Here is a 48,465-nt window from a genome sequence, read left to right on the forward strand (position 1 = left end):
AGCCTGCGCGTTGGAATGCATCCGGGGGCTTGCGATCCAATTAGTTTCGGTCATAAAATTTCATGCTGGTTTCATGTCAGTATGCGATCTTAGATGTGGGGTAGATGCTGCCGCCCGCTAACAATGTATAAGGATTTACCGCTATAAATTAGAGTTATGAGAGTTTTGCTAGTTGAAGACGAGCCAGATCTAGGAAAAGCGATCGAGCGCACTTTAAAGCAGGAAAAATATATAGTTGATTGGGCTTTGGATGGCAGTGAAGCTTGGGAATATTTAGACAGCCAGTGGACGCAATATACCCTCGCTATTTTTGACTGGTTGCTACCAGGATTGTCAGGATTGGAACTGCTGCAGAGATTGCGTGCTAAACCTAGCGCACTGCCCGTCTTGATGCTAACAGCAAAAGACCGAATGGAAGATAAAGTTGCGGGACTAGATGCCGGGGCTGACGATTATTTAGTTAAACCTTTTGGGATGGCGGAACTGTTAGCAAGATTGCGGGCTTTGCAAAGGCGATCGCCCCAAATTCAACCGCAAAAGCTACAGGTAGGAAATCTCGTTCTCGACTGCGGGAATCGCACTGCTTGTCATCTCGAACGCAACGGCAAAAACCAGATGATTTCGCTAACAAACAAAGAATTTCAACTGTTAGAATATTTTATGAAACATCCGAACCAAATTGTCACCACCGACCAAATTCGGAATCAGCTATGGGAGGTTAGTGCAGATACCTTTAGCAATGTGGTAGCAGCTCAAGTGCGCTTGCTGCGGCGCAAACTTGAATCAGTGGGTTGCGCGAATTTAATTGAAACTGTACACGGCGTCGGATACCGCATGAGAAATTAAAGCTGTAAGCGCAACGGCGGGCGGATTATATCTCGTTTCCAGTATCTGGCTATAATATAGAAAACTCGATCGTAAAAATGACTGCTATGAAAGATTTAATCCAACAAGAGTTAGAAAAGCTCGATCTAGAACAACTCAAACAAGTATTTGAATTTATTGCCTTCCTAAAATTCCGTGCCAGATTAGCTACTATTCCAGCAATCGATGAAACTAACTTAGCTGCACTCTACGGCGAATTTGCCGAAGAAGACCGACAACTTGCGGAACTCGGAATAAGCGAATATGCAGAACTGCTAAAACATGAGGATTTGGCATGACAGTCAGACGAGGTGAAATCTGGATTGCAGCCCTAGATCCTACACAAGGTTCCGAACAGGCTGGTGTACGTCCCATTATTATTTTCCAGAACGATACTATTTCGAGATACACGACTACTATTCTCAGTATTCCTTTAACAACTAATCTGCGCCGTGCCTCTCTCCCTTCATGTGTTTTCATTCCCAGCGGTGAGGGAGGATTGACTCAAGATTCCGTTGCATTGTGCCATCAAATGCGAGTTTTGGATAAAACACGATTGCGAAATAAAATTGGTGAAGTTAATCCAGAACTCTTGGTACAATTAGAAAATAATGTATTATTTACCTTGGGATATTTACTTTAAAAAATAGCGCTCGGCTCAATGTGAATCAAAATAAACTATTTAACCGGACTCGCTGGCAATTAGCTATTTCCTATGCGGCTGTAATGGGTTTGATTTTAAGCTTGTTGGGATTTGGCGTATATAAGGCGATCGCCCACGCTCACTGGGTAGCCATAGACCGCGAATTAGAATCAGTAGCCGGGACGCTACACGACAGCCTAGAGATCAAATTGCAGCAGCCCGGACGCCTGGAACCAATAGTAAACGAACTTTTGCCCAACTTGCGCGTAATAGGAATTAACGGCATTAAAAAACCGTGGCCAGAACGCCATATTTTAAGCGCTATCAACCAAAGCTATTACTATATCCGTTTATTTGATAATTCAGGAAATTTGATGGCGACAGCAGGCGCTTATCCGGAAGAATTGCCACCGACATTTAACTCACAACACTGGCAAACAATCACTGACAGCCAAGGCAATAGTTATCACCAAATTTCTGTATCGCTGCACACAAAAAATCATGAAAATTGGGGATATTTTCAAGTTGGGCGGAGCTTGCAAGACTTCAACAATTATCTCAGTACAGTCAAATTAGTTTTAAATTTGGGATTGCCGACTGCGTTAATTTTGGTAGGTTTTTCTAGTTGGTGGCTGGCTGGATTGGCAATGAAACCGATTTATTCTTCCTACCGACAAATCCAACAGTTTACAGCCGATGCTGCCCACGAATTGCGGACGCCTTTAGCGGCATCCCAAGCAACAGTAGAATCAGCGCTTTTGATGTCTGAATTGGATGAAAAAGAAGCGCGGGAAATTTTGCGAACTGTAGAGCGGCAAAACCGCAGATTGACTCAGTTAGTGGCTGATTTGTTGCTGTTGGCACGGATGGACTCTCAAGCGATCGCCGATCGCCCTCAGCTTTGTTGTTTGAATGACCTGGTTAGCGATTTAGTAGAGGAATTGGCAGCTTTGGCGATCGCCTCCGAGGTAGCCCTAACATCGTCCATCCGCGTACAGCAGCAATTAAATGTTGTCGGCTATGCCGATCGACTTTACCGTTTGGTTGCTAATTTAATTGTTAATGCCATTCAATACACTCCGGCTGGGGGAAAAGTAACAGTTATTTTAGATTGCAGCCACCAGGAGGCGATCGTTCAGGTTCAAGATACCGGTATTGGGATAGCTGCTGCAGATTTAGAGCGAATATTCGATCGATTCTACCGAGTCAACAGCGATCGATCCCGCAATACCGGCGGTTCGGGACTGGGATTGGCGATCGCCCAAACCATAGCCCGGGCACATCGTGGCAGCCTCAGCGCCCGCAGCGAATTGGGGCAAGGCGCTACTTTCCTGCTGCGGTTGCCTTTGTGAGCTACTATTTGACATCTCCCCAGCCCTTTCATAGACGGGGATTCATCAGACTATAATGGAGGTCTTACAGGTGCTGGCAAATCACCTCTACACGCTCAAAACAACTACCATTACCAGAGGTATTGCAATTGCGCTTACTTTTGTTTTACTTTCGGAGTCCATCACAACGCCAGATAGGTACGCTCCATGTTCACCATTACTTGTTTACCCAGGCTACGGTCATGCCGAGACGAGATAACGAGCGGGGTTTCTCCTTAATAAAACACTTCTTCACGTAGATGGTTGTTCTTACTTGCAATTTAATTCTAGCATATTGAGGGCGGTTGAAACCGCCCCCGCGTTCCTCCCCATGATGTAAGCCATTGGCTTCTCGCTCAATTATGGTGAGGGAAACCGAATCATCTTTTTAGGGTAATCCCTTTTGCAGAAGAGAGCACGATCGCCGAAAATCATTAAATAGCTATTTCTAAGCAATTAGCAGTCATCACAGAGAAAAATTATGACAGTTTTAGAACAGGGAACAATCTCAATCCATACCGAGAATATTTTCCCGATCATCAAGAAGTCGCTATACACCGACCACGAAGTATTCTTGCGGGAACTAATTTCTAACGGCGTTGATGCCATTGCCAAACTCAAAATGGTTTCCCGTTCCGGCGAATACAGCGGCGACATTGGCGAACCGCAAATCAACATTGCTATTGACAAAGAAAACAAAACCCTCTCAATTTCCGATAACGGGATCGGCATGACGCCGGACGAGGTAAAAAAATACATCAACCAAGTCGCTTTCTCCAGCGCAGAAGAATTTATTCAAAAATACCAAGGCAACGGCGACGACGCAATTATTGGTCACTTCGGCCTCGGTTTCTACTCTTCTTTCATGGTCGCTCAGAAAGTAGAAATTGATACTCTTTCTTACCAAGAAGGCTCCCAAGCCGTACACTGGTCTTGCGACGGTTCCCCCGCTTTTGAACTATCAGAATCTACCCGCACCGAACGCGGCACTACTATTACTCTTACACTCCAAGAAGAAGAACAAGAATATCTAGAACCCAGTCGCATCAAGCAGTTAATCAAAACTTACTGCGATTTCATGCCGGTTCCCATCAAATTTGAGGGCGAGGAACTAAACAAGCACAAAGCAATTTGGCGGGAATCAGCCAGCAATTTGCAAAAAGAAGATTACTTAGAACTGTACCGCTACCTTTACCCGTTCCAAGACGAGCCGCTGCTGTGGGTACACCTGAATACAGATTATCCTTTCATTGTTAACGGGATTCTTTTCTTTCCCAAACTGCGGCCGGATGTCGATGTTACCCAAGGCAATATTAAGCTATTCTGCAATCAGGTTTTTGTCAGCGACCACTGCGAAGAAATTATCCCGAAATTCTTGATGCCGCTGCGGGGAGTCATTGACAGTACCGACATTCCGCTGAACGTTTCTCGCAGTTCTTTGCAAAGCAATCGCACAGTGCGGAGAATCGCTGATTATATTGCGAAAAAAGTGGGCGATCGGTTAAAAGAACTCTACCGCGACGACCGCAACGAATACATCCGCTGCTGGCAAGATATCGGCACTTTTGTCAAGTTTGGAACTCTCAACGATGACAAGTTCAAAAAGCAAGTCGAAGATATTTTAATCTACCGCAGCACCTACGAACCAACCGCGGACAAGCCAGAAAGTGTAACGCCCGAAGTTCAGGTGCAAAGTGAGGAAGGAGATTTGTGGCAAGATGTAACTCCGAAGTCGGAAAATTCGGCTTCAACGCAGCCTTACACGACTCTAAAAGAGTATTTGGAACGCAATCAAAAACGCCACGAAAATCGCGTGTTTTATTGTACAGATCCGGCGTCTCAAGCAACTTACGTGGCAATGCACAAAAGCCAAGGTTTAGAAGTGCTGTTTATGGATTCTTTCATCGACACGCACTTTATTAGTTTCTTGGAACGAGAATACTCAGACGTCAAATTCTCGCGGGTTGATTCCGACATCGACGAAACGCTAATTGACAAAGAGAAAGAAGCGGAAATTGTCGATCCGGCGACGAATAAGACTCGCAGCGAACAAGTTAAAGAAATGTTCCAAAAAGCTCTCAATAAGCCGAAAGTGAACATTCGCACAGAAGCTTTGAAGTCTGACTCTGCGGAGGCGACGCCACCTGCGATCGTACTTTTGCCGGAAGCTTTGCGCCGGATGCGGGACATGACGGCGCTTTTGCAGCAGCAACCGGCCGAATTCCCCGAAGAACACGTTTTGCTGGTGAATACGTCTCACCCGCTGATTCAAAATCTGGCTAGTTTGAGTCAGGGTGCGATTATTCAAAGCGGCGGCGAGTCTCCGTCTGCAGAGTTGGCGAAGATGATTTGTCACCACGTTTACGACTTGGCTTTGATGGCCCAGAAGGGTTTCGATGCTGAAGGGATGAAGGATTTTGTCGAGCGCTCGAATCAAGTCTTGACAAAATTGACGGAACGTGCAATGTAATTACCCCCCCCAACCCCCCCAAGCTTCGGGGGGGAGCAAGAGTTTATTTCTATTGCTAAAGGGATAACTAAAGCCTTCTTCCTTCTTCCTTCTTCCTTCTTCCTTCGGCTATAATGAAATGCTGCACGCAAAAAAAACGGTAATCTGGAGGGCAATATGTCACGGAAATGTCAGCTAACGGGGAAGAAGGCGAATAACGGTTTTGCGGTTTCTCACTCGCACCACCGCACTCACAAGTTGCAAGACGCAAATTTGCAGTGGAAGCGGATTTGGTGGCCGCAACAGAAGCGCTGGGTTAAATTGCACCTTTCTACGAAGGCGATTAAAACCTTGCAAAACAAGGGTTTAGAAATAATGGCGAAGGAAGCTGGAATTAACCTGCACAAGCTTTAAAAAACTTGGCTAATGTAAAAGTAAGGGCGATCGCACTCTCAATTGTGCGATCGCCCTTACTTTTAGATAAAAACCTTTATTAAAGCAACTTTCTGCCTTTCAGTAAATAAGTAGTCATCTCGCCTTTGCCTTTAACTTCGATAGCGCCGCGGTTTTCAAAGGAATACTTTTCTTGCAACTTCTGATAAGTTGTCTCTGTGACTTGAATACGCCCCGGCAAGCCGTGAGATTCCATGCGGTTCGCGGTGTTAACGGTGTCTCCCCACAAATCGTAAATAAATTTTTTAATACCGATTACTCCGGCGACAACCGGGCCGCTGTGGATGCCGATTCTGATGCGAAAATCTTGCTTGTGGGAATTGCTGAAGTCAGCAATTGCCTGCTGCATATCCAAAGCCATTTCTGCGATCGCTTCTGCATGATCGCTGCGGGGCATTGGCAATCCTCCTACTACCATGTAAGCGTCGCCAATTGTCTTAATTTTTTCCAATTCGTGCTTTTCTGCTAGGCGATCAAATGTCGAAAAAATCTCGTTAAGCAAGGAAACTAATTCCTGCGGAGAAATTTGGGAACTAATTTGGGTAAAACCGACTATATCTGCAAACAATACTGTTACTTCGGCAAAAGTATCGGCGATGATGCTTTGGTCTTGTTTGAGTCTTTCGGCGATCGCTTGCGGTAAAATGTTGAGCAGGAGACGGTCGGATTTTTCTTGTTCTAAGCGCAAAGCTGCCTCAGCTTGTTTGCGAGTTGTGATATCTTCGACAGTACCTTCGTAATAAAGCAAATTTCCATCTCGATCGCAGACAGTATAAGCATTCTCGGAAATCCAAATTATACTGCCATCTTGACGGTAAACTTGAGATTCAAAATTTGATACTTTGCCGTTTGTTCGCATTAAATTAATGACTTCGGCGCGCCGTTCTGGGTCTACATATAAGTGGCGGTTAATATTAGTTAAATCCCCCATAAACTCCTCATAGGAACTGTAACCATAAATACGAATTAAAGCAGGGTTGACGCTGAGGTATTCCCCATCTGGAGTAGTTTGAAAGATGCCGACGATCGCATTTTCAAAAATGCTGCGGTATTTTGCCTCGGCTTGCCGCAGCGCTTCTTCAGCGCGCTGGCGTTCTCGCGCTTCCATTGCGAAAGTTACAGAGTCTGTTAGAGAAACAGCGAAACTTTGTTCTTCAATCGTCCAAAAGCGGGGCATTCCTACGTGTTCTAAACAGAGAACTCCTGCTGTTTGCCCGCCTATTTGAATCGGCGTATCTAGCATGGAAGTGATGCCGAACGGAATTAGGTAAGATTCCGCAAGTTCTCTAGTTCTAAAATCTTTTTGCACGTCAAAGGCAGCAATGGCGCGTTCTTCTTGCAGTGCTTGAAAATAGGCAGGATAGTCTGCTGCTGCTAATTCCCAACCCTCTGAGTGCTGGTTGAGAACGCTATCGAACAAATCCAGGCACTCGATCTTGGATTTAGTGCGATCGTACAGCCACACGCTCGCTCGGGCAACTTCCAGAGTACGGCTAGCAGTTTCAGTTATTTCTTTAAGCGCTTTTGTTAAGTCGCCTTGATTGAGCGCTTTATTTTTGGCTAAATCAATTAATGCCGATTTCTGTTTCTGTAGCTGAAGTTCGCTTTGTTTCAGGGCATTCGTCCGCTGTTCTACTCGGATTTCCAGCTTTTCATTCAGATGAAGCAGCGCTATTTCAGCTTTTCGGCGATCGGTGATATCTGTGCCGATGCAGAGGATTTCCAGGAGTTTTCCCGCTGAATCAACCAGCGGTTTATTTGCCCAAGATACCCAAACGCGATCGCCACTGCGCCGCATATTTTCATTTTCATAGCTGATAAAGCCATGGGGATTCCGTAAAATTTCATTATAAAGCAGCTCTAAGTTATTCCCTTCGAGGTCTGTGTGGGGCATAATTGTTCCCACAGGACTTTTTCCCAGGATTTCTTCCACCTTGTAACCAAAGAATTTTTCGGCGAATTCGTTAAAAAAAGTAATATTGCCGTCAGCGTCCAATTTCAGAATAATGCTGTTAGCATTTTCCACCAATTCTCGATATTTAATTTCGCTCTCTCGCAGAGAATACTCTGCAGATGCGCGTTCAGCTACTGTCGTTGCCAATAACAGCGAGGTAATCGTAACTACAGCCATAAAAGCTTGCAAAAATAAGATAGCCTGAGGAATATTTTCGGCTTTGGCTATGAACGGCCCCCCTCCCTGAGAACTGCCCAAAATTGCGATGATTGAGACAATAAACGATGCTAGGACAGCGGCTAGTTGGCCGAATTGGAGCGCCGCCCAAATTATCAAAGGAAACGGCAAATATTCCAGGGGATAACGAGAAATAGAAGCGTCATTTTTCGACTCAAAGACAATCCAGGTTACCGCAATTAATAATATTAACCATACTCCCCGCCAAAGTAAATCTTTTTTTGGGTGTTCTGTTGGTATTTTTAAACTATTCACGGTTACTTTAGAGCGAAAAAGTATTAGGATTAAGGGAGTTAAAATTAAAACTCCCATTGTGTCTCCCAACCACCATTCCCATCGAACCGACAAATATTGGCTCCCATCTACTTTGCCCGCTAAATATAGGGAAAAAGCGCCAATAGTGCAACTGATTTGAGTAGAAATTAGACCGCCAAACAAGATTAAATTAACTACATCTTTCAAGCGAGCGAGAGACGGACGAAACCCGAGCCAGCGCAGGGCAGTTGCTGCAAAAACAGCTTGCAGAATCGCCCCGACGTTTCCTCCCAGCCAAACCGCGAATATCTGTTCACTTGGGTTAACTAAATTGAGTAAAAATGTACCCAAAACTATGGCAGGCCAGACTTTACTCCCAAACAATAACAGTCCAGCTTGTGCAATTCCTGCGGGTGGCCACACCGAGGCAGCAAAGGGACTAACACCTTCAATTGACATTGCTAGCCTCGCCCCCAAGGCGTAAGCGACACTAACTACAGCTACTTGAACTAAGTATCGCCCAATTCTGGATTGAGGGAATCGAAGAAACTGATTCAGGTTCAGATTCATGTCGAGTTTTAAGTTTTAGGGAATTTCACATTTTGTCTTTCAAGTTCACACCACAAGGAAGAAGGAAGAGGGATGAAGGAAGAAGGAAGCTAATGTAGGGTGCGCAGTGCGCACCTTACGCTATACGTTCCGCGCTAATGTAGGGCGATGCACTCCGCACCTTACCAATTATAAAGGCTTATTTGATGGCCGCATCAATCCACTGTTTCAAAGTAGAATTGACTTCATCAATGAGAATTTCATGTGAGTTGTGAGTCGCTCTTTCCACAACTTCAACTTTACCGGCTTTCAGCGAACGACCCGGAACAATCCGATAGGGAATGCCGATTAAATCAGCATCTTTGAATTTAACTCCGGCTCGTTCGGCTCGGTCATCGAGTAGGGTTTCAATGCCAGATTGGTTGAGTTCTGCATAGAGTTTTTCGGCGACTTCTACTTGTTCGGCGTCGGAAATATTGGGGATGCTAATGATGGCGTGATACGGGGCGATCGCCACTGGCCAAATTATCCCGTCTTTGTCGTAGGATTGTTCTACTGCCGATTGAGCTAGCCGCGACACGCCGACGCCGTAGCAGCCCATAACAAAGGGCATTTCTTCACCTTGTTCGGTGGTGTAGGTAGCGCCCATTGCTTGGGAGTATTTGGTTCCTAATTGGAAGATGTGCCCCACTTCGATGCCTCTGGCACTTTGCAAAATTTGTTCGGGGTTGTGTACTGCCCGATCGCCCGCAACGGCTGTTCTGACACCTACAACCGTTGCTGGTAGCGGAAATTCTTTATCCCAATTAGCCCCGACAACGTGGTATCCTGATTCGTTAGAACCGGTGACAAAGTTTGTCAGGTCAACTGCGGTGCGATCGACTAAACGCAAAAACTTAGAGTTTACCTCCTTGCTCCCAGCGATATAATCATCAGCAAGATCGGGAGCCATATAACCGAGAGGTAAAGATTTAGCAGCCCATTTCCGCTGAGCTTCCGCATCGGGAACAGTCAAAAATAAAACTGTTTTAGCTTGATAATTGCCCGCTAACTTCGTCAACTCATTCAGCAACTTTACCTGATTCACATCTTGGTCGCCGCGAATGCTTACCAATACCAAGACTGTGATGCCATTGTCATAAACAGCTTGGTAAAGCACATTTTTGACAACTTGCGTCGGAGAACATTTCAAAAATTTGCAAAGTTTATCAATTGTTTCAGTTCCCGGCGTTTCCCGCTTTTCAAAAGTTGCAAAGGGCGACGGTTCCACATCAGCAGGCAGGGAGACAGCCTTTTCCACATTAGCTGCATACTGACCGTCTTCAGTATAAAGAACTTCATCTTCTCCCGCTTCAGCCAACACCATAAACTCTTGAGAACCCGAACCGCCAATTGCTCCCGAATCTGCATCTACTGCTCGGAATTGCAAGCCCGAGCGGCGCAGCATATTGCTGTAAGCTTGAGCCATATCCTCATAAGTTTTTTTCAGACTTTCTTCGTTTGTATGGAAAGAATAGCCATCTTTCATAATGAATTCGCGACCGCGCATCAACCCAAAACGCGGGCGAATTTCATCTCGAAACTTAGTTTGGATTTGATAAAGATGTAAAGGCAATTGCCGATAGGAACGAATCAGATCTTTAGCAATTGTAGTAATTACTTCTTCGTGAGTTGGACCCAGTCCCAATTCTCGCTGCTGCCTGTCTGTCATGGAAAACATAATACCTTCCGCTTGAGTGTAAGTGTCCCAGCGGCCGGATTCCCGCCACAAATCAGCCGGTTGCAATTGCGGGAGGAGGCATTCTTGAGCGCCGGTAGCGTCCATTTCTTCGCGCACAATTTGGGAGACTTTTTTGAGAACTCGCCACATCAAAGGGAGATAAGCATAAAGGCCGCTACCGATGCGCCGGATGTATCCCGCACGGAGTAATAGTTTGTGGCTGGGAATTTCTGCTTCTGCTGGGTCTTCGCGCAGGGTTACAAAAAGCATTTGAGAGAGTCGCATAGCTGATTTCCTTAAAATACCGGATGATTGTAATCTCAGATTAACTTCTGATATTATCAGAGGTGAGCCGAATTTGATTAACTCCCTAAATAAATTTTGGAAATTTTATCAAATAGCTAGGGCGGTATTTAATAATTGTCATTCTTGTACTCGGCAATTTAAACAGAAATTATTAAAACATGAAAAAGAAAAATTTGTTCTATAACCTACTTTGAGGAGGCAACTGGGCGAGGTATCCAGCACCGTATCCAGCCCGTGAAAATTGAGAGTGTGCTACAAGTAAAATTTGGCTATATTAATGAATAATTATAGCAATCCTAAATGATTCAGATAAATTTGTAGGGGTAGTGCCTTTCTTTGCCTACCCCCTATCTATCGGGCAACCACGGGGGGATTGCCCCTACAATAATTATGCAAATGATGCGAGGATTGCTATAGCTCAAATAATCGATTCTTTGATTCAACTAGAAACCCTCGCGGTCACGCACAGGACTGATTGTGCAGCTCGATCGCTCGGAATTATTAGCTCGTTTTGAGCCTAAAAATTAAACTGAATCCTAACTCGGTAACGCACTATACGATATCTAGGGTGCGCCAAAGATCGCTTTACTACTATTGATAATGGGTAGCGATCGCCCCCCGGCTCAAACTTGTCGCTTTTATGCGAACTCTGCTGCTACCAGTCGCATAAAAACTAATTTCTGACTTTAGACGGATTTATTTTTTACCTTCCCCAGGCATAATAAGCAGTAAGGATGAGATAACTAGAGAACTGATTTACTACTCATCCCTTTTTCACTAATAAGGGCTTCCGTAAGATTAAGCCTGACCAAAACAAACCACCATCTAAAGATTACAAAAACCCCTGTAAATAAATTTGGGGTCAATTTTATCTATGCCTAAATCGGCATAAAAATGTAGGAGGTAATTTATGTTGGAAAGCGAGTTATTAATGTCGCTGTACAGTCCCAAACTCAATATTTCCCAAATGCCAGTAGAAATAGATGTGCCATTTGACCACCCCGATATCGGAGGGTTGATGTTCTTAAGCCCTCAGTTTTTCGTAGCATTAATCGCCGGAGTCATTATGGCTTTCGGCTTCCAATTCCTGTTAACAAATTTCTCGATCGCGGCCAAAATCTCAAATTGGGACGAGGCTTTACCCGACGATGACGATGATGATGAGTCCGAAACTTTAGGCCGTAAAGTTCGGAAAATCGAAGGTTTAGTCGGGGGTTGGGTTTTAGTCACAGTTAACCTGGCTTTATTTTTGGCTTGTTTTCTGGCAGTCAAACTAACTTCAATTGCCAGCGTAGACGGAGCGGCAATTATTGGTGTGGTCATCTGGGCTGCGTACTTTTTAACCCTGGTGTGGCTTGGTTCTAGCGCCGTCGGTTCTATGATCGGTTCCTTGATAAAAACTGCTTTTTCTGGCGTTCAAGGCGTCATGGGTACTGCGGGTGCAGCGATCGGCGGCAAGATGGCCAGCGACCAAATGGTCAATACTGTAGAGGCATCTGTTGCCGCTGTCCGCCGCGAGTTGAGTTCGGCTGTAGACCCGGAGAGCATTCGCGACACACTACAAGATTATGTGGGTTCTTTGCAGTTACCGAAGCTAGATGTTAAGGAAATTCGCGGTCAATTTGAAAAGTTGCTGGGCGATGTCGATATCAAACCTCTTGCGGGAAGCGATGTTCTGAAGAATGTTAACCGCCAGACTTTTGTGGATTTGATTAAGAGTCGCACAGACTTTTCTCAAGAGGAAATAAATCAAGTTGCCGACCAACTCGAAGGGGTTTGGAAGCAAACATTCGGCCAGCAGCAAGAGCAGAAAGACCCGAATTTAGAATTGGTTAATTTTCTCAAGTTTGCGGCTCCCGATTTGCTGAAGTCGGACGAACTCAACGCCAAGCTGTCTCAAATTCTCGAAAGTAGGGAAAACAAATCGGAATCCGGCTCAGGCCCCATGAAGCGAGCGATGCAGTTGGGTGTGGAAGCTCTTGTGGGCACTGTTTTGTCGCGGACGGATTTGTCTGATTTGGATGTGGAAAAAATCTCTGGTCAGTTGCAGCAACTGACAGCCCAAGGGACCCAAAAAGCTAAGTCTTTGGCTTCTAAGGTGGGCGACAAAGTGCCTGCGCTGCCTTTCAATACAGCTAAGGCTGATGTGGAAAACTACTTGCTGAATACCCAACCTTGGCATCTCAACCGGGAGACAATCAAGCAGGAATTTAGGGATGTGATTTACGACCCGGAAGCTTCTCCCGGGGCCGTTTTGCGCCAGTTAGAGCTGTTTAATCCCGATTATTTTGTAGGGATTCTCGGCCGCCGCGAGGGGTTTGCTCCGGAACAGGTAACGGAAATTGCCGAACAGCTTGAAGCTGTCCGCCAAGAAGTGTTGGAAATTGTGCAAGCTGCTGCTGGTGAAGAACAGTCTCAAGATTTGCGCAGCCGGATTGAGAATTATTTGCGATCGACCGGCAAGGAAGAATTGAATCCTGAAGGTATCGAGAAGGACTTCCAAGCGCTGTTAGAGGATCGCGATGCTGGTTTTGAGGCTTTGCGCGATCGCCTTTCGCAGTTTAACCGCGATACTTTCGTGCAGTTGCTCGGTCAGCGGGAAGATTTCAGTCCCGAGGAAGCCGATCAGTTAATCGGGCGGCTCGAAAGTTCGCGCGATCGCGTGATTTCTCGAGCTCAAGAATTGCAAGAGCAAGCGAAATCGAAAGCGCAAGAATTGCGGCAAAAGGTAGAAGACTATCTCCGCAATACTAATAAGGAAGAACTCAATCCTGAAGCGATCGAGCGCGAGTTTCAAACCCTGTTAAACGACCCGGAAGCCGGATTTAAAGCGCTGAGAGAACGCTTGTCTCAATTCGACCGCGATACCCTGGTGCAGTTGCTGTCACAGCGCCAAGACCTCAGCGAAGAACAGATAAATCAGGCGATCGACCGGATTGAATCTGTGCGCGACAACATTATCCACGCGCCGCAAATAGTTGCAGATAAAGCTAAGGAGCAGTACGAGGAAGTTACTGCAAAAATTGGCGAGTACCTGCGGAATACTAACCTGGAAGAACTCGATCCAGAAGGTATCAGTCGGGATTTGACTAAATTGTTGGAAAATCCGAAAGAGGGTGCTTTGGCACTTCGGGAAAGACTTTCTCAGGTCGATCGCGAAACTTTGGTGAAGCTGCTTTCGCAGCGGGAAGATTTGAGCGAAGAACAGATCGATCGGACGATCGATCGCGTGCAAGATTCGATTCGCAGCATCGTGAAATCGCCCCGCCGCTTGGCCTCTCGCGCTCAAAAAACCGTCCGGGATTTCCAAGGAAGTTTGGAAAATTACTTGCGGAATACGGACAAGGAAGAACTCAATCCTGACAGCATCAAACGCGATTTGCAGTTGCTGTTTAGTGAGCCGGGGATGGGGATGCAAAGTTTGGGCGATCGCCTGAAGCACTTCGATCGGGATACGCTGGTAGCGCTGCTGTCGCAGCGGGAAGACATCTCGCCAGAGGAAGCCAACAAAATTGCCGACCAAATTGAATCTGTCCGCCACCAAATTGTCGAACAAGTTCAAATGGTTCAGGACAAGTTTCAGTCAGCAATCGATGGTATTTTCGCGAAAATTCGGGATTACCTCAATTCGCTCGATCGACCAGAACTCAACTACGAAGGCATCAAGCGGGACTTCCGCAAAGTGTTTGACGACCCGCAGGCCGGATTTGACTCGATTAAGGAGCGTTTAAGTGAGTTCGATCGCGGTACTTTAGTTGCCCTGCTGAGTTCTCGTTCCGATATTTCCGAGGCTGACGCTCACCGAATTGTTGACCAAATGGAAGGAGCCCGGGACAGCGTTTTATTGCGTGCGGAACGCCTGCAAAATGAAGCTAAAAAACGCATCAAACAGCTCAAGCACAAGGCCAAGCAGCAAGCAGAAGATGCGCGCGAAGCGGCAGCAGCAGCAGCTTGGTGGCTGTTCGGTACGGCTCTGACTTCTGTGGTTGTTTCCGCTCTGGCTGGAGCAATAGCAGTAGGCGGGATTTCCGGTTTGTTTAGCTAGACTTTAAACGAGTTTCAATTAACTTTCTCCTGATTCTAGGCTGGCAAAAAGCCAGCCTATTTTCTTTGACTGATACCAACTCCGGTAGCATCGGAATTAATATTACTCACAGTCAGGACACCTCGAGTGCCTTAGTCCCTACCCCCATTAATTGTAGGGACACGGCAGTGCCGTGTCCTCTATATCATTCCGATGCAACCGGAAACAAGATGATACCCCATTTGTTTGGTGTGGCATAATTGCAGAATAATTTTAATTGTTTTGTGGGATGGGCGTCCCCCTCGTCCGGTGTATTGTCAAAGCAGGCGGGACATCCCACAACAATCATCCTCAAATTGTGCAACGCCTTTGTTTGGTGTTGCATAATTGCAGGATGATTTTGATTGTTTTGTGGGATGGGCGTCCCGCCCGTCCGGTGTATTGTCGTAGCGAATTCTATTCCCCGAGAAATTTAGGAGGAAATACTTTAGATAAATCTAGGAACAAATCCCCAAAATTAGGGAGGGCAACAGTCTCGTCAGACCGAAAAATTCTCTTGACGCGATAACCAAATTTGCCTTGCGAATTCTGATAAGGATCGCTGTAACATTCCAAACAATTTTCTAATAAATTAAATATCCAATAGTCAGAGATACCGGCTTCAGCATAAAGGGGCAACTTGACCTGTTTGTCGTAACTCAAAGAAAAATCCGCAATCTCAATCAGTAACAATATATCCGCTGTTGTGGGGTGAGAGGATAGATAGTCATCAGGGCGATTTTGCACGATCGCGCGATCGGGTTCTGGTTCGCTGTCGTCGCGCAGAATAATCGGTTGTTGCCCCCGCAGTGTGGCCCTTTCTCCCAGCAGCTTAAATAACTCGCGTTCCAAGCGTGTCTCGCAAACAGAGTGAGCAGTACCCTTAGCAGCCCTGTGGATAAGTTGTCCCTCGATCGACTCAATTCGATCGTCCTCACCAAAGAACCCCAGTTCTGTCAGGCGATGATATTCCGCTATGGTGAAGCGTTTAGCAGTTGCGATCGACATAACACGCACCTAAATACAGGTCTGTTGCGATTATAGGCGATCGTCGATCGGCTAAACACTGCTAATCTCGAGCACAGCTAACAAAAATATTATCAAATTGGCCTCATCCTTTAGTTGCAAATTTACCCACTTTTGGTCAATTTACTCCACGAATTTACGTCCGGGATCGGATCAGCCTTAAGCAAGATTCTAGCCTCACTATTTATTAGGTACATTAACTTAAGTAGCAAACAAAAGTTTTCTCACAAATAAGAAAACTGAGCAATACATATTATTTTGGAGGCTTGAATGACATTTTCTACTGCCAGTGCTTACGACCAAGGAAAAGCAGATATTCAGAGCTTGAGTGTAGACGACCAATTAGGTGTGCTGTGGTTTGTTTACACCGAAATGGGCAAGTCAATAACGCCAGCGGCTCCCGGTGCTTCCGGTTCCGACATCGCTCAGGGTTTGTTCGATCGAGTCAAAGCGCTGCCCCATGAAGAACAACTACAAGTAATGCGCGACATTGCCTCAAAAGCCAATACAGAAATCAGCCGGATCTACGGCTCGATGAGCCCTGAAACCAAACTGGCTTTTTGGTATTTCCTAGCAGTAGGAATGGACGAAGGAACTATTATTCCCGTGCCTCCAGACTATCAACTTCCTGACGCAGGAAAAGCTTTATTAGGAAAGGTTCAGGGGATGGACTTTCAGCAGCAAATTGATTTCCTTCGCGGTACAGTTTTAGAAATGGGTGCTGAAGCCGCTCCCGGGGCTGGCATTTAAAAATAGGACTTACGAAAAAAAACCCGTTTATCGGAGAATATTGGGTGCAGCAACGAGGCATCTAGCAAGAAACCGGGTTTTTAACCGTTTGATGCGTAAGTCGTCAAAAAGATTAGTAAGTAGCTCAAACTAATACGCGGCGCGAGAAACCCGGCTTCTTCAAGAAACCGGGTTTCTGGCTGTTGTGTTTTTTTAGGTTTACGATGAAGATCCGCACTTGACACCTAATAACTGAATTCAACGAATCTGTGTCCCACAACTGCGGGCGCACCGACTGTTAAACGCATATCTTCGCAGGCAACTGTTAGCAAGGGCTGACCTAGGTTTAAACTGGCAAAAGGACTTTCTTCTGCCACTTCTAATTCGCCTTTAATCAAACCGATGCGAGACTCTAATTTTCCTTTAAACAACAGCAAATTGCTGCGGTCAGCGCTGAAAACATTTCCGCTAACAGGCAGCGGTAAAGCTAAAGTTTGGTTGCTGTAATTGAGACTGCACAGTTGACGGTTTTCTTGGCGAACTGTGACGCGGTAGCCTAGCGGTGCTGCCTTTACCGAATGGCTACCTTCCCAACTAAATTGAGCTAATTCTTTAGGAAGCCCCCAAATTTCGCGCCCGCCGGCTACCGAGTTAGGATTGTCTACGTAGATGTGGGAAATCCAAGGGCCCCATTTTCCTGCATAATGGGCGATCGCGCCAACTACAATTAACTCATTGTACTCCATCACCGAACCCAACCCGTAGGAGGATATATAAATGCCACCTAGGGTTTTTCCGGGCAATACAGAGACAATTTCTAACTCAGAGGGAACCAAGGGACGAACTCGTGCCACATCTACCAATTGTAAAGTCCCAACAGCATAACCTTGCAGATGCCAAGGTGCAGGTGGATATACCATTTTAAGTGATTTAATGTGATATTTTATATTTATTTTAGCTCAGGATCTAAAACAGCAACAGCTTTTGGTATTTCTCCACACCTTGTTAGTAAATTTACTTTCTTTAAACTAATTAATATCTGGGCAGAAATTAGATAAATATTTAAATAGGTAATTTAGCTGGTAAAAAGTATAGATTTTCCGGTACATCGGGACAGAGAATACAAAACTTAAGTGGCAAATTATGTGAGACAACTCGGCAATGGAAATGGAAATGTCAACTTGCCAGGTATAGCGGTTCTCGGAAAGATGAGGTATTCACCAATTAATTAACAATTCCCCAATCCCCCAATCTAAAATCTAAAATATAAAATATAAAATTTAAACTTGTACCTCATCTATCTGAGAAAGGCTATATCTAGAAGACCGGGTTACACCAAAAATACGTGGCTGTAACTAAAGATTTAAATAAACCCGCCCCCACAAAGCCGTAAATAATCATCTACATTTTAAGGATTAGTATCGAAGTAAAAATTGACCGGGTTTATCTGTAGTGTGGGGGCGGGTTTATTGAGATTGTTAGCGGGAATTAAATATTATTGGTAAAACCCACCCCCTACAGATACTATCCGCGTTAATCCGCGTTAATCCGCTTTAATCTGCGGTTAAAGACCTCCAAATCTACTTACTCGCATAACCCGCGCTCACCAAAAACTCGCGCAACTTCCCAAAAAATTGAGTGCGATCGCGTCCTTGATAAACCCTCTCCAACAACTGCCAACCCTCCGCATCCTCGCCCATGACATACTTGCTAGCCATGAAAGCCGCCAACACCCCTTTGACCTCCCCACCTTCACTCACACGCTTGTTAGATTCCAGCCAAAGCTCAGCAGAATTCGTGTATACTTCCACCGGATACTGCTTGGTAACATCTTGCATTTTACCTTGGCGGTACTCCCAAACTTGCAGCGGGAAGCGAGAATCAGCATAATTTGTAAAAGCCTCGGAAAATCGCCCGTCCTCACTCTTGAACTCGGGAATATCATTTTTGCCAAAATCGACAATTTCGTAAGTTACATTGCCCCAGAAATGCTTGATATGAGTGTATTTTTTAGCCGCCGAGTCGTAGCGGTAAATAAACGAATAATTGCAGCAGCGGGCGCCGCTGTTGATTGACACTAAATCTGCCAGGACTTCCGGTTCCTTGTCGCCGTCCAAATCGCGGATGCGCAGCGATAACAAACGCCCTTCTGATACTTCTTCGCTGGCTTTCTTGTCGGGATTGTCTACTCGAGAACGAGTCGGAATCAGCACTGGTTCTTCTAATAAACTTTGACCGTTGCGGATAATTTTGATGCGGAGATTTTTAGCATTTTCTGCTTCTTTTACGAAAGAAACTTCCGCCCGAACTTTCCCAGATTCCGAGATTTCTGTTGTTCTCGGCGGGCCGATATCTGGGGGAACTTGGGCGATATATGCCGCAGGAACTAAGGCAGTTTGACCGGGTTTGGCGATCGCTTGACAGAAAAAAGTTGCTACTTCGGCGCGAGTAGCATTCCGAGTAGGTTCTAGCTTTTTAACAGCCGGATAATTGACCACAAGTTGTTTTTCTGTGGCGGCGGCGATCGCATTTCTTGCCAGTTCGGGAATTTCCGGTGCATCTTCAAAAGTCGCATCCAAAATCTCAGCCGCCGACCCCGCAGGTGTGTATTTCAAGCCGCTGGTTAAAGCTACCAAAACCTGCCAGCGGGTAACATTCAAAGTCGGGTTAAAAATACTGCCGCTGTAACCGGACATAAAACCCGTCTGATAAGCTTCTCGAATTGCTTTAAAACCCCAGTAATTTGTAGGAATATCTGCAAAGTCGATCGGATTGCGGACGGTTTTGGCATCGGGAAAAGCCCTGCGAACCATCGCCGCAAACTCAGCGCGGCTGACTGGGCGATTCGGGCGAAAAGTGCCGTCTTCGTAGTAGCCGCTGATAATTTTTTTCTCTGCTAACTCCTCAATGCAAGCTTGCGCCCAATGGTCTTTAACATCCTTAAATTTGGCTTCAGCAAATGCCGGCGCTACATTCAGGCCCGGAAACACTAAATTCCCAAGGATTATGCCCAAGGCTACCAGTAAACCGATGATAGCTTGACGTTTGTGCGATCGAACCATATAACAGCCTCCTCATCAAAAAATTGGGTAGAAACCCCGTCCTTTTAGGACGGCTTTGTGTTACAATATAATTGGTAAATGACCCACCCGCGACGATGGAGACATAAACCCGCGTCTCCAAAGCTTGCAATGACTGCAACGGGGAAGAAAAATCGGTAGACCGGGAAAAGAGGACTTGGCTATGGGCAGTCCACCCCTAGAATCAAACAACAAAGATTTTTGTTGGTATTCGACACATAAAACCGCAGGGCTTGCGGGGTTAGTCTGTGGAGCGAGCATAAGACCAAATCTCCTTGAGAGTGGAGGCCGCTGCTAAGAAGCAGAAAGGTTCAAGAAGTGATTCTTGGAATCACCGTGCCTGATAGTCGGTGAGGATGTCAAAATTCGCAAATATACCAAAACCTACAGCACTTATGCACTAGACCTCTTGCAAAAATGCACCAGACCCCTCCCCAACCCGGACCGCGACTTCGGTCCGGGAGCCTAATTTTTATTGCTTCCCCCCGAAGCCGCGGGGGGACTGAGGGGGGTGAGTTTTTGACTTTTGCAAGAGGTCTACTCATATTAAAGAAACCGGCTTTTTTTAGGAAAATCTTTGGCTGTAGCCCTCAAATTAGGTGAAAAACCCGGTTTCTTTGGTGGGAATGCGTAAGTCCTATTGTAAAAAACCCTCGTTTCTGACCAAGAATTTCTTGATGGTACCCGCCACGTGATTTATCCGTGGAATCAATCCCAAATCTCAAATCGAAAATCCTCAAGCCCCCGAATTTATCCGTGGGGTCAATCTAAAATCTAAAATCTAAAATCTAAAATCGATTGACTATCTCTGCTAAAACAAAGCAGCAGTAGCGCCTGATACACGGAAGCGTGGAATAGAATAGCTGATAGCAACTTTGTCACCTGCGATCGCGATGTTATCCCCAAAGGAACTAGCTGGTTGAACATTACCCAAAACAAAACCAAAGTCTGTAGCCAAATAAGTCTCGATCGGGTTTCCTGTTGTACTGTTAAAGCGATATACAGCGCCTTGAGACTCGTAGGATTTGGCTCCAATCAGAATATCACTGCCTGTAACTGCCAAGCTACCTCCGAAACCATCGTTTGTGTATAAGTTGGAATCGGGGGGGTTTGGGTTGGAAAACTTTCGGATCAATGAGCCTGTATTGCCGTCAAACAGGTACGCTGCACCCCTACCGCGATCGGCAAATGGCGCTCCTATGAGAATATCGTTACCAACTGCTGCGATCGCCTTGCCGAAAGTAGCACTATTGTCGGCAGGATCGGGGCTTGGCAAAGTTTGGAGGAGTTGACCGGTGATGCTATCGAACAGATAAACTGCTGCATTAATGGATGTTTCCAACGGTTGTTTTGATGAGGCTGCGATCGCAACTTTGTTTCCGACAGCATTTGCATATTCAACCGGAAAAAGATTTCTCGGGATGGGACTAAAAAAGCTTTGCAGTAGCGCGCCTGTATTGGAGTCAAACACGTATGCAGGAGCTACTGTTTGGTAACTGAAAGGTAAGTCTGGAGCGGGAGAAATCAGGACGTTGTTACCCACAAAGGCGACTTTTATATCAGTGCCGGAGCTAAAAGGTTTGGTATCCCCAATGATGAAGCTTTGCAGTAGTGCACCTGTATTCGTATCAAACAGGTATGATTCGTTGCCGCCAGATGAAATCAGGGCTTTATTATCAGCTATAGCGACGTTGTTACCAAAGGAAACAGATTGTGTAGGTAACCTAAAAGTCTGGAGGTCCTTCCCCGTATTGGTGTCAAACAAGCGAGCAGATCCTGGAGCTTTGTTGTCAATGCTTGTAGTTCCGAGGAGCAGTCTATTGCCGTCGGCTGCGATCGCATTGACGAAATCGAAGGTTTGAATCGGAGAGGGTGGGTTGCTATCGTCTAGAACTTTTAATGTAGCTGTATTCTGCGTGCTAATATTCGTGATGCCTGTAGGTTCGCTCAATGTCAGCAAAGCCGATCGAGGATAATGACGAATTGCATCATCGACTAAAGGGATATTAACAGTTTTAGGTGTAGTGTCTCCAGCGGCAAAATTGACCGTACCTAAGTTGACTGGAAAAAAGGCAGCATTTAAGTTTGAGGGGCGAAGGCTGGCCCCAACAAATGGATTGGGATAATCCAGCGTTACTGTGGCGCTGACAGCAGTGTCGCTGCCGTCTGTGCGAGTCACGGTGACAGTATTGGAAATATTGCTTTCATTGGTTATGAAATCATTGGCGCTAAAAGCTAACCTGCCGGGAACGAGAAAGTCCGATCGCTCTAAACTGCTACTGCTAACATCTTGTAAAACTGCCAAAAATTCCCCTGTATCTTGTTGAATTACAGTATTATTTGGATTTTGAGAGTCTGGCAAAATGATGAGATTTTCAAACTGAAGCCCGCCTGCTAAGGCAATTTTATCCTCGCCTTTGTCAAAATCAGTAATAGTATCCGCTAGAGCAACAGTAGAACCGCCGACTTTATTTGTGAGTACAAATACGTCATTGCCTTCGTCTCCGGTGAGAGTATCTACACCAATATCGCCGTTGAGAGTATCGTTGCCAAGGCCCCCAAACAGTGCATCGTTACCTTTGCCTCCCCGCAAAATGTCGTCGCCGGCTAAACCGCTAAGAGTATCGTTATCTCCTTCGCCTTTGAGCAAGTCATCACCATTTTCTCCTAACAGCGAATCGTCGCCTTTACCGCCGTAAAGTGAATCGTTGCCGTCATTGCCAAAAATGCGATCGTCACCGGCATTCCCCAGAATCAATTCTGCATCTGAGGAACCCGTTACAGTATCCTCTCGGCCCAACAACCACGCTCCACCAGGAAAATTAGCAAGCTGTCCCGCGGAAAGCGTAAGATTTTCCGATGTTTCGTCTCCTACCAAGCGCGGCGGGTTATAAAAATTGTCTGCTTTTAGTGCCATCTTCGCGTCCTGTTTGCTAAATTGAACTTTTGGCAAGAAACCGGAGTTTTTAATCGCAATACTTGCTAAAACCCCTTAATCTCGGTTAAAAAACCCGGTTTTTTTGTTTGGAGTAGCGATCGCACTGACGCAATCAGGCAGAAACTTGTTGCCACAGGCGATCGACTGTCACGAATTTGTAACCTTTATACAAAAGCAAGGGAATTATTTTATCAGCCGAAGCTGCCACATCTTCGCCGCCGCAATAGCCGTCGTGCAGTACAATAATTGAACCGTTTTCAGTTTGCTGCACGACGCGACTAATAACTTTCTTAACCCCCGGCCGCACCCAATCTTCCGGGACGACACTCCACATTACGGGGCGATATTCCCACTGTTGCAATAACTCTAATGTTCGCGGCGTAAAAATGCCGTTGGGTGGCCGCACGTCCAGGATTAATTTTGGATCTAAATCGCAAGCTTTGGCAATTGCTTTTTGCGTGTCTTCTAAACTTTGTTTTAGTTCGTGGGTTTTGAGTTTGGGAAAAGATATATGCTGGTAGCCGTGGAGGCCGATCCAGTGTCCGCGCTCGTACACTTCTTTAGCCGTTTCTGGATGCCTGTCAACGCAAAATCCCAGCCAGAAAAAACTAGCTTTGATGTCGTATTTATCTAAAACTTTTAACAGTTGAGGTGTGTGCTGACGGTGCGGCCCGTCGTCAAATGTGAGGGCAATTTCTCGGCTGTTGATATCTCCCGTCCACAGACATCTGGGAAAAGCAGATTTGAGAATGGGATGAACGACAGGAAACAGGGGTGCTAGTGGCATTGATTAACCTTGATAAATGCGATCGGGTAGAAATGAAGCTGCGTTACAATAGGATAAAGTTAGCTCAATCGAGGTAAATATGACAACTGCCGTTGATATAGGAACGCTAATTGTCCGCACGCCCGGAACTTGCGGCGGCAGCCCACGAATCGCAGGTACAAGAATGTCCGTTCGGAGCATAGCAATTGACTACAAAGCAGGAATGACTCCTGAAAAAATTGCTGAAGAATTTCCGCATTTAACCTTAGCACAAATTTATGCAGGCTTGGCTTACTATCACGCTAATAAAGATGAAGTTGAGGCGGAGATAGCAGCTTACTACGAAGAGTGCAAGTATTGGGAAGCTGAATACATGGCAGGTAAGTTATCGTGAGTCAAATTCGTCTCTATATTGATGAAGATTCTGGTAACCTTTCGTTGGTAGAATCTTTGCGTAATTCTGCTGTAGAGGTGATGACTACCTCAGAGGCGAACAAACTTAGCTCTTCAGATGAGGAGCAGCTAATCTGGGCAACTGAGCAAGGGCGCGTCAATCGATTTTAGATTTTAGATTTTAGATTTTAGATTGAACCCTACGGATAAATGCGGGGGCTTGAGGATTTTCTAAAATCGATTTGGGATTGATTCCACGGATAAATCACGTGGCGGGTACCACCTTTGAAATTCTTGGTCATTTACAGTTCTAATATGGGAGATCTCTGCCGTTTGCACAGAACTTTTGCTGAACAAAAAAGAACTCATTCAGGAAGTATTGTTGTACCTAGACCAAGTTACTCAGTAGGCGCTCAGTGGCGGGGAATTTTGAATTTGATGGCGGTTAAGCGAGCAGAAAAAATGATAAATAAACTCGAATATTTGGGGGCTTATATCAGAGCTGAATAACCGTCTGCAAGAGATGAGCGATCGCAAATTTTAAAAATTGTTAACTCTTTTGATAGACCCTCAAACTATCTCCGATAAATCGACCTCTATCTCGCGGTCGATGCGATCGCCCTGCGGTGTCCTCCTATACTGAAAACCAGCACAACTAATCAAAAACCATCAAGGAGGAAAAATGACAGAGGAATACCTAGCCGAACGCACAGTTTCAGCCGTATTTAAGGAAGAAGAACAATTAGACGGCGTAATTCGGCGCTTGCTCGATCGCGGAGTTTCCCGCGACCACATCTCAGTAATGGGAAAAAACTTTCAATCTAAAACTAGAATTGCCGGCTTTCTTACTAAAAAAAATGTGATTTTAGGCGGTCTGCGAAGCGGGGCGATTTTTGGTTCCTTATTCGGTTCTTTTTTGGGTTTGCTAACAGGCGTCGGCGTGCTGTTTATTCCCTTTGTCGGTGCAGTAGTCTCGGCGGGCCCGCTGGGTGCTGTGCTGTTGGGTGCAGCTAGCGGGGCGATCGCAGGTTCGGCCGGTGCGGGTCTAGTTTCCGCTTTAGTCGCTTTGGGAATGCCCGAAGACAAAGCAACAATCTATCAAACCCGTGTTGAAGCAGGCGAATTTCTCGTGATGGCAGAAGTTCCCGCCGATCGTGGGGGCGAATTTCAACTCTTGCTAGAAAGTGCAGGTGGCCAAGAAGTTTCAGTTAGCGAAATGACGCTGCCGCGCGCCGTCAAAGGTCGCTGCAATAGTCCGGCAGACTTGTCTCCAGAAGTGCGATCGCACCTGTCGGAAGCCGCTCAAAAAACCTTTATCGAATCCTACAACGCCGCATTTGACGAAACCAACGACTCGATACAAGCGGAACACACCGCTTGGGACGCCATTCACCAGCAGTACGAAGAAGATGAAAACGGCGTTTGGGGTAAGCCTCTAGCGAAAGTCTAGTCTGGCAATCGCAGTAAACTAATAAAAAATACAATTAAGCCTCTCGAACTGCGGTTCTGGAGGCTTTGACGATTTTAGATTTTAGATTTTAGATTTTAGATTTTATAATTGTGCAAGACTTAATTAGGATCGCGAATTAAATAACTTACAATTTTAATTGTTATTGTGGGATGGGCGTCCCGCCCGTCCCACTTTCAAGAGTGGAAGTTATTTAATTCTCATTCCTTAGATTTGAGATTTTATAATTGTGCAAAATTTAATTTTTAATAATTTGGGAATGGTGGAAAGTCGCATTACGTTTTGAAAGTAGTATTGCATTAGGTTGCGTTGTCAAGTACAATCTATAGGCTTACAATATAAAATTGAGTTAAGCAAATGCAAAAATACCTTTGTACAGTTTGCAATTACGTCTACGACCCAGAACTAGGCGACCCCGACGGAGGCATAGCTCCCGGTACACCCTTTGAAGATATCCCCGACGATTGGGTTTGTCCCACTTGCGGGGCGGCAAAATCCGATTTTGAACCAGAATAAGCGAGAAAAAATTTGTCCGATCGAATGCTCAAAATTACAATCATCGGCGGCGGTGCTGCTGGTTTTTTTAGTGCAATTACCTGTGCGAAAACTTACCCGCAGGCCCGCGTCACTTTACTAGAAGCTGGCCGGCAGCTCCTGGCCAAAGTTCGCATCTCTGGCGGCGGGCGCTGCAACGTCACTCACGCTTGTTTTGACCCCAGTATTTTAGTGCAGAATTACCCCAGAGGAGGGAAAGCTCTGCGCGGTGCTTTTACTCGATTTCAACCCCGCGATACTGTAGAATGGTTTGCAGGTCACGGTGTGAAGTTGAAAACAGAAGAAGACGGGCGAATGTTTCCGATCACCGACGATTCGGGGACAATTGTTAACTGTTTGATCCGAGCTGCTGAGGATGCAGGCGTAAAAATTCGCACTGGCGATGCAGTAGTTTCAGTAAAGAAATTAACGGGCAACACCCCAGAGGGCGAACAGGGGGACACCGCCCCTAGGTTTGAAATTGAGTTGAAGTCGGGGGAGAGTTTTAAGTGCGATCGCATCCTTCTCGCTACAGGCAGCAATCCGTCGGGTTTTAAGTGGGCAAAAGAGTTAGGTAATACTGTAGAACAGCCCGTTCCTTCTCTATTTACTTTTAATATTTCCGACAGCAGAATCAAAGATTTAGCCGGAATTTCTGTTCCTAATGCTAAGGTGAAATTGCCGGGAGCTAAATTAGAACAAAGCGGGCCTTTGCTAATTACTCACTGGGGTTTAAGCGGGCCTGCTGTACTCAAACTTTCGGCTTGGGGTGCGAGATTTTTGCACGATCGCCATTATAAAACATCTGTGCTGATTAATTGGCTTCCCCAGTACAATGCGGAAGTTTTGCGGCAGCAACTGCTAGCAGTTAAGTCGCAGTTGTCGCACCGATTGATTGTCTCTAGCTGTCCCTTTCCGGTGCCGCGCCGCCTCTGGGAACGCTTGACAAGTTCGATCGGCATTGACGAGCAAAAACGCTGGGCAGACTTATCTAACAAAACCCTCGATCGCCTCCTGCAAGAACTCGTTCAAGGCGAATATCAGATTGCAGGAAAAGGCGCATTTAAAGAAGAATTCGTCACCTGCGGCGGTGTCAACCTCAAAGAAGTCGATTTTAAGACAATGGAAAGCCGCCGCTGTCCCGGACTTTTCTTTGCGGGCGAAATCTTGGATATCGACGGCGTGACGGGCGGTTTCAACTTCCAAAGTGCTTGGACTACGGCGTGGTTGGCTGGAATTGCGATCGGCAAACCATCCGATTTTAGATTTTAGATTTTAGATTTTAGATTGGGGAATTGGGGGATTCGGGGATTGGGGGATTGGGGAATTGCTAATTAATTGGTGAATACCTCATCTTTCCCAGAACCGCTATACTTGCTATATAAAGGTTTGGGACTTACGATCGCCCGTTCAGCTTGCCTGTATTAAATTTTGTGTTATTTTTGAATGAAGGCGCACCAAATGTGCGTCCACTTCAGTTTGTAGACAAAATTCGCAGTTTTGCGGAGTTAACCTCGGGTGAGATACATGAAAAACTTGAATCTAAAAACCCAAAAGTTCGATCGCAACCTTGAGGACCATGTTGACTCACCTTTCATCGAAAAAAATGGCTTGCTGGAATTCAACCCCAAATTTATCGAACCCGAATTTTTAACAACCTGGACCTTTGAAACACACCTGTACGACGAACAAGTTGCGATCGACCACTTTGTCATCACATTTCCCAGCCGCACCCAACTCGAAAAATACGCCGAATCTTTTTACCCCTTCGGCGCCAAAATTGTCGAAGGCCCAGACTTGTTCCCGATTAACTTTTGTTCCACAAACATTAACGTTCCCTCCGATTTGTGGCTGCATTTAATGACCTTATTAATGCCAGCGGGCGGCTTAGTAGTATTAGATGCGCCCCACGCAGTCGGCGACCAAAAAAACCGTTTCCAGGAAGAAAGAGGATTAGCAGCAGTTCACCACGTCGCGATTCGAGTCGAAAACGTGCAGAATGCTGCTACAATATGGCAAAAGAAAAACTTCAAACCCCTGTCCGATCGAGCTTTAGATTACGGCTCATTAACCCAGTGGTTTCTGCAAAACCCCGCCGGACAAATTATCGAATTAATCGAGCGCCACCCCGGCAATAACGCCACTTTCGACTGCAAAAACATCGCAGGTTTGCGCCTGAGTGAAATCGCAGTTTAGTAAGGCAGGCATCTTGCCTGCCCCACAGTTCCCAACTTCAATTATCTCGTTCCCAGTCTCTGACTGGGAATGCCGATTTATCTCGTCCATCTCGTTTTATCTCGTTCCCAGTCTTTGACTGGGAATGCAGATTCGGAGGCTCTGCCTCCAGTCTTTTCACTAATAAAATATATGGTTGCATTAAAAATCCCAAAAGTCACTTTTCAACCCCCGACATTCAACTCACTTGAAGAAGAACGCCGCCACCGCAAACAACGTTTAGCCGCCGCATTTCGATTATTTTCCCGCTTCGGATTCAGCGAAGGAATTGCCGGACATATCACCGTCCGCGACCCCGAACACCTCGACCATTTCTGGGTCAATTCTTTTGGAATGCACTTTGGTTTAATTCGAGTCAGCGACCTAATTTTAGTCAACCACAAAGGCGAAGTAGTTGAAGGAAATAAACCCGTAAACGAAGCAGCATTTGCCATTCATTCCCAAGTCCACAGCGCCCGCCCCGACGTAATCGCAGCAGCCCACGCTCATTCTCCCTACGGCAAAAGTTGGTCGAGTTTGGGCCGCCTGCTTGACCCGCTGACGCAAGATGCTTGTTCTTTTTATGAAGACCAAGCTTTATTTGACGATTACACCGGAGTTGTTTTGGAAATCGAAGAAGCTAAACGCATCGCCAAAACTTTAGGTGAGAAAAAAGCCATTATTTTACAAAATCACGGACTGTTAACAGTAGGTCAAACAGTAGATGAAGCAGCTTGGTGGTTTATTGCAATGGAACGTTCTTGTCAAGCGCAGTTAATGGCCGAAGCCGCGGGAAAACCCATTCTCATCAAGCCAGAATGTGCGCGTTTAACACAGCAGCAAGTAGGGTCTCACCGCATGGGATGGTTTAGCTTTCAACCGCTTTATGACATGATAGTGCGCCGGGAACCCGACCTATTAGATTAGCACATGATATCTGTAGGGAAAAGGCACTGCCCTGTCCTTATATCTGTAGGGAAACGGCACTGCCGTGTCCTCTATCGAAAGCTATGTACCTCACTTACCTAAAAAATGCTGTATCTGTAGGGAAAAGGCACTGCCGTGTCCTTACTTCGGTAAATTTTACGTCATATAATGTACGTTGAATTCCCCGCCGTCAAATTCTGTTCCTGTGTGTAGTAATCACTTTAGTTTTAATTGACTAAAAGCTAAAAAGAAAACCGTCGTCCTCACTACAAACTTAATTCGGAGGGTATTGCCGGACATGATATTATAAATTTATCTTGACACAGATTCCAGCCAAGCTATCAAATCCTGTTGACTGGTAAAATCTAGCAAGATTTCTCCTAAATCATCTAATTGTTCGAGAGATAACTGCTGGATGCGAGTTTGAATTTCCGGCGAAATTTCACCAGTGCGCCGCACGAGTAGACGCAGGATTAATGCTGTTTGCCCCTCAATTATGCCTTCTTTGCGGCTTTTAATAATAGCACCGCGCTGGTCTTCAAAAAACATTTCCCGCTTTTCCAATTCCTCTAATTCCTTAAGGGTTAAATTAGTTCTGCTGGCGATGGAAAAAGCTGTTTGAATTTCGGGAATTGATGCAAACTTTTCCGGAATTTCATCGAAGAGGGGAGCATTTTTGATAAAATAAATCCAGCTTTGAATTATGTTTTCGACTTGTTCTAGTTCTTTGTTAAACTTGGGCAGTTCGACAAACACTAATTCGATTTCTCTGTTATAATACTCGAAGTTTTCTTCGAGTTCTTTAAAGACAAAATGGGTGAGAAATTTTTCGGTATTTTCAAATAAAATAAAATCTGTAATTGTTAAAGCAATCAGAGGATTTAATTTAGAGTATCCTTCCCTGGGTCTGAGTTGAGTTGCGTAGGTTTTGGCGGCATTGTACACTACCCGTTTAGTAAAAGCTTCTACATTTATTACCTGCATTTCGATAATCACAGTTTTGTTGCCTGTAATTTTGGCTTTAACATCCAGGTAAGTGTCTTTTAATCCAGTAACGCTCGGCGCGGCGTAAGGGTCAATAATTTCTAAGTCTTCAATGGTTGGCTGTGCGTCATAGAGCATAGCATTGAGGAAGCTAATCAAAATGCCTTTGCTCTGGGCCGAACCAAAGATTTTTTTGAAACCAAAATCTGTTTTAGCACTGATGAAAGGCATAATTAGTAATGGTAATTGGTAATGGGGGCGTTTAAATCACAAAAGTCCTTCCATTTCTAAATCTTCAATTATCTGCAATCCGCGGGGGTCGCCCACTCGCAAAAGTGAAGATTTAGCATCTTCCCGCACGCCCATATCTTCATCTTCTTCTAAAGCTTCAATCAGAGCATCGATCGCCCCAGCGTACACTACATTATTCGGCAATTCCCGGGCCAGTTGCCCGATCGCCCAAGCGCAGTTGCTCCGCACAGCAGATACAGAATCTCCCCGCAGCGTTTGAATCAACGGCGGAATCGCAGCAATCACCACATAGTAACCAACTTTTGCCATTTGACCCAGAGAACTCGCCGCCCACAAACGCACCGCCGAAATATCAGTCGAGAGAGCATCAATTAAAGATGGCAAAGCGCGGTGGTCCCTGCAATTTCCCAGGGCCCAAACTACCCCTTTGCGAACGTAACCGTTCCAGTCGCAGTTAAGCTGAAGAATCAGGGGTTCCACAGCATCGGGGCTCGGATTTCGCCCCAACGCATAAGCCGCGCTCACCCGCACCAAGGGGCAACCGTCTCTCAACAAATTAATTAAATGCGAAATTGCTCGATCGTCCTGCAGTTCGCAAAAAGCCCGCGCCGCAATCATCCGGTGCTGAGGTTCCGGGGATTCCAGCAAAGGCAGCATTTCCTCAGGATCTGGCAGCGGGGGTTCGGATTCGTCAAATTGATCCAAAGGGCTTTCCAGTTCCGTGTCAGTATCAAGGGCGTTGGAATAGTCGTTATTGTGCATAAAAAAACTTTACCGCACTGAGGAGGCTCCTCAGCAAGTCAGACAACGGTCAACAGCAAGTAGGATAATAGCTGCTAAAAGTATAGTCATCTATTACATGACATGGGAGGCATCGCGCCCCTCCCCTTTCGCTTTTACTTTGAGCGGATTAACCCGCCTGGGCCCAACTACGCCCACGACCTATCCCATTGCTCAACGCTTTTGGGAGTGCTTTTCGCATGATATTGTAAGACCCATTAACATCAGCATTAATTAACAAACCCTCTGCCGTTTTGTACAAACCTCTGTGGATGCGTTTGCCAGTAAATTCCACGCTGTTGGCATCGCTCTCGCCGTAAACAGGAATCGGATCTAAAGAAAGGAAGTTGGAGGCTGAAGTATAGGATTCTTCCTGTATTATTACTTCAATCCCAGCCAAAACAGCTTTGTATTCCAACATCTGAATTAATCGAGCGTGCGGAATGCTGACCAATTTTTGATTGTTCTGCTTGCCTAAGTTAATGCAGTTTTTCCACTGCACATTTTTGCCAATTACTAATGTCCCAATCTGACCCTCGCTCAAAATATCGATAATCAGCCTGCTAGTATGGTGTAAGTAGTTATCGACTTTTTGATTGATCCAGCGAGTGAGGCGCACAATTTTTGATGAGGTTTTAAGATTGCCTTTCAATTGAGATTGTAATTGGGATTTGCGCTTGTTGTAGAACTGATTGATGGATTTTAGCGGTCGCCCGTTAATCAGTAGGGGGATAAAGCTTGGTTGATTTGATGTTAGCGCTACTAAGTTATTCATTCCGAGATCGATACTGGCTACCGATGCAGAGTTCTCTCGATCTCGGGCGGGTTCCTGTTCATTGTAAATTACCTCGCTTACGTAACAATTGCATTTGGGAACTACTCTTACTTGACAAATTCGCTCGGGCTTGACAGTTGTTTTAATCGATATTTCTGTCCCTGAAACTTTGATAATTCCTTTTTTTAATTGTTTGCTGCTAATTGCTTGCACTGTATAAACGAGAATATTTCGCCCCTTAACTTTATCTTTGTACTTCGGTAGTTTTGGGCGGACTGTAAATTTTGTCGGTTCTTTGTTGTAAGCTTTGAGAGCCTCGAAAAAACCTTGCCAGTTTTTGTCCAATATCATCAAAATTTGTTGGCTGACTTTGGCAGGTAGTGCCTGATATGCTGGATGGGATTTCATCAAATTAGCCATCTGATTGTAAGTGAGATATCCCCAGCCGTAGAGGAAGTTTTGGCGAAGGACGTAGTTAGCAGCGTTGTAGAGATTTTTGGATTGCCACGAAGCGTTATCGAGTTCGGCAAAACGGTGTTCTGTTTGCTTAATAATGTGCCTTTCTGCTAGTTGCATGGTTGAGTCTGGGTTCCTTAATTTTGCTTTCCACGACTCGCCATGCGGTTGTGTAGAGTCATGCCTATTGCCTTGGCGCAGTCAGGTAGTATCATTTGGTCTTGCTGACCACAGGATACTACTTTTGTCCACTAATACTTATAAACTTAATGAAGTTTTACAATACCAATAAAAGTATTCCGAGGGAGGAGTGAAGTCCTCATGTAGTTCATAGTGAGGAGTTCACTCCTCCATAAAGTTCTCCGTCAAGACTTAAGTCCCCATAAAGTCACGAAGTTTTCAGCTTCTTTCTGTATCAGGACTCTTCCTCCTTACTACAAACAGTACCTTTTATTTTTCAAAGAGACTTGAGCATCGAGATCGAATGACTTTGATAGCCTAATTTTTGATAGAGATTCAGCGCAGGCTGATTGCTCAGAAATACTTGCAAACCAATTTGCCGATCGCCCCTTTCCCGCGCCCAATTTTCAGCATGAATAACTAAAGCTGCACCGACTCCTAGACGGCGATGTTCCGGTGCTACGTACAGCAAAAAAATGTGAGCGTAACGTTCTCCGGTGGTTTGGTCGATCGCATTTCCCAACCACAAACATCCGACAACCGATTGGAGATTTTGGACTTGAGATTGGGGATTGAGATACTGCGAGGGAAGCACCGGCAAAATTTCTGCCTCCAACTGGCTGTTTTTCTGGCACTCTACCCACCAAACCGGCGTCTGGTTAGAAAAATACTGCTCGACAGTTTGAGCCAAATGTCCCAATTCCCCATCCGGGTAAAGCTCTCGGTAAGTCCGGTGCATAAACTTTACCAGTTTTGCTCGATCGAGTCCCGATCCCGATCGCAGCCCGTAGCCCGGTATTAGTTGAGCAGACATCACCTCACCGAACACTGAGAGCCCAATAATTTAGCCCCAAGAAAATTGGATTCACCACTGCCGCTTGCTTTTGGGGGATCGCTTCCTCAATCGGTGCCGGGGCAGCCATGTCAGCCGGCAAAAAGATGCGAGCGCTGACTGCTACCAGAGCCACAAAAAATACTAATATCGCTATGAATGGAGCAATGTATTGACGAAGGATAGCCATAACCGCACAAACTTGATTCTTGAGTTGATATTATCAAGTGTACCATACAAATCTTGTCAGCTATAATAGCTGATCGGACACTTAGCTCAAGAAGAGAGCGATCGCCCATACCAACAAACACAAAATATAATATTATGAGTGCCTCGCCTGCTGTTTATGAAGCTTTGGCTAAGTCAATTGTTTTTTTGAATCAAAAACCGAACGCGCAAAATGAAGTTTCGCGTTTCCTGGATAATAATCGCTACTATATCGATCGCATATTCGACGACCCCGAAACCGGCTTTTATGCGATCGGCTTCGGTTCATCCGATCCCCAACAACCGCCAGTCCTCGTATTCCGAGGTACAGATTTCATCGACGGCGAAGCTATATTTTCCGACTCCCGGGACATTGGTTTACCCGAATTTGAAAAAAACAAAGATAATATCCAAAACTGGCTGACACAAATCGGTCAAGATACTGGTAAAAACCCCAGCAAGTTATTGCCCGATGTCATCGGTCACAGTTGGGGCGGAGCTGTCGCTCAAATTGTAGGGACCGAATACCCATCTATTACCGGCGATATCTTTACTTTCAACTCTCCGGGAGTGTCAGCGAGTACATTCAACACTTTTCGGAGAAATCTCAGCAGATTCGGCAACAAAAATGTCAATCACTACATTGTCAGCGGAGATTTGGTCACCTTGTTTGGCGAAGCATTTCTGCCGGGAAAAGTATTTCTCCAAACTTTTACAGACCCTAGTATTAATCCCTTAACTGTTTTGGCAAAACATCGAACTGAAAATTTGTTAACTAATCCGCCCGCGGATTTTTTCCAGAGGCAAATTTCTGTAGAACAATTAAACAGTCCCGAGTTTGCTTATAACAACGACTCAGATTTTAACGAGTTTATCGCTGCGATGAATTTTGCCCTGCCCAATGTGTCAGTAGCCATCAGAACCCGAGCGGGTGCAGAGAGTTTGAGAACAGCACCAGAATTTTCTTTTGTGCAGTTAATCAGACAAATGCAATTCGGTTTAGCTCCCTTGCAACCGAATTATCTATCAGGCGACGCTCGCAACAATACTGCTACCGGGGGCCCTGGAGAGGATACAGTTATCGGCAACGGCGGTAACGATACTCTCAGAGGCAATCGAGGTAATGACAGCATCACCGGTGGTAATGGCGACGATTTCTTGTACGGCGGCAGAGATAACGATTATTTAGAGGGCGACGACGGAAACGATTTGATTTCCGGCGAGTTTGGCAACGATTTTTTAATTGGCGGCGCGGGGCGCGATCGCTTTGTATTGGAATCCGGCGGCGGAGCAGATGTGATTGTAGATTTTCAAGATAGTGAAGATTTAATTGTACTGTCGCGCGGTCTAACTTTTCCTCAAATTAGAGTAACCCAAGGTGTTGACGGAGCTTTAATTACTATCCCGATTACTGGGGAAATTCTTGCAACTCTTAGAGGCGTAGTGGCAAGCAATCTTACGCGGGTAGATTTTGTATAATAGCTTTAGTGCGAGAATTTTTTGTAGTTTTGCTGGCGCGAAACCGGGGTGGTTTTGTAGTGAGATAGTTTGTTAAAAAAATCTGCTCAACTTGCCCATACAAAGCAAGTAAAACTAGCTGATTAATATGGTTAATAAACGGAGTTTATTGTAAAATTAGTTAAGTAGCTTAAACACTAATTCCCAATCTAACGACAGGAAATAAAAAAATATGCCCTCCTCGCCCGCCGCTTACGAAACAATAGCCAAGCAAGTTGTTTACATAGATAACAACCCCCTGTCTCAAACTTTAGTTCAAACGGGTTTGAGCGCTGCGGGCTACCAAATCGATCGCACGTTTGACGATCCGGGAACTGGATTTCACGCGATCGGCTTAATTTCCACGACCCCAGACAAACCGCCCGTTTTAGTATTTCGCGGCACCGACTCGATCGTAGATGATGCTGCAAACTCAGACAAGCGCGGCGTCGGTTTCAACCAATTTGAAGCCAACAAACAAGCCTTAGGAAATTGGCTGACACAAATCAGTCAAGATACAGCAAAAAACCCCAGCCGCTTGCCCCCCGATCTTCTCGGACACAGCTTGGGCGGTGCTTTAACGCAGCTAGCCGCAACTGAATTCACATCTGCGATCGGAGATGTTGTCACCTTCAATTCTCCCGGAGTTAGTCAGAGCACAGTCAATACCTTTAAGCAGAAAGCCGGCGCCGGAAAAAATGTAACTCACTACATAGTTAGCGGCGATTTTGTTAGTTTGGGAGGAGAAGCTTTTCTACCCGGAAAAGTAGTTTTTCAAACATATACAAACCCGATTATTAACCCGCTACTTGTCTTGGACAAGCACACCCAAAGCGGTTTGTTAAGTGCTCCTCCTCCCGGTTTAACTCAGACAGAAATCTCGGTTGACCAGTTGAACCGCCCTGATTTCACTTTCACAGATTCCGATTATTTAGAGCTGTTAGGTGGCTTAGACTTTGCACTGCCGGCCTTGGGAGCATCCCTGCGATCGCGCAGCAGTTTAGAGCAATTAAGAAGCGCTCCGGGAACCTCCTTTTTAGGAAACGTTGTGGCAATGAAAACTGCTCTCGATTTATCGCAAGCTAACCAATTACTAGGCGACGATGCCAACAATACAGCCTCAGGTTTTGCAGGGGACGATATTATCATTGGCAATGGGGGAAACGACACTCTCAGCGGCAACAAAAACAACGATATTATCAGCGGTGGCGCCGGCAACGACCAGCTATTTGGCGGCAAAGGGGATGACAATTTGAACGGTGGAGAAGGAGACGATACGCTGATTGGGGGAGCGGGTGCGGATATCTTAATTAGTGGCACTGGACGCGACGTATTGGTGTTAGCAGCAGGCGCCGGTACAGATACATTTATAGACTTCCAAAAGGGTCAAGATTTAATTGGTTTGAGCCGAGGTTTGAGCTTCAACCAACTGAGAGTTAGTCAAGGCGATTTTTCAACGGCGATCGAAATTGCCAGTAACGGCGAAGTTCTTGCGAATATTCTCGGCCTTTCAAGGAGTCCGCTAACAGCTAGTGATTTTATTTCAATTTAGTTGGTAACTGGCAATAGAGATCTTCGGTAGGGACACAACATGGTTGTGTCCTGATTTTATCTTAGAAACGCCACACAGAGTTTATAGTCATTCCATGATTAAAAACATCCATATTCCTGCTGGGGCGGGTTCACCGAAATCTCGAAAAAGTAGTGCAGACATTCGTAAACCCGCCCCGCCCGGCTCTTATAATTATAGCGACCGGACTTGATATTAATCGAAATCGTCCAGTCCAGGCCTGGGCATGGATGCTATTTTTTTCTCATCTTCTAAGGGCAGAAAGAAAATGGTTAGCATACCGGGAATCACAGCCAGCGCGCTCATCAAAAAATAATTTTGATAGCCGAGATTCGCCTGCAAGTAGCCGCTAAAAACGCCCGGAATCAGCACTCCTGCGGCCATAAAAGCCGTTGTAATTGCATAGTGAGATGCTTCGTATTCAGGGCGGACAGTCCGCATCAAGAACACTGTATAGGCAGCTACGCCAAGTCCGTAAGTAAATTGCTCGATCGAATTTACAGCATAAGCCCATTCAATCCCCGGTTGATTGATTGCCAACAGCCAATACAGCACGTTAGTTGAATTTTGCAGAATTGCCGTCGGCCACATCCATTTTTTCAATCCTTGTTTTGCAATTAAATAGCCCCCTAGCAAACCTCCAATTAACAGAAACATTACCCCGATCGTACCCGATAACAGACCCATGTCCGATGTAGAAACTGCTAATCCTCCTTTCTCCACTTTATCCATTAAAAATGGCGGAGCCATTTTAAACGTTAAGGCATCGCCTAACCTAAAAATTAAGACATAAGTAACAATCCAACCAATTTTATATTGCTGAAAATAAGTTTTAAATGCTTCGATAAAGCTTGTTGTTTGTTGGGGGGCGGTGGATTCCAGAGCGTAATTTCTAGGATAGGGAAGATACCACCGCTGAAACAGATATATCAGCACAAACATAATCGCACAAATCCCAAAAGCTGTCGCCCATCCGTAGTTAAGCGCAGACACGCTAAAATCCGAACCGAAAAGTGACAGCAGAATGTCTTGATATATTTTGGTGCCGCCTGTATTTCCTGTGACTAAATGCTGTTCTGCCAGTTTCCCCGCTAAGAAAACCAATACACCGCTACCGGCAATGACAGCACCTCTATAAGCCGTGTTGCGAACCCCGACAAACAAGGCTTGCTGGTCTTTATTGAGAGTGTTTAAATAAAATCCGTCAATGGCGATGTCGTGAGTAGCTGACACAAAGGCGATCGCCGTAAAGATAACAAGCGATATAATAATCGGTGCCGGCGTCAATACACCAAAAGCGAGGAAAGCAAACAGAAAAGCACAAATGATTTCGGTTGTTAAAATCCATTTGCGTTTGGTGGAATACAAATCAACAACTGGCCCCCACAAACCTTTTAAAACCCAGGGAAAAGACAAAAGACTTGTCAATCCGATGAGCTCGTTGCTGGTTCCCATACCTTTCAAAAAAATCACCGACATTAAATTAACGACGGTGTAAGGGAGACCTTGAGCGAAATACAATACTGACACCCACAATCCAGCGTTTTGCTTTTTTTCCATTGCAAAGATATTTTGGCGAGTTACTTATCTAATTTACTGAGTGCGATCGACAATTCCGGTCTATTCAACCCCTGGCATCACAGTATATGTCATTCCGATACCAGCGGCAGCCATATAAATAGTGTATGTTAGCATCATTCTGACTCACAAATATTTTCATTTTTGGAATAAGCCTGCAATAATTTTTCTTCCTTAAAATGAACGAGGTAAGCGCGAACATTTTTGTCCCAGTCAGAAGTGTCATAAGTTCGCAGCAGTTCCAAAGCACTTTGTTCTATCTGATATGCAGTTTGTGGACTATTCACCGGACGTTCTGGACTGTCAGGATTAACAACAATTAAACCTGCATCTAGAAACTCATGCACCGTCTGGCGGCGCACAGTTTCCCGCGTATTTGGTGCATATTTTTTACTGTACTCCTCCTCCATAAATTCCATAATTGGTGTTATTCCCAGAAGTGGAGATTTCGCCGATTCCCAAGCATCCTTTGGCTTGAGGTCAAGCAAAGCCAGAAGGGTTAAGGCGGAACGTTCGTTAAGCTGACCTTTGGGAAAACCCAGCGCTGCAAGTATTTCTAGAGATTCATCAATACGGTTCTTGATTGTCATTGGGCTATTTTCTAACGGATTGGTCGCCTTCAGCAGTTGTCTCTCGACAAGTCGATCCAGTTCCCGCTGTGTAGGAAATATTTCTCTTATTTGAGCGCCCAGTAAAAATAATTGCTCTACAGTAGGATACTTCAAATTGCGTAAATCCGTAGCATTAACTTGAGTGTGTCCGTTGAACAGTCGGAAAAACGCATCTACCAAACTCGAATTTAGATAAACGGCCAATCCCCGCGCCAGGGTGAGGTCTAATCCGCGTCCCTGTTGGTGAAAGTAATTCAAATGGTTCTCAAAACCAACGCGAGAACTATTAATTTTATTGGCATCCCAGACAACTGCAACAATTCGCTTTTTCTCTTCCTTTGAGGAGAAGCGCTTGCTCAAAACATAATGTTCGTTAGGTACGAGGAGTGCAGCCGTTTTTTCTGTGACAGCTAAAGCTTGATGCTTTCTCGTTGCGGTGGGATATTCCACACCGCCAGCCGAGAAGTGTGCGGGATAAATCAGCGGAACTGTACCGTTTTCTGGTTTTAGCCGCAAGTCAGAGCGAACACGAAAATCTACAACTTTTCCGGTGGAAACTGTTAAGCCTAATTCCTCTAGGGTGCAAGTAAATTGAGCTATTTGCTCGACTACTTTCTGGCTGAGAGAATCCGGTAGAATCCGAATAAATTGGTCGGAATCTTGGGGATTAATTAGGGCGGTATAGGGCAGTTGGTGAGACAAAAACAGGTCGTCGCCCGCGCTGCTGCTTGAGGTAATTAGTACAGTATCTGGCTGTTCTATTTGTTTGGTGGCGCGCACAATAATAGTTTCTTGCAGCACCGCATCGTCGCGAAATGGCAACTGTCGGGATTCAAAGATGTGTACTTGGCGTAAAGCCATCATTTGAAGGAATACTTTGCGGAAGTCTCGAAAGTATAAACCGTTGCAAAAGCTGCGGGGAGTAATCGATACTAATTCACCGTTTGGTTTGAGCAGGTGAGCGGCCGCAACTGTGAAGCCAGCGTAGAGATTGCTGGTTTCTAGTCCTATAGAACGCAGCAAGGTTCGGGCTTGGGATTTAGCGTCTATCTTGGCATAGGGAGGATTGATTATTGCATGGGTAAATTCCCGTTTTACTGATTGTGTAAATAGATTGGGCTGCAACATATCGGCGCTGTCTTGAATAAAATCAATTTCGCGAACCTCACAGGTAAAAGATATCTCAAAACGCTGACATTCTATACTGCACAATTCTAAAGTTTGCTTGAGGTATTCTATCAAAATAATGTCAATTTCATAAGCTGTAACGTGCAGGCTGTGCGGTTTGTTTGGGCGCTGGCAAAGCTCGCAAACAACGGCTGCTAACAGGGAACCAATTCCTGCACCGGCATCTAAAAGCGATATATCGGGACAGTTGAATTCAAACATTCCCGCCATCAAACTTGCGACGGAGGAAGGTGTTAAAAATTGTCCCTTTTCTCCTCTCTGGCTTTGCTGCAACTTTCGGGTTGCTTCTTGGCGCCAGCCATCTACTCGATCGAGTAAATTGCTGTCAGGTGGCAGGGCTAGGGTTTGAAAGTGCGGTAGTATCATTTGTTCAAAAAGTGCGATCGCCTATTCAGTGTGTTTTCGCCAAAATAGGATTAGTATTATTGAACCGCGAAGACGCGAAGGACACGAAGGAAGAAGAAAGAAGAAGGAAGAAGAAGATAATTTTATACCGAGAAGGGTGGAAGAGGGGCGATCGGCTTTTTCTGCAAGCGTGTGTTTTGCAATACCGATTTTACTGATCTGCCTAATTAATGTGCCATTGTGCGAAAATGTCAAGCGGACGCTCAAACCAAAAGTCTGTAAAGGACTGTTAAACGCTCTCTCACACATTTCTGATGCGAAATACCAAAACATTCTTTTTGTCAAGCTTGTTCCTGATAGGCTTAACAATTAGTTTTCTGCTGACTCCTGGTTGGTTCTCCAACTTCCCGTCCCGCGCTAGCGCAACTATGCCCCCGCAAACCCAAACCGCCGAATTTCGCGCATTCTGGGTTGACGCCTTCAACCCCGGCTTCAAAACTCCTCAAGAAGTCACAAAATTGATCGCAGACGCGCAGCGGGCCAATGCCAACGCGATCGTCGCCCAAGTCCGCCGCCGCGGCGATGCTTTTTACACGAGTGCGATCGAACCCCGCACCCTCGATCCTAACGTTCCCCCCGGTTTCGATCCCCTGCAAGATTTGATTGACAAAGCCCACGCCGCAGGCATTGAAGTACACGCTTGGATGGTGACGCTGCCGGTGGTTTCGGGCGCCAAACTTCCCGCCGGTCACGTTTGGCAACAACACGGACCTTCGGCCCCAGGAAACGACAATTGGGCGATGCTGACTTACGGGGGGGAATCACCCGGTTTCCTCGATCCCGGCCATCCAGACGCCGTAGATTATACTGTTTCCGTCTATTTGGACTTGCTGAAGCGCTACGATGTGGACGGCGTACAGTTGGATTATGTGCGCTACGGCGGGCCGACTTGGGGCTACAATCCGACTGCGATCGCCCGTTTCAATCAGCAAACAGGTCGATCGGGCAAACCCGCACCTACCGATCCCGCGTGGATGCAGTGGCGGCGCGATCAGGTGACAAGTTTAGTGCGGAAGCTTTATGTAGAAAGCCTTGCGATTAAACCGCGCGTTAAAATTAGCGCCGCCACGATCGCCTGGGGAGACGGCCCGCAAAACGCTGCCGGGTGGTATCAAACGCAGCCTTACAAAGAAGTATTGCAGGATTGGCGCGCTTGGCTGGAAGAAGGGATTTTAGACATGGCGATGCCGATGACTTACCAGCGCGAGTACAAACGATCGCAAAAACTCGCTTACGACAACTGGATCGAGTTCGCCAAAGACCACCAGTACAACCGCCAAATTGCGATCGGCCCCGGCAATTACCTCAACTACATCGAAGACACCCTAGCGCAGGTTCGCCGCGCCGAACAGCCGTCTGCAAAAGGAAATCACGTAGCGGGTACGGTACTCTATTCCTACGCTAGCAGCAACGTCTACACGAATGTGGAACTGCGATCGGGCGGTAGCGGTGATTTGCCCCGCCAGCCTTGGAAATACGTTCCCCAAAGCAACGATTTGTTTTACACCGCGCTTTCTGTGCCGAGTCAATACGTTGATGCTGCGACGGGCAAAACCTATGAAACTCAGCCTGTGTGGGCGACAGCCGCAGCGGTTCCCGATATGCCTTGGAAGTCGCGGCCGACTACAGGTGCGATCGCCGGAAATTTGCAGCGGTGCGCTCAAACTTGCGACGGTGCGAGCTTGACATTGCAGTCGATCGATGCTGCTACCAAGGTGCGCCAACTGCGCGCCGATGGTAAAGGATGGTTTGGGGCGATCGAGCTTTCTCCGGGAACTTATCAGTTGAAAGTTGACGGAAGTCAAATTCAACAAACAGTTAATGTTGTCGCTGGTGAAGTAACAAAAATCAATCTCGGAGCATCTTAACTCGTCTACTCGTTACCAGGCTCTGCCTGGTAACGCAGATCCGGAGGCTCTGCCTCCAATTTTGATAAAAGCTTCCGAGGCAGAGCCTCTAGATATCGGTTCCCAGGGAGAGCCTAGGAACCTGTTAAGTCACCAAAATCAATTTCGGAGCATCTTAACTCGTCTACTCGTTACCAGGCTCTGCCTGGTAACGCAGATCCGGAGGCTCTGCCTCCAATTTCGATAAAAGCTTCCGAGGCAGAGCCTCTAGATATCGATTCCCAGGCAGAGCCTGGGAACCAGTTAATATCATAAGCTAAAATAAAATTATCCCACATCTAATTATAAATTTATCAATCGAGATATGCTAACAACAGACGCTGCTTTCACCCTCCGTAAATGGACAGTTAAAGAGTATCACAAACTGGGAGAAATGGGATTTTTTCACCCAGAGGAACGAGTCGAATTACTTTCAGGAAATATCATCAAAATAAGTGCAAAAGGAACTGCTCACACCTCCTCTTTAGGGCGTACAGATAGATTGCTGCAAAGCCTTTTTGCAAATCTGGCGTGGGTACGAATGCAAGATCCGATCGCCCTTGATGACGATTCTGAACCCGAACCGGATATCGCGGTAGTCAGAATCGATCCTTTTGACTATGCGACTCACCATCCGACTCCCTCAGAGGTATATCTCATTATCGAAGTGGCAGATAGCAGCTTAACTTTCGATCGCGAAATTAAAGCCAAAATTTACGCGCGATCGGGAATTGCCGATTATTGGGTGCTAAATGTGGGCGATCGACAACTGCACGTTTTTCGAGAACCTACTGAAAATGGCTATCAAAGCGAAGTAATTCTTGGGGAAACTGCGAGCATTTCACCGATCGAATTTCCCGCTTTCAATATCGCAATTCAGGCAATGTTGCCGCCTCTGGTATCACATTGAAAACTGTTGTATCAATTGTCTTCGTTTGTGAATTATGTTTTTTTTATTAACCGCAGAGGGCGCAGAGGGCGCAGAGAAAGAGAATAGAAGAGATAGAGATTGAGAGAATGGCTTTTCTCTTATTCTTCAGTCGGGCTATTCTTCTCTTCCCTTCTCTATTCCTAATCGCTTTCTAGAAGGCTTGCCAGCAAAGCTTGCTGAGCGTGCATCCGATTTTCTGCCTGATCCCAAACGCGCGATTGACTCCCTTCCATCACTGCATCGGTAATCTCTTCATCCCGGTGTGCGGGCAAACAGTGCAATACAATTGCATTTTTATCTGCTAACTTCAGCAATTGTTCATTTACCTGATAGGGTTCAAACAAAGGAATCCTGACTTTTGCTTCCTCTTCCTGTCCCATACTCGCCCAAACATCTGTATAAATCACTTGAGAATTCTTAGCAGCCGCTTCTGCATCACCCGTCACAGTAACTTCGGTTTTTCCCTGTGCAATTGCCTTAGCTTTTGCCACAATATCAAGATTCGGACCGAACTCTTCAGGACAAGCAATTCTGACATTTATCCCGGTCATTGCACAGCCCAACATCAGCGAATTTGCCATGTTGTTACCGTCGCCCAAATAAGTCAGGGTCAATCCTTCTAGCTTGCCAAAACACTCTTTTACTGTCATTAAATCCGCCAGCACTTGACATGGGTGTTCGTCATCTGTCAGCGCATTAATTACAGGAATTTTTGCATAATCTGCAAAAGTTGCTAAATCCTTTTGCTCGAAAGTCCGAATCGCCAAAATGTCTAAATACCTGTCTAAAACCCTTGCTGTATCTACTAAAGGTTCGCCGCGGCTGACTTGTGTAACGTTGGGATTGAGGTCAATCACTTGCCCTCCCAATTTATACATTGCTACCGTAAAACTTACCCGCGTTCGCGTTGAAGCTTTGGAAAATAACAAGCCGAGAACTTTATTGCGTTTCAGCTTGACCATTCCCGATTTTAAACTGGCTGCTAGATCCAGCAAATAATTTAATTCGTCAATGCTTAAATCTGCCAGACTTAATAAATCTCGCCCTTTTAAGGAATCCATGCTTTCCCCCACACACAAATTTTTAACTTTGTCTTAAATCTTAGCCCGCAGAGGCGGGTTTTGTTTCTGCAACCCCTAGTTGACTCCGCCCAAAAACGGATACTGTGCCGCGTACACTCCTGAGGGTCGATATTAAAATTTTAGACTCAAGTTCAAGCTCCCACATTCTATGCTGCAAGTAAATCTAAAATCTAAAATCTAAAATCTAAAATCGACTGACATCTGCGGGTAAGGTTTATGCGGGCAATTGCTCGATCGCGCGATCGATCGAATCGCAACCTTGTTCAACCGTTTCTACCACAGCCAACACGCCCCGCAATTCCCCAGCGCCCGGGAAACCCTTAGCATACCAGGTTAAGTGCTTGCGCGCTTGGCAGACACCGCTGTCACCTTTATATTCCCACAAAGCCCGCAAATGTTCCTTAGCACATTCGAGGCGTTCAATTGGTGTCGGAGCTATCTTTTCCACACCAGTTTTCAAGAAATAATCAACTTCTCCCACCAAAAAAGGATAGCCCAAAGTTCCCCGCGAACACATCACTCCGTCGGCGCCGGTTTCTTCCAGACATCGCATCGCTGCTTCCACTGAAAAAATATCCCCGTTAGCAATAACTGGAATCGATAAAACTTCTTTCACTCGGCGAATCCACTCCCATTTTGCCGGGCCGGTGTAACCTTGCGATCGAGTGCGGCCGTGCACGGTAATCATTTTTGCTCCCGCATCTTCCATCCGCTTCGCAAATTCCAAAATATTAATTTCTTTGTCCGTCCAACCGATTCTAGTTTTAACCGTGACAGGAACATCTACTGCTTCCACAACAGCCCGCACAATTGCCTCGGCCGTTTTCGGGTCTCGCAGCAGGGAAGAACCGCCGCCGTTTTTAGTAATTTTGTTAACCGGACAGCCCATATTAATATCAACAGTATCTGCTCCTTCTGCCACTGCTTTCTGGGCCGCTTCTGCCAAGAAATCCGGCCGGCAGTCAAACAATTGAATGCTAATCGGGCGCTCGTTCGGGTCAACTTCCATAATTCTCGGCAGTTGCTTCACGTAGTGCAAACCCGTAGCGTTCACCATTTCCGTGTACATCATCGAATCCGGCGCGTAGCGGCGCACCAGGCGGCGAAATACCAAATCGGTAACGCCGGATAAGGGCGATTGCAGGACGCGGCTTTTAACTTCAAAATCGCCGATTTTGAGCGGAGTTGCTAACCTTTGTTTTAATTCGGGAGATAGAGCAAGCATAGTCGATCGCACTTTTATTCTAATATCTGTATATTATACTACACTTCAGATAGTTAACCGTTGTTAACTATATTTTTAGCCGATTATTGAGTGACAGCTAAAAGTATATTTAACCTGACCAAGAATTTCAAAGGTGGTACCCGCCACGTGATTTATCCGTGGAATCAATCCAAAATCTCAAATCTAAAATCCTCAAGAAAGAGCATTTATCCGTGGGGTCAATCTAAAATCTAAAATCTAAAATCTAAAATCGATTGACCGCAATCCCTATTTTACAGATCGCGATCGCCCGAATTTGAATATTGTTAAACCCGGGCCCAAAGCCCAACCTCGAGCGCATTTAAAACTCTGTCCCGCTGCTGCTAGACTTTCGATCTATCTATGGGGTGTTGCGCTCGATCGGGGATCTACCTAGTAAGAGTATTGCCCAAGTCATATTTTTGTTGTTTAATTCTGCCGAGTGCTTTGGCTGCCTTCGGCGCAGGCTGCCTTCAGACGACTAATGCTTAAATTTATTGGGATTCTGCAAAAGCCTTACATCAGATCGTTTTAAACTACAATTGGTGGATTCCTGACGACCCCGATCGAACATTAAAAAAATTGTAGAGAATTCCTATGGACGCCGCAGCACTCTGGCAACGCTATCAAGACTGGCTTTACTATCACTCTGGATTGGGACTTTACCTCGATATCAGCCGCATGGGATTCGACGACGCTTTCGCAGCAGCACTGAAGCCCAAATTTGACAAAGCTTTCAAAGACATGGCAGCTTTAGAATCAGGTGCGATCGCCAATCCCGACGAAAACCGCATGGTGGGCCACTACTGGCTGCGAAACCCCGATTTAGCTCCCACTCCAGAATTAAAACAAGAAATAGTCGAAGGGATATCACAAATCGAAACATTTGTCAAGAAAGTTCAAAACCGCGATATTAAACCGCCCTTTGCTCCGCAATTTACCGACATAATTTCGATCGGCATCGGTGGTTCCGCCCTGGGCCCCCAATTTGTCGCCGAAGCTTTATCCCCAGACATTCCGCCCCTAGCAATTCATTTTATCGACAACACGGATCCGGCGGGGATCGATCGAATTCTCAACAAAATCAAAGACAAACTCCCCAGCACCCTAGTAATTACCATCTCCAAATCCGGCGGCACCCCCGAACCCCGCAATGGCATGATAGAAGTTCAAAAAGCCTTCGCCGCCCAAAAACTCGACTTCGCCAAACAGGCAGTTGCCATCACTGGATGTGACAGCAAACTAGACAAATTAGCCAAATCCGAAGGCTGGATTGACAGCTTCCCGATGGCCGACTGGGTGGGAGGACGCACTTCGGAACTCTCAGCAGTAGGACTTTTGCCAGCAGCTTTGCAAGGCATCGACATTCGGGCCATGCTCGACGGCGCTAAAGTGATGGACGAAGCTACCAGAATTCCCGACATTAAAAACAATCCCGCCGCCCTGTTAGCCATGAGTTGGTATTTTGCCTGCAACGGACGCGGCGAAAAAGACATGGTAGTTTTGCCTTACAAAGACTCCCTGCTATTGTTCAGCCGCTATTTGCAGCAATTAGTCATGGAATCTCTAGGCAAACAGCAAGATTTAGACGGCAACACAGTTCATCAAGGAATCGCAGTTTACGGCAACAAAGGCAGCACCGACCAACACGCCTACGTCCAGCAACTGCGAGAGGGCGTGCCGAATTTCTTCCTAACATTTATCGAAGTTTTGCAAGACAGGCAAGGCATTTCCCCAGAAGTAGAAACAGGCGTCACTTCGGGAGATTATTTGTCTGGTTTGTTGCAGGGAACTCGACAAGCTTTGTACGAAAATCACCGAGATTCCATTACTGTTACAATTCCCCAAGTCAACCCGGAGATAGTAGGAGCATTAATCGCCCTCTACGAAAGAGCCGTAGGTTTTTACGGTTCCTTGGTGAATGTGAATGCCTATCACCAGCCAGGGGTTGAAGCAGGCAAAAAAGCGGCCGCGGCTGTATTGGACTTGCAGCAACGGGTACTGCAAGTGCTCAAAGACGCCCAAAAACCTCTGTCTGTCTCAGAAATAGCCAAAAAAGCAGGAAAGCCAGAGCAAATCGAGACAATTTACAAAATTCTGCGGCATTTGGCAGCAAACGGGCGCGGCGTAGCTTTGGAGGGAACATTAGGGCAGCCTGCTACTTTAACAGCAAGTTATAAACAGAATTAAACAGTAGAATTAAAAATTAAAAGTGAAATTAGTCACTTTTAATTTTTAAGGTTTAATTTTTAAATTCCCCTCATGCCCTTGACGATTCTGGTTGCTGACGACGATTTCGCGACTCGCTTGTCGATTACCGATTATCTGGAAATTACCGGATACTCTGTAATCCCTGCTGAGAATGGCAAAGAAGCTTTAGGTTTGGTAGAGGAATTTCAGCCCCACTTGATTGTTACCGACATTACAATGCCGGAGATGGATGGCTACGAATTCGTGCGGCGAGTTCGGACTCGTCCCGCTTTCCGCTTGCTGCCGGTGATTTTTTTGACGGAACGCACGAGCACGCAGGAACGGATTCGCGGCTATCAGATGGGGTGCGACAATTATCTGGCTAAGCCTTTTGAACTCCAAGAATTGGGGGCGGTAATTCGCTCTTTGCTCGATCGCTACGCTCTAATCGCTCAGGCACCGTCTCATTCCCCAAAACCAGAACCGACGCCAACAGAGGCACGCAGCAGAGCCAACAGCCAGCCAGAATCGGATTTTTTTACTCAAAAGTCAGAAAGCGACGATTCCCTACGGGATAGCTCCGCCGCGCGTGCACCGACAAGCCAAAATGCTCCGAGTTTGACTCAGCGAGAGCGAGAAGTGCTAGATTTGCTGACAGAAGGTCTTTCTAATATTCAAATAGGCGATCGGCTTCACCTCAGCCCTCGAACTGTCGAAAAGCACGTCAGCAGCTTGTTCAGAAAAACAGAAAGCAACAACCGAGCAGAACTCGTTCGCTTTGCGATGGAACACCATTTAGTCAGTTGACACTCCGGGCGCCTGAAGGCGCGAGGATTCTTGAGGAATTTCTACCTCAATTTCCCTATTTCTAGAGTTCCCA

At 45.9% G+C, this 48,465-nt stretch carries 38 protein-coding genes and 1 pseudogene; 22 read left to right on the top strand and 17 right to left on the bottom strand.

Going from position 1 to position 48,465, the window contains the following annotated elements; all coding sequences use genetic code 11:
* The first annotated feature begins 156 nt into the window (after positions 1-156).
* The 6 genes from rppA (at position 157) to rpmB (ending at position 5,740) form a co-directional block, all read left to right on the top strand.
* Positions 157-846: a two-component system response regulator RppA gene (rppA, locus tag QUB56_RS13720; RefSeq protein WP_332955800.1), complete on the top strand. Its 690-nt coding sequence runs from the start codon at positions 157-159 to the stop codon at positions 844-846.
* Between the two features lie 77 nt (positions 847-923).
* Entirely contained in the window at positions 924-1,163 is a 240-nt protein-coding gene (locus QUB56_RS13725) for a hypothetical protein (RefSeq protein WP_332955802.1), read from the top strand.
* Entirely contained in the window at positions 1,160-1,507 is a 348-nt protein-coding gene (locus QUB56_RS13730; RefSeq protein ID WP_332955804.1) for a type II toxin-antitoxin system PemK/MazF family toxin, read from the top strand. Before QUB56_RS13725 ends, QUB56_RS13730 begins: the two co-directional genes overlap by 4 nt.
* 20 nt (positions 1,508-1,527) lie before the next feature.
* The gene (rppB, locus tag QUB56_RS13735; protein ID WP_332955806.1) at positions 1,528-2,859 is read left to right on the top strand and encodes a two-component system sensor histidine kinase RppB; all 1,332 of its coding nucleotides are present in this window, start codon (positions 1,528-1,530) and stop codon (positions 2,857-2,859) included.
* Positions 2,860-3,358: 499 nt separating this feature from the next.
* Positions 3,359-5,347, top strand: a complete 1,989-nt coding sequence (htpG, locus tag QUB56_RS13740) for a molecular chaperone HtpG (protein ID WP_332955808.1) — start codon at positions 3,359-3,361, stop codon at positions 5,345-5,347.
* A gap of 156 nt (positions 5,348-5,503) precedes the next feature.
* On the top strand, positions 5,504-5,740 hold the full coding sequence (rpmB, locus tag QUB56_RS13745) for a 50S ribosomal protein L28 (protein WP_332955810.1): 237 nt from the start codon (positions 5,504-5,506) through the stop codon (positions 5,738-5,740).
* A gap of 79 nt (positions 5,741-5,819) precedes the next feature.
* Here rpmB and QUB56_RS13750 read toward each other — a convergent pair whose 3' ends face one another.
* Together QUB56_RS13750 and proS are read right to left on the bottom strand one after the other, a co-directional pair.
* A complete protein-coding gene (locus QUB56_RS13750) occupies positions 5,820-8,795 on the bottom strand; it encodes an adenylate/guanylate cyclase domain-containing protein (protein ID WP_332955812.1) in 2,976 nt (991 codons plus the stop codon).
* A gap of 178 nt (positions 8,796-8,973) precedes the next feature.
* Positions 8,974-10,779, bottom strand: a complete 1,806-nt coding sequence (proS, locus tag QUB56_RS13755) for a proline--tRNA ligase (protein ID WP_332955814.1) — start codon at positions 10,777-10,779, stop codon at positions 8,974-8,976.
* Positions 10,780-11,710: 931 nt separating this feature from the next.
* Here proS and QUB56_RS13760 point away from each other — a divergent pair.
* Positions 11,711-14,845: an MFS transporter gene (locus tag QUB56_RS13760; RefSeq protein ID WP_332955815.1), complete on the top strand. Its 3,135-nt coding sequence runs from the start codon at positions 11,711-11,713 to the stop codon at positions 14,843-14,845.
* A gap of 184 nt (positions 14,846-15,029) precedes the next feature.
* Here the strand turns inward: QUB56_RS13760 and QUB56_RS13765 are convergent, their stop codons facing one another.
* Positions 15,030-15,209 (bottom strand): hypothetical protein, encoded by a 180-nt coding sequence (locus QUB56_RS13765; RefSeq protein WP_332955816.1) that lies wholly within the window; start codon positions 15,207-15,209, stop codon positions 15,030-15,032.
* Positions 15,210-15,280: 71 nt separating this feature from the next.
* On the bottom strand, positions 15,281-15,871 hold the full coding sequence (locus tag QUB56_RS13770; RefSeq protein ID WP_332955817.1) for a Uma2 family endonuclease: 591 nt from the start codon (positions 15,869-15,871) through the stop codon (positions 15,281-15,283).
* 288 nt (positions 15,872-16,159) lie between these two features.
* Here QUB56_RS13770 and QUB56_RS13775 point away from each other — a divergent pair, with 288 nt between their 5' ends.
* Entirely contained in the window at positions 16,160-16,639 is a 480-nt protein-coding gene (locus tag QUB56_RS13775) for an orange carotenoid protein N-terminal domain-containing protein (protein WP_332955819.1), read from the top strand.
* 224 nt (positions 16,640-16,863) lie between these two features.
* Here the strand turns inward: QUB56_RS13775 and QUB56_RS13780 are convergent, their stop codons facing one another.
* The 4 genes from QUB56_RS13780 to QUB56_RS13795 all read right to left on the bottom strand — a co-directional run bounded on the left by QUB56_RS13780 (position 16,864) and on the right by QUB56_RS13795 (position 23,423).
* A complete protein-coding gene (locus QUB56_RS13780) occupies positions 16,864-17,538 on the bottom strand; it encodes an acetoacetate decarboxylase family protein (RefSeq protein ID WP_332955820.1) in 675 nt (224 codons plus the stop codon).
* Positions 17,539-18,198: 660 nt separating this feature from the next.
* Positions 18,199-19,680 carry an S-layer homology domain-containing protein gene (locus QUB56_RS13785; protein WP_332955821.1) on the bottom strand — a complete coding sequence of 494 codons (1,482 nt, stop codon included), beginning with the start codon at positions 19,678-19,680 and terminating at the stop codon, positions 18,199-18,201.
* Between the two features lie 829 nt (positions 19,681-20,509).
* Positions 20,510-22,615: a M10 family metallopeptidase C-terminal domain-containing protein gene (locus QUB56_RS13790; RefSeq protein ID WP_332955822.1), complete on the bottom strand. Its 2,106-nt coding sequence runs from the start codon at positions 22,613-22,615 to the stop codon at positions 20,510-20,512.
* A 133-nt stretch (positions 22,616-22,748) separates the two neighbouring features.
* Positions 22,749-23,423, bottom strand: coding sequence for a polysaccharide deacetylase family protein (locus tag QUB56_RS13795; protein ID WP_332955823.1), 675 nt, complete (start codon positions 23,421-23,423; stop codon positions 22,749-22,751).
* A 79-nt stretch (positions 23,424-23,502) separates the two neighbouring features.
* On the opposite strand from QUB56_RS13795, the gene QUB56_RS13800 reads away from it, so the two are divergent.
* The 7 genes from QUB56_RS13800 (at position 23,503) to QUB56_RS13830 (ending at position 28,938) form a co-directional block, all read left to right on the top strand.
* On the top strand, positions 23,503-23,796 hold the full coding sequence (locus QUB56_RS13800) for a DUF433 domain-containing protein (RefSeq protein ID WP_332955825.1): 294 nt from the start codon (positions 23,503-23,505) through the stop codon (positions 23,794-23,796).
* Positions 23,793-23,966: a DUF5615 family PIN-like protein gene (locus QUB56_RS13805; RefSeq protein ID WP_332955827.1), complete on the top strand. Its 174-nt coding sequence runs from the start codon at positions 23,793-23,795 to the stop codon at positions 23,964-23,966. The genes QUB56_RS13800 and QUB56_RS13805 overlap by 4 nt, the downstream gene beginning before the upstream one ends.
* A 511-nt stretch (positions 23,967-24,477) precedes the next feature.
* On the top strand, positions 24,478-25,245 hold the full coding sequence (locus QUB56_RS13810; RefSeq protein WP_332955828.1) for a ChaB family protein: 768 nt from the start codon (positions 24,478-24,480) through the stop codon (positions 25,243-25,245).
* A gap of 375 nt (positions 25,246-25,620) precedes the next feature.
* Positions 25,621-25,779 (top strand): rubredoxin, encoded by a 159-nt coding sequence (rd, locus tag QUB56_RS13815; RefSeq protein WP_332955829.1) that lies wholly within the window; start codon positions 25,621-25,623, stop codon positions 25,777-25,779.
* Positions 25,780-25,803: 24 nt separating this feature from the next.
* Complete coding sequence (locus tag QUB56_RS13820) at positions 25,804-27,069, top strand: NAD(P)/FAD-dependent oxidoreductase (protein WP_332955830.1); 1,266 nt, start codon at positions 25,804-25,806, stop codon at positions 27,067-27,069.
* Positions 27,070-27,324: 255 nt separating this feature from the next.
* On the top strand, positions 27,325-27,993 hold the full coding sequence (locus tag QUB56_RS13825) for a hypothetical protein (RefSeq protein WP_332955831.1): 669 nt from the start codon (positions 27,325-27,327) through the stop codon (positions 27,991-27,993).
* A 171-nt stretch (positions 27,994-28,164) separates the two neighbouring features.
* Entirely contained in the window at positions 28,165-28,938 is a 774-nt protein-coding gene (locus QUB56_RS13830) for a class II aldolase/adducin family protein (RefSeq protein ID WP_332955832.1), read from the top strand.
* Positions 28,939-29,250: 312 nt separating this feature from the next.
* Here the strand turns inward: QUB56_RS13830 and QUB56_RS13835 are convergent, their stop codons facing one another.
* The 5 genes and pseudogenes from QUB56_RS13835 to QUB56_RS13855 all read right to left on the bottom strand — a co-directional run bounded on the left by QUB56_RS13835 (position 29,251) and on the right by QUB56_RS13855 (position 33,387).
* Positions 29,251-30,153, bottom strand: a complete 903-nt coding sequence (locus QUB56_RS13835) for an Rpn family recombination-promoting nuclease/putative transposase (protein ID WP_332955833.1) — start codon at positions 30,151-30,153, stop codon at positions 29,251-29,253.
* Between the two features lie 36 nt (positions 30,154-30,189).
* A complete protein-coding gene (locus tag QUB56_RS13840; RefSeq protein ID WP_332955836.1) occupies positions 30,190-30,936 on the bottom strand; it encodes a HEAT repeat domain-containing protein in 747 nt (248 codons plus the stop codon).
* Positions 30,937-31,029: 93 nt separating this feature from the next.
* Positions 31,030-32,305: pseudogene (locus tag QUB56_RS13845) on the bottom strand (RNA-guided endonuclease InsQ/TnpB family protein).
* Between the two features lie 337 nt (positions 32,306-32,642).
* Positions 32,643-33,179 carry a GNAT family N-acetyltransferase gene (locus tag QUB56_RS13850; RefSeq protein WP_332955837.1) on the bottom strand — a complete coding sequence of 179 codons (537 nt, stop codon included), beginning with the start codon at positions 33,177-33,179 and terminating at the stop codon, positions 32,643-32,645.
* 4 nt (positions 33,180-33,183) lie between these two features.
* On the bottom strand, positions 33,184-33,387 hold the full coding sequence (locus QUB56_RS13855; RefSeq protein ID WP_332955839.1) for a hypothetical protein: 204 nt from the start codon (positions 33,385-33,387) through the stop codon (positions 33,184-33,186).
* Positions 33,388-33,521: 134 nt separating this feature from the next.
* Here QUB56_RS13855 and QUB56_RS13860 point away from each other — a divergent pair, with 134 nt between their 5' ends.
* Positions 33,522-34,883 (top strand): calcium-binding protein, encoded by a 1,362-nt coding sequence (locus QUB56_RS13860; protein WP_332955840.1) that lies wholly within the window; start codon positions 33,522-33,524, stop codon positions 34,881-34,883.
* A 211-nt stretch (positions 34,884-35,094) separates the two neighbouring features.
* Positions 35,095-36,453, top strand: a complete 1,359-nt coding sequence (locus QUB56_RS13865; protein ID WP_332955841.1) for an Mbeg1-like protein — start codon at positions 35,095-35,097, stop codon at positions 36,451-36,453.
* A gap of 213 nt (positions 36,454-36,666) precedes the next feature.
* On the opposite strand, the gene QUB56_RS13870 is transcribed toward QUB56_RS13865, so the two are convergent.
* Positions 36,667-38,031, bottom strand: a complete 1,365-nt coding sequence (locus tag QUB56_RS13870) for an MFS transporter (protein ID WP_332955843.1) — start codon at positions 38,029-38,031, stop codon at positions 36,667-36,669.
* Between the two features lie 134 nt (positions 38,032-38,165).
* Positions 38,166-40,214, bottom strand: coding sequence for an Eco57I restriction-modification methylase domain-containing protein (locus QUB56_RS13875; RefSeq protein WP_332955844.1), 2,049 nt, complete (start codon positions 40,212-40,214; stop codon positions 38,166-38,168).
* 59 nt (positions 40,215-40,273) lie between these two features.
* On the opposite strand from QUB56_RS13875, the gene QUB56_RS13880 reads away from it, so the two are divergent.
* The 3 genes from QUB56_RS13880 to QUB56_RS13890 all read left to right on the top strand — a co-directional run bounded on the left by QUB56_RS13880 (position 40,274) and on the right by QUB56_RS13890 (position 43,049).
* A complete protein-coding gene (locus QUB56_RS13880) occupies positions 40,274-40,411 on the top strand; it encodes a hypothetical protein (RefSeq protein ID WP_332955845.1) in 138 nt (45 codons plus the stop codon).
* 96 nt (positions 40,412-40,507) lie between these two features.
* Positions 40,508-42,121: a family 10 glycosylhydrolase gene (locus QUB56_RS13885; protein ID WP_332955846.1), complete on the top strand. Its 1,614-nt coding sequence runs from the start codon at positions 40,508-40,510 to the stop codon at positions 42,119-42,121.
* Positions 42,122-42,464: 343 nt separating this feature from the next.
* A complete protein-coding gene (locus QUB56_RS13890; protein ID WP_332955847.1) occupies positions 42,465-43,049 on the top strand; it encodes a Uma2 family endonuclease in 585 nt (194 codons plus the stop codon).
* A gap of 161 nt (positions 43,050-43,210) precedes the next feature.
* Here QUB56_RS13890 and argF read toward each other — a convergent pair whose 3' ends face one another.
* Both argF and dusB read right to left on the bottom strand, forming a co-directional pair.
* Entirely contained in the window at positions 43,211-44,131 is a 921-nt protein-coding gene (argF, locus tag QUB56_RS13895) for an ornithine carbamoyltransferase (RefSeq protein WP_332955848.1), read from the bottom strand.
* A 235-nt stretch (positions 44,132-44,366) separates the two neighbouring features.
* A complete protein-coding gene (dusB, locus tag QUB56_RS13900) occupies positions 44,367-45,377 on the bottom strand; it encodes a tRNA dihydrouridine synthase DusB (RefSeq protein ID WP_332955849.1) in 1,011 nt (336 codons plus the stop codon).
* A 615-nt stretch (positions 45,378-45,992) separates the two neighbouring features.
* On the opposite strand from dusB, the gene QUB56_RS13905 reads away from it, so the two are divergent.
* Both QUB56_RS13905 and QUB56_RS13910 read left to right on the top strand, forming a co-directional pair.
* Complete coding sequence (locus tag QUB56_RS13905) at positions 45,993-47,585, top strand: glucose-6-phosphate isomerase (RefSeq protein ID WP_332955850.1); 1,593 nt, start codon at positions 45,993-45,995, stop codon at positions 47,583-47,585.
* Positions 47,586-47,657: 72 nt separating this feature from the next.
* Positions 47,658-48,392: a response regulator transcription factor gene (locus QUB56_RS13910; protein ID WP_332955851.1), complete on the top strand. Its 735-nt coding sequence runs from the start codon at positions 47,658-47,660 to the stop codon at positions 48,390-48,392.
* Positions 48,393-48,465 lie beyond the last annotated feature (73 nt).

The sequence above is a fragment of the Microcoleus sp. AR_TQ3_B6 genome, assembly GCF_036702785.1.
Lineage (GTDB): Bacteria > Cyanobacteriota > Cyanobacteriia > Cyanobacteriales > Microcoleaceae > Microcoleus.

What these genes read in the sequence shown, in the direction of transcription:
- rppA (WP_332955800.1), top strand. Translation starts at nt 157, where the DNA reads ATGAGAGTTTTGCTAGTTGAAGACGAGCCAGATCTAGGAAAAGCGATC.
- QUB56_RS13725 (WP_332955802.1), top strand. Translation starts at nt 924, where the DNA reads ATGACTGCTATGAAAGATTTAATCCAACAAGAGTTAGAAAAGCTCGAT.
- QUB56_RS13730 (WP_332955804.1), top strand. Translation starts at nt 1,160, where the DNA reads ATGACAGTCAGACGAGGTGAAATCTGGATTGCAGCCCTAGATCCTACA.
- htpG (WP_332955808.1), top strand. Translation starts at nt 3,359, where the DNA reads ATGACAGTTTTAGAACAGGGAACAATCTCAATCCATACCGAGAATATT.
- rpmB (WP_332955810.1), top strand. Translation starts at nt 5,504, where the DNA reads ATGTCACGGAAATGTCAGCTAACGGGGAAGAAGGCGAATAACGGTTTT.
- QUB56_RS13750 (WP_332955812.1), bottom strand. Translation starts at nt 8,795, where the DNA reads ATGAATCTGAACCTGAATCAGTTTCTTCGATTCCCTCAATCCAGAATT.
- proS (WP_332955814.1), bottom strand. Translation starts at nt 10,779, where the DNA reads ATGCGACTCTCTCAAATGCTTTTTGTAACCCTGCGCGAAGACCCAGCA.
- QUB56_RS13760 (WP_332955815.1), top strand. Translation starts at nt 11,711, where the DNA reads ATGTTGGAAAGCGAGTTATTAATGTCGCTGTACAGTCCCAAACTCAAT.
- QUB56_RS13765 (WP_332955816.1), bottom strand. Translation starts at nt 15,209, where the DNA reads ATGCAACACCAAACAAAGGCGTTGCACAATTTGAGGATGATTGTTGTG.
- QUB56_RS13770 (WP_332955817.1), bottom strand. Translation starts at nt 15,871, where the DNA reads ATGTCGATCGCAACTGCTAAACGCTTCACCATAGCGGAATATCATCGC.
- QUB56_RS13775 (WP_332955819.1), top strand. Translation starts at nt 16,160, where the DNA reads ATGACATTTTCTACTGCCAGTGCTTACGACCAAGGAAAAGCAGATATT.
- QUB56_RS13780 (WP_332955820.1), bottom strand. Translation starts at nt 17,538, where the DNA reads ATGGTATATCCACCTGCACCTTGGCATCTGCAAGGTTATGCTGTTGGG.
- QUB56_RS13785 (WP_332955821.1), bottom strand. Translation starts at nt 19,680, where the DNA reads ATGGTTCGATCGCACAAACGTCAAGCTATCATCGGTTTACTGGTAGCC.
- QUB56_RS13790 (WP_332955822.1), bottom strand. Translation starts at nt 22,615, where the DNA reads ATGGCACTAAAAGCAGACAATTTTTATAACCCGCCGCGCTTGGTAGGA.
- QUB56_RS13795 (WP_332955823.1), bottom strand. Translation starts at nt 23,423, where the DNA reads ATGCCACTAGCACCCCTGTTTCCTGTCGTTCATCCCATTCTCAAATCT.
- QUB56_RS13800 (WP_332955825.1), top strand. Translation starts at nt 23,503, where the DNA reads ATGACAACTGCCGTTGATATAGGAACGCTAATTGTCCGCACGCCCGGA.
- QUB56_RS13810 (WP_332955828.1), top strand. Translation starts at nt 24,478, where the DNA reads ATGACAGAGGAATACCTAGCCGAACGCACAGTTTCAGCCGTATTTAAG.
- rd (WP_332955829.1), top strand. Translation starts at nt 25,621, where the DNA reads ATGCAAAAATACCTTTGTACAGTTTGCAATTACGTCTACGACCCAGAA.
- QUB56_RS13820 (WP_332955830.1), top strand. Translation starts at nt 25,804, where the DNA reads ATGCTCAAAATTACAATCATCGGCGGCGGTGCTGCTGGTTTTTTTAGT.
- QUB56_RS13825 (WP_332955831.1), top strand. Translation starts at nt 27,325, where the DNA reads ATGAAAAACTTGAATCTAAAAACCCAAAAGTTCGATCGCAACCTTGAG.
- QUB56_RS13830 (WP_332955832.1), top strand. Translation starts at nt 28,165, where the DNA reads ATGGTTGCATTAAAAATCCCAAAAGTCACTTTTCAACCCCCGACATTC.
- QUB56_RS13835 (WP_332955833.1), bottom strand. Translation starts at nt 30,153, where the DNA reads ATGCCTTTCATCAGTGCTAAAACAGATTTTGGTTTCAAAAAAATCTTT.
- QUB56_RS13840 (WP_332955836.1), bottom strand. Translation starts at nt 30,936, where the DNA reads ATGCACAATAACGACTATTCCAACGCCCTTGATACTGACACGGAACTG.
- QUB56_RS13850 (WP_332955837.1), bottom strand. Translation starts at nt 33,179, where the DNA reads ATGTCTGCTCAACTAATACCGGGCTACGGGCTGCGATCGGGATCGGGA.
- QUB56_RS13855 (WP_332955839.1), bottom strand. Translation starts at nt 33,387, where the DNA reads ATGGCTATCCTTCGTCAATACATTGCTCCATTCATAGCGATATTAGTA.
- QUB56_RS13860 (WP_332955840.1), top strand. Translation starts at nt 33,522, where the DNA reads ATGAGTGCCTCGCCTGCTGTTTATGAAGCTTTGGCTAAGTCAATTGTT.
- QUB56_RS13865 (WP_332955841.1), top strand. Translation starts at nt 35,095, where the DNA reads ATGCCCTCCTCGCCCGCCGCTTACGAAACAATAGCCAAGCAAGTTGTT.
- QUB56_RS13870 (WP_332955843.1), bottom strand. Translation starts at nt 38,031, where the DNA reads ATGGAAAAAAAGCAAAACGCTGGATTGTGGGTGTCAGTATTGTATTTC.
- QUB56_RS13875 (WP_332955844.1), bottom strand. Translation starts at nt 40,214, where the DNA reads ATGATACTACCGCACTTTCAAACCCTAGCCCTGCCACCTGACAGCAAT.
- QUB56_RS13885 (WP_332955846.1), top strand. Translation starts at nt 40,508, where the DNA reads ATGCGAAATACCAAAACATTCTTTTTGTCAAGCTTGTTCCTGATAGGC.
- QUB56_RS13890 (WP_332955847.1), top strand. Translation starts at nt 42,465, where the DNA reads ATGCTAACAACAGACGCTGCTTTCACCCTCCGTAAATGGACAGTTAAA.
- argF (WP_332955848.1), bottom strand. Translation starts at nt 44,131, where the DNA reads ATGGATTCCTTAAAAGGGCGAGATTTATTAAGTCTGGCAGATTTAAGC.
- dusB (WP_332955849.1), bottom strand. Translation starts at nt 45,377, where the DNA reads ATGCTTGCTCTATCTCCCGAATTAAAACAAAGGTTAGCAACTCCGCTC.
- QUB56_RS13905 (WP_332955850.1), top strand. Translation starts at nt 45,993, where the DNA reads ATGGACGCCGCAGCACTCTGGCAACGCTATCAAGACTGGCTTTACTAT.
- QUB56_RS13910 (WP_332955851.1), top strand. Translation starts at nt 47,658, where the DNA reads ATGCCCTTGACGATTCTGGTTGCTGACGACGATTTCGCGACTCGCTTG.